Genomic DNA, 57,146 nt, shown 5'->3' with positions numbered 1-57,146 from the left:
GGCGACCCCGCCTTCGAGGACGTACCGACGAAGGAACTGCTGTCGCAGAAGTACGCCGACTCGCGCGAGTGCCTGATCAAGGACGACGCGGTGCTCACCAGCCCGCTCCCGCCCGGCGACCCGCGCAACCCCGCCGCCTGCGACGCGAGTGGCACGGCGGCTCCGACCACCTACGAGGGCGACAGCACCACGCACCTCACCGTGGCCGACAAGTGGGGCAACGTCGTCTCCTACACGCTCACCATCGAGCAGACCGGCGGGAGCGGCATCACCGTCCCGGGCCGCGGGTTCATCCTCAACAACGAGCTCACGGACTTCTCCTTCGCCCCGGCCGACCCGGCCGTCCACGACCCGAACCTGCCGGGCCCGGGCAAGCGTCCGCGCTCCTCGATGTCCCCGACCATCGTCCTCGACCAGCACAACAGGCCGGTGGTGGCGGTCGGTTCGCCCGGCGGCGCGACCATCATCACCACCGTGCTCCAGACCCTCACCGGGGTCCTCGACCGCGGTCTGCCGCTCGTCGACGCCATCGCCGCACCGCGTGCCAGCCAGCGCAACCAGGCCACGACCGACCTCGAACCCGGCTTGTACGACAGTCCGTTGCGGGCCGAGCTGGAGTCGATCGGGCACGGATTCCGGCTCAACCCCGAGATCGGCGCGGCGACCGCGGTGCAGCGGCTGCCCGGCGGCAAGTGGCTCGCCGCCGCCGAGAAGGTACGGCGGGGCGGCGGCTCGGCGATGGTGGTGCGGCCGACTCGGTAGTCACAACTCCGGGGCGGGCGGCGCCTCTTCCTCCGTACGGAAGACCAGCCGCCCGTCCTCGGCGTCCACCGTGACCCGGCCGCCCTCCTGGACCCGGCCGTCCAGCAGCAGCCGGGACAGCCGGTTGTCGACCTCGCGCTGGATGGTGCGGCGCAGCGGGCGGGCGCCGTACTCGGGCTGATAGCCGCGTGCGGAGAGCCAGTCCACGGCCGCCGGCGTGAACTCGGCGGTGACGTCCTGCGCCTGGAGCATCCGGCGCGTGCGGTCCAGCAACAGGTCGGTGATCTGCCGCAACTGCTCCGGGTCGAGCTGCCTGAACACCACGATCTCGTCGATGCGGTTGAGGAACTCCGGCCGGAAGTGCTCGCGCAGCGGCCGCAGGATCCGCTCGCGCCGCGCCTCCTCGTCCGCCTCGGCGTCCCCCGCGCCGAAACCGATGCCGGCGCCGCGCCGGGTGATCGCCTCCGAGCCCAGGTTGGACGTCATGACGATCACGGTGTTGGTGAAGTCCACCGTGCGGCCCTGACTGTCGGTGAGCCGCCCGTCGTCGAGGACCTGGAGCAGGACGTTGAAGACGTCCGGGTGCGCCTTCTCCACCTCGTCGAGCAGCAGCAGCGAGTACGGGTGCCGCCGCACCACCTCGGTGAGCTGGCCCGCCTCCTCGTGCCCTACGTACCCGGGCGGAGCGCCCACCAGCCGGCTGACGGTGTGCCGCTCCTGGTACTCGCTCATGTCCAGCCGGACCATGCGCTCCTCGCTGCCGAACAGCGCCTCCGCGAGGGCGCGCGCCAGCTCGGTCTTGCCGACGCCGGTCGGCCCGAGGAAGAGGAAGCTGCCGATCGGCCGGTCGGGGCTGGCGAGCCCGGCCCGCGAGCGCAGCACCGCCTCGGCCACCACGCGCACCGCCTCGTCCTGGCCCACCACCCGCTCGTGCAGATGCTGTTCCAGGCCCAGCAGCCGGTCCTTCTCCTCCTCGGTCAGACTGCTCACCGGGATGCCGGTCTGCCGGGAGACGACCTCGGCGATCGCCTCGGTGGTGACCTCCAGATGCAGTCCTTCGTCGGCCTCGCCGTCCCCGGCGGCGTCCGCGATCCGCCGCTTCAGCTCCACGATCCGGTCGCGCAACTGCGTGGCCTGCTCGTACTGTTCGTCCGCGACGGCCTGGTCCTTGTCCCGGGCCAGCTGCTCGACCTCGCGCTCCATGGCCCGTACGTCCGTGCCCTTGGTGCGGGCCCGCAGCCGTACCCGGGCGCCCGCCTGGTCGATCAGGTCGATCGCCTTGTCCGGCAGCCGGCGGTCGGGGAGATAGCGGTCGGACAGCTCCACGGCCGCGACGAGCGCCTCGTCGCTGTAACGGACCTGGTGGTGGGCCTCGTAGCGGTCGCGCAGACCGCGCAGGATCTCGATCGCGTCGGCGGTCGTCGGCTCGGGCACCAGGATCGGCTGGAAGCGGCGGGAGAGCGCCGCGTCCTTCTCGATGCGCCGGTACTCCTCCAGCGTGGTGGCGCCGACGATGTGCAACTCCCCGCGGGCCAGGGCCGGTTTGAGGATGTTCCCGGCGTCCATCGACCCGCCCTCGCCGCCACCGCCCGCGCCGACGACCGTGTGCAGCTCGTCGATGAAGACGATCAACTGGTCGGAGTGGGCGCGGATCTCGCCCACGATGTTCGTCATCCGCTCCTCGAAGTCGCCCCGGTACCGGGTGCCCGCGACGACCGCCGTCAGGTCGAGCGCCACCACCCGCCGCCCGGTCAGTACGTCCGGCACGTCCCCGTCGGCGATCCGCTGGGCCAGGCCCTCCACGATCGCGGTCTTGCCGACGCCCGCGTCGCCGATCAGCACCGGGTTGTTCTTGCCGCGCCGGGAGAGCACCTCGATGGTCTGCTCGATCTCCTCGTCCCGTCCGATCACCGGGTCGATCCGGCCCTGGCGGGCCAGGTCGGTGAGGTCCCGGCCGAACTTGTCCACGGTCGGGGTGTCGGCGGAGCGGGGCCGCTCGGACCGCTGCGCGGCCTCCGGCGCCTCGGGCGGCAGGCCCGTGGGGGAGAAGCGGGCCGAGTTCAGGATGTGCCCGGCGGCCGAGTCGGGGTTCGCCGCGAGCGCGCTGAGCACATGCTCCGGGCCGATGTAACCGGCGCCGCGGGACCTCGCCAGGTCATGGGCGTCCAGCAGGGCCCGCTTGGCGGCCGGGGTGAGGGAGAGCGAGGTCGGGGGCGGCACCTCGCCCGGTGGGTGCTGGACCGGGCCCGAGCGCTCGTCGATCTCGGACGCGAGCGAGTCGGGGTCGGCCCCGGCCCGGCTGAGCAGACTCCGGGTCGGCTCGGCGGAGAGCGCCGCGCGCAGCAGATGCTGGGTGTCGAGGTCCCGGCTGCCGTGCTCGGCGGCGTACTGGGCGGCGCCGCGCACGAGTTCCCTGGCGGGCTGGCTGAGCAGCTGGCCGATGTTGATCTGACGGGGGCCGGGGCGCGGGCCGCCGAAGAAGCGGGCGAGGAATTCGCCGAAGGGGTCGCCGTAGCCCTCCGGGCCGTTGAAGCCGTTGGTCATCGGTTCCGTACCTTCGCTGACGACGTACCGGAAGCGGGTGCCCAGCACTAGGTACGCTTATGCCACGATTGCACGGATAGCTGCGACGGGCATGCCCAGGGCGCCTGCTGAGGGGGCGCTCGGGGCTCGGCGGCGGGTGCGGCGCGCCCCGCGCCCCTTCCCGCGTGCGCTCATCGGCGATTGTTCGCGTGCGCTCGTTGCCGCCTTCCCCGCGTGCGCTCATTGCCGTTCGGTCAGCACTCTCGGGCCCGCCTCCGTGATCGCCACCGTGTGTTCCGCGTGTGCTGCCCGTGAGCCGTCGTTCGTCTTGAGGGTCCAGCCGTCGGGGGCCGCGTGGTAGCCGTCCCCGCCGCCGGCGAGCACCATGGGCTCGATCGCGAGGGCCATGCCGTGGCGCAGGGGGAGGCCGCGGCCGGGGCGGCCCTCGTTGGGAACCGCGGGGTCCTCGTGCATACGGCGGCCGATGCCGTGGCCGCCGAAGTCCTCGGGGATGCCGTAACCGGCCTCGCGGCACACCGTGCCGATCGCGTGGGCGATGTCGCCGATGCGGTTGCCGACGACGGCCGCCTCGATCCCGGCCGCGAGGGCCCGCTCGGCCGTCTCGATCAGGCGGACGTCCGCCGGGCGCGGGGTGCCGACGGTGAAGCTGATCGCCGAGTCGCCGACCCAGCCGCCCAGCTCGGCGCCGCAGTCGATGGAGACGAGGTCGCCGTCGCGCAGGCGGTAGGCGGTCGGGATGCCGTGCACGATGGCGTCGTTCACCGAGGCGCAGACGACGGCCGGGAAGGGGGTCGGCGCGAAGGAGGGGCGATAGCCGAGGAAGGGGGACGAGGCGCCGGCCGCGCGCAGGACGTCACGCGCCACCTCGTCCAGCTCCAGTAGGGAAACGCCCACGTCGGCGGCGTCCCGCACGGCGGTGAGGGCGCGGCCGACGACCTGTCCGGCCTCGTACATGGCATCGATCGATGTGTCCGTCTTGAGCTCCACCATGCCAATTACTATACCGGTATTAGAATGGTGGCATGGTGCGTACCCCTCTCACCCCCGAAGAGCGCGAGCGCGGCGAGCGGTTCGGCCGTCTGCTCCGTGAGGCCCGCGGCGACCGCAGCATGGCGGAGGTCGCGGCGGCGGCCGGTGTCTCCGCCGAGACGCTCCGCAAGATCGAGACCGGCCGTGCTCCGACCCCCGCGTTCTTCACGGTGGCTGCGCTGGCCCAGGTGCTCGGCCTGTCGCTGGACGAGCTGGCGGTGATGTCCGCGCCGGCCGGTGTGTGAGGGCGCCTGACCTCACGGTGCGCCAGCGCGGGCGTACTCTGCGTTCCGCCGGAAAACTGCTCGTAGCGTCCCCGTAACACGACTGGTGTTGCCTTACGGACCGGAGTGCTCCGGTCTAGCGGGAGTTGGGCGATGGCTGTGGAACAACTCCCGGGACAGGTGCGGGAGTTCGCGAACTACCTGGACGGTCTGCTGGCGCGCCTTGACCAGGGCGGCGGCTGGTGCGGGGTGTTCTGGCAGCGCGATCCGGAGGGCATGCAGGCCTGCGTCGACGGACGCGAAGTGCCGCCCTGGGACGTGGTGGAGGCGCTGCTCCAGGATCTCGCGGCGGGCTACGGCCTCGAAGCCGCCCGTGCCGAGGCCGTTCGTGCCCGCGCCCTGCACGCCGCCGCGCTCGCCGCGTACGACACCCTGCCCGGCTCCCGGGACGCCCTCCGCGACCGCCTCGACATCATGCTCCGCGAGCAGCGCTACGCCGCCGAACGGCAGGCGGAACTGGGCCGGTTGCTCGCCTCCGCCGCCTCCCCGCAAGAGGCCGACGCCCTACGCCTCGACCTCGCCTGGGCCCGCGACGACCATGCACGAGCAACCGCCCGCTGCGCCGAACTCCGGGCCCGGATGGGGGAGTTGGAGCGCCGCGAAGCGAGCGGGCGGGCGGCTGCCATCCGGCGCGAACGCGGGGGCGAGGGCGAGGGCAGTGCCGTGTTCAGCGCCGACGGGGGCGAGGGGCGCGAAGGCGTCGAGGGGGCCGGGGGAGGGGTTCCGCAACAGGGGGCGGGGGCCGTGGCGCCTCGGCCGTCGGGGGCACAGGGGTGGTGGGACAAGCCGCACGCGGGAGCTCCGGCGGGGGCGCGGGGGTATGGCACCGAGCGGCACGTTGACGCGGCAGGGCCGCAGCCCGGCGCCTCCGGCGGGGGTGCCGGTGCCGGTCCGGGGAGCGGCCTGGGCGGGGGTGCCGGTCGGGGGAGTGGTCATGATGAGGGCGCTGGTCCGGGGGGTGGCCTCGATGCGGGCGCCGGATCCGGCGATCCGGCTGTCGGTTTGCCTCATGCGGGTCCCGGTGCCGTCGGTTCGTCTCACGCGGGTCCAGGTGGTCCTGCCGCCCGTTCGCCTCATGCGAGTCCCGGCGGTCCTGCTGTCGGTGCGCCTGGTACCCGTCCTGGTGCCTCCCCTGCCCGTGCGCCCCACGCCGACCCCGCCCGCCGACCCGCATCGCCTCCCACCCCGCAGTCGATGCCCTCCGCCGCACGGTCTGCGGCCCCTGTCGCAGGGCTCGCGCCCCCGGCCCCGGATCCCGCGCCCTCGGTCTTCGAGCCTGCACCCCCGGCCCCGGAACCCGCACCCCCGGCCCCGGAACCCGCGCCCTCGGCCCCGGAGTCTGCGCCCTCGGTCTTCGAGCCCGCGGCCCCGGCCCCCGAGCCCACACCCCCGGCCCCACGGCCCGCGGCTCTCACCCCGCAGCCCGCGCAGCCCGCTCCCCCCACCCCCCAACCCACACCGCCCACCCCCAAGCAACGCAAGCGTCGCCGAGGCGGTGCCCGCTTCGCCGGGATCGTCGAGGAGGAAGCCGCCCCCGCTGCCGTACCGCCCGCCGTCCTACCGCCCGTGCCCGAGCCGGGCGCCGGAAGCGGCCGCACCCTGCGCGGTGCGCGGTTCGCGGGGGTCGATGCCACGGAGCGTTCGGAGCCGCGGGCCGAGCCGGTCGACGCGGCGGACCGGCGGGAGGTCGCGGGGGCCGTCGCCAGGCTCGTACGGCTGCGGGCGGAGGGGCGCAGCGGCGAGGCGCACGCCCTGCTGGCCGAGATCACGTACTCGTCCCCCGCCCGCTACCCGCTGCTCGCCGCCGAGATGCAGCACGCCGGGCTGGGCGCCGACTGGGCCACCCTGCTCTGGGAGGCGGCGTCGCTGCCCGCCGACCGGCTGGTCGCGGCGGCCGACGCGCTGGTCGCCGGGGGACTGCGCGCCGACGGGGAGCAGATCCTGCGGCAGGGCGTGGTCCGGCCCGCAGAGGAGATGGGGCGGGCCGTGCTGGCCCTGGCGCGGGAGGGCCGCGTGCGCGAGATCGGCGCGCTGCTCGACGCCTACGTCCGCGTCCGCACCCCCGAGGAGGCCGCCCGCAGCGCGGCCGCCGACCCGCAGACCCTCGTACCGTTGCTGCTGGAGGCCGCGCGCGGCGTCTCGGAGCAGCGGCACTGGGACCTGGTCCATGCGCTGCGGGTCGCCGGGTTCACCACCTGACCGGGTGTGTCGCTCACCCGCAGGAGTGTGAAACCCGATCGACTCAGCGGGTTAACGACGATGGTCTTGGCAAGCCTGTCCGGGAGGCTTACGTTCGTCCCTCTACGGCCTGCGTCTACGGGCGTAGAGGCTCTGACGTCCCGTCGAAGGAGCAGCTCATGGCCAACGTCGTACGCGCCGCCCTGGTCCAGGCCACCTGGACCGGCGACACCGAGTCCATGGTGGCGAAACACGAGGAGCACGCCCGCGAGGCGGCCCGTCAGGGCGCCAAGGTCATCGGGTTCCAGGAAGTCTTCAACGCCCCCTACTTCTGTCAGGTGCAGGAGCCGGAGCACTACCGGTGGGCCGAACCGGTGCCCGACGGGCCGACCGTGCGTCGTATGCAGGAGCTGGCGCGCGAGACGGGCATGGTGATCGTCGTCCCGGTCTTCGAGATCGAGCAGTCCGGCTTCTACTACAACACCGCGGCCGTGATCGACGCGGACGGCTCGTACCTCGGCAAGTACCGCAAGCACCACATCCCCCAGGTCAAGGGCTTCTGGGAGAAGTACTACTTCAAACCGGGCAACGCCGGCTGGCCCGTCTTCGACACCGCCGTCGGCAAGGTGGGCGTCTACATCTGCTACGACCGGCACTTCCCGGAGGGCTGGCGGCAACTCGGTCTGAACGGCGCCCAGTTGGTCTACAACCCGTCCGCCACCCACCGCGGCCTGTCCTCCTACCTGTGGCGCCTTGAGCAGCCTGCGGCGGCCGTCGCCAACGAGTACTTCGTGGCCGCGATCAACCGCGTCGGCGTCGAGGAGTACGGCGACAACGACTTCTACGGGACGAGCTACTTCGTCGACCCGCGCGGACAGTTCGTGGGCGGGACCGCCAGCGACACCAAGGAGGAACTCCTCGTCCGCGACCTCGACTTCGACGTCATCGAAGAGGTGCGACAGCAGTGGGCGTTCTACCGCGACCGCCGCCCCGACGCCTACGAAGGACTGGTGCAGCCGTGAGCGACCTGTACGCACGTCACCGTTCCGTCCTGCCCGACTGGCTCGCCCTCTACTACGAGGACCCGCTGGAGATCACCCACGGCGAGGGCCGCCACGTCTGGGACGCCGAGGGCAACAAGTACCTCGACTTCTTCGGCGGCATCCTCACCACCATGACCGCGCACGCCCTGCCCGAGGTCACCAAGGCGGTGAGCGAGCAGGCCGGGCGGATCATCCACTCCTCGACCCTCTACCTCAACCGCCCGATGGTCGAACTCGCCGAGCGCATCGCCCAGTTGAGCGGCATCCCGGACGCCCGCGTCTTCTTCACCACCTCCGGCACCGAGGCCAACGACACCGCCCTGCTGCTGGCCACCACCCACCGGCGCAGCAACACGATCCTGGCCATGCGCAACAGCTACCACGGCCGTTCCTTCAGCGCGGTCGGCATCACCGGCAACCGCGGCTGGTCCCCCACCTCCCTCTCCCCCCTCCAGACGCTCTACGTCCACGGCGGCGTCCGCACCCGCGGCCCCTACGCCGCGCTGAGCGACGCCGAGTTCATCGCGGCCTGCGTCGAGGACCTGACCGACCTGCTCGGCCACACCCGCCCGCCCGCCGCCCTGATCGCCGAGCCGATCCAGGGCGTCGGCGGCTTCACCTCCCCGCCGGACGGCCTCTACGCCGCCTTCCGCGAGGTGCTCGCCGAGCGCGGCATCCTCTGGATCGCCGACGAGGTGCAGACCGGCTGGGGCCGCACCGGCGACCACTTCTGGGGCTGGCAGGCGCACGGCGCCTCGGGGCCGCCGGACATCCTCACCTTCGCCAAGGGCATCGGCAACGGCATGTCCATCGGCGGCGTCGTCGCCCGCGCCGAGATCATGAACTGCCTGGACGCCAACAGCATTTCCACGTTCGGCGGCACCCAGGTCACCATGGCGGCGGGCCTCGCCAACCTGGCGTACCTGCTGGAACACGACCTTCAGGGCAACGCCCGGCGGGTCGGCGGGCTGCTCATCGAACGGCTGCGGGCCGTCGCCGCACAGGTCCCGCACGTGCGCGAGGTGCGCGGCCGGGGCCTGATGATCGGCATCGAGCTGGTCAAACCCGGCACGGACCAGGCCGACCCGGAGGCCGCGAGCGCCGTCCTGGAGGCGGCCCGCGCGGGCGGGCTCCTCATCGGCAAGGGCGGCGGCCACCGCACCAGCGCCCTGCGCGTCGCCCCGCCCCTGTCCCTGTCCGTCGCGGAGGCCGAGGAGGGCGCCGCGATCCTCGAAGGCGCTCTGCGGAGCCTTCAGTAGCAGTCTGCACAGGAGCCTTCAGCAGCCAGCAAGGGAAGTCACGTCATGGCCACCACCCTGGAACCCGCCCTGTCGGTCCGTCAGGTCCTCACCCTGGAGCGGGTGCTGGCCGGGGAGCCCGAGGTGGTGGCCGGCGCCGGCCAGCTCGACCGGGCCGTGCGCTGGGTGCACGTGGCGGAGGCCGCCGACGTCGGCGTGATGCTCACCGGCGGCGAGATGGTCCTCACCACCGGGGTGCTGCTCGCCGGTGACGAGGACAAGCAGGCCGAGTACATCCGGTCCCTGCACCGCGCGGAGGCGGCGGCCGTCGTCCTGGGACTCGGCCGCGCCTTCCCGTCCGCGCCGGACGTGATGCGCCGCGCGGCCGAACGGTGCGGGCTGCCCATGGTCGTGCTGCACCGGCCCTTCCCCTTCGCCGAGCTGACCGAGGAGGTCCAGTCCCGGCTGGTGCGGCGGAAGTTCGCCGCCGTCAGCCTGTCGGAGTCGGTGCGGACCGCCCTCACCGGCCTGATCACCGCGGGCGTCCCGCTCCAGCGCCTGCTCGACGAGGTCGCCCAGCACAGCGCCTGTCCCGTCGTCGTCACCAACCTCGCGCACCGCGTCCTGGCCACCGCGGGGGAGCGGTCGGCCGTGGAGGACGTGCTGCGCGACTGGGAGCGCATCGCCCGTCAGGCGTGGGGGCACCACCCGGGCCTTTCGGGCACGGGGGGAGGTAGTGAGGGCGACGGCTGGATCCGCGCCGAACTCGGCGGCCGCGGCGAACGCTGGGGCCAGATCATGCTGTGCGGCTACCGCGGCGACACCGCCACCGGACGGCTGCTCGCCGACCGCGCGGCCGAGGCCCTCGTCCTGCACCGCATGCTCGGCGGCAACTCCGCCTGCACCTGGGAGGAGCAGTCCGCGCAGGACCTCCTCACCGACCTGGTCAGCGGGGTCGTACCGGCCCGGCACCTGCTGCCCCGCGCGCGGGCCGCCGGACTGCCGGTCAACCGGCGCACCTTCGTGCCGCTGGTCGTACGCGACGGCGATCCGGCCGAACTCGACCGCGTGCTGCGGCTGCTGGGGCTGCCCGGCCTGGTCGCCGAACTGGCCGACGGGGCCACCGCCGTACTGCTGAGCCTGGCCCGGGACCAGGACGCGGCCGTGCTCACGGCCAACTTCGCGGCCCGGCTCACCCGGACGGTCGTGGCCGCCGCCGACCCGAGGACCGCCTGGGACGACGTTCCCGCCGGAATGCGCGAGGCCCGGCATGTCGCGGACGCCGTCGCCTCGGGGGCGCTCGACCTCCCGGCCGTCGTCCGCCTCAAGGACGTACATCTGCGCGGCCTGATCCGGCTGCTGCGCGACGACCCGCACGTGCAGTCGTTCGCGGAGCGGGAGTTGGACGGGCTGCTGTGCGGCGACGGGGACGACCTGCTCGCCGTCCTGCGGACCTACCTCGCGACCGGCCGCAACAAGTCCCGCACCGCCCAGCTCCACCACGTCTCCCGGCCCGCCCTCTACCGCCGGCTGGAGGCCATACAGACGCGCCTCGGCGTCGACCTCGACGACTTCGAACAGGCGGCGTCGGTGCACATCGCGCTCCTCGCACATGACGCGCAACAGGGCTGAAACATGGGACGACCTGGGAAAACGGTGGTGAAACATGGGCTCACGGCAGGGTGACACCGTGGCACGCCGGGCGCCCGCAGACGTGACACGGTGCAACTCAAAGCCCGCTCGCGGACTTCCTACTGTTCTCGCACACCGAGCGACCGGAGGTCCCGATGAGCAGAGTGATCCGCGCCGCCCTCTTCCAGACCGCGTGGACGGGCGACAAGGAGTCGATGATCCAGGTGCACGAGCAGGCGGCCCGCGACGCGGCCGCCCAGGGAGCTCAAGTCCTGTGCTTCCAGGAGCTGTTCTACGGGCCCTACTTCTGCCAGGTCCAGGACAAGGCGTTCTACGAGTACGCGGAGGCGATCCCGGACGGCCCCGTCGTCAAGCGGTTCCAGGCGCTCGCCAAGGAACTGGGCATCGTCCTGGTCCTGCCGATGTACGAGGAGGAGCAGCCCGGCGTCCTCTACAACACCGCGGCCGTGATCGACGCCGACGGCTCCTACCTCGGCAAGTACCGCAAGCACCACATCCCCCAAGTCCCGGGATTCTGGGAGAAGTTCTACTTCCGTCCCGGCAACAGCGGCTGGCCGGTCTTCGACACCGCCGTGGGCAGGATCGGCGTGTACATCTGCTACGACCGGCACTTCCCGGAGGGCTGGCGGGCACTGGGCCTGGCGGGCGCCGAGATCGTGTTCAACCCGTCGGCCACCTCGCGCGGCCTGTCCGCCTACCTGTGGCGGCTGGAGCAGCCGGCGGCGGCCGTCGCCAACGAGTACTTCGTCGGCGCCATCAACCGGGTCGGGGTCGAGGAACTGGGCGACAACGACTTCTACGGGACGACCTACTTCGTCGACCCGGAGGCCCAGTTCGTCGGCGAGGTCGCCTCCGACAAGGAGACCGAACTCGTCGTCCGCGACCTGGACATGGCCAAGCTGCGCGAGGTCCGCGACCGCTGGCAGTTCTACCGGGACCGCCGTCCCGACGCGTACGGGCCACTGACCGCTCCGTAGCCGACCGAGACGTCCGTCGGTCCGGCACACCGGGGCCGGACCGGCGGCACCGACCGACTCGCACGACACCAGGAGAGGGAGCATGAGCAGCCGTACCGTGATCCGCGGTGGTCTCGTCATCACCGCGTCCGACGAGATCCACGCCGACGTCCTGATCGAGGACGGCCGTGTCGCCGCCCTCGCCGCGTCCGGCACCCCGGCCGCCGAGGCCTGGACGGCCGAGCGGACGATCGACGCCACCGGGAAGTACGTCATCCCGGGCGGGGTCGACGTCCACACTCACATGGAACTGCCGTTCGGCGGCACGTTCGCCTCCGACACCTTCGAGACCGGCACCCGGGCCGCCGCCTGGGGCGGTACGACGACCATCGTGGACTTCGCCGTGCAGAGCGTCGGGCACAGCCTGCGCGAGGGCCTGGACGCCTGGCACGCCAAGGCCGAGGGCAACTGCGCGATCGACTACGGCTTCCACATGATCGTCTCCGACGTGAACCAGGACACGCTCAAGGAGATGGACCTGCTCGTCGAGGAGGGCGTGACCTCCTTCAAGCAGTTCATGGCCTACCCGGGCGTCTTCTACAGTGACGACGGCCAGATCCTGCGCGCCATGCAGCGCTCCGCCGAGAACGGCGGCCTGATCATGATGCATGCCGAGAACGGCATCGCCATCGACGTCCTGGTGGAACAGGCGCTGGCGCGCGGCGAGACCGACCCGCGCTACCACGGCGAGGTCCGCAAGGCGCTGCTGGAGGCCGAGGCCACCCACCGCGCCATCAAACTCGCGCAGGTCGCGGGGGCTCCGCTGTACGTCGTGCACGTCTCGGCCATGGAGGCAGTGGCCGAGCTGGCGCGGGCGCGCGACGAGGGACTCAACGTCTTCGGCGAGACCTGCCCGCAGTACCTGTTCCTGTCCACCGACAATCTCGCCGAGCCCGACTTCGAGGGCTCCAAGTACGTGTGCTCGACGCCGCTGCGCCCCAAGGAGCACCAGGCCAAGCTCTGGCGGGGCCTGCGCACCAACGACCTCCAGGTGGTCTCCACCGACCACTGCCCCTTCTGCTTCGTGGGCCAGAAGGAGCTCGGCCGAGGCGACTTCTCCAAGATCCCCAACGGCCTTCCGGGCGTCGAGAACCGCATGGACCTGCTCCACCAGGCCGTCGTCGACGGGCACATCTCGCGCCGCCGCTGGATCGAGATCGCCTGCGCCACCCCGGCCCGGATGTTCGGGATGTACCCGAAGAAGGGCACGATCGCGCCGGGCGCCGACGCCGACGTCGTCATCTACGACCCGCACGCCGAGCAGACCGTCTCCGCCGAGACGCACCACATGAACGTCGACTACTCGGCGTACGAGGGCAAGCGCGTCACGGGCCGCGTCGAGACGGTCCTCTCGCGCGGCGAACCCGTCATCACCGAGCGGGAGTACACCGGACGCGCGGGTCACGGCGTCTACACCCCGCGCTCCACCTGTCAGTACCTCAACTAGGAGTGGCGCCCATGGACTTCGGACTCGTCCTGCAGACCGACCCGCCGGCCTCCAAGGTCATCGACCTGATGCAGCGGGCCGAACGCAACGGCTTCACCTACGGCTGGACCTTCGACTCCGCCGTGCTCTGGCAGGAGCCGTTCGTGATCTACAGTCAGATCCTGTCGAACACAACGAAGTTGACGGTCGGCCCGATGGTCACCAACCCGGGCACCCGCACCTGGGAGGTCACCGCCTCCACCTTCGCCACCCTCAACGACATGTTCGGCAACCGCACGGTGTGCGGCATCGGCCGCGGCGACTCCGCGATGCGCGTCGCGGGCCGAACACCCAACACGCTGGCCCGCATCAGCCAGGCCATGAAGGTCATCCGCGCGCTCGGCTCCGGCCAGGAGGCCGACCTCGGCGGTACGGTCGTGAAGTTCCCCTGGATCAAGGAGGACGCCCGACTCCCCGTATGGATGGCCGCGTACGGCCCCAAGGCGCTGAAGATGACCGGCGAGGAGGCCGACGGGTTCATCCTCCAGCTGTCCGACCTGTATCTCACCGAGTACATGGTCAAGGCGGTGAAGGACGCGGCGGCGGCCGCCGGACGCGACCCCGCCGAGGTGAAGATCTGCGTCGCCGCCCCGGCCTACGTCACCGAGGACGACTCGCCCGAGGCGCTCGCCCACGCGCGCGAGCAGTGCCGCTGGTTCGGCGGGATGGTCGGCAACCACGTCGCCGACCTGGTCGCCAAGTACGGCGCGCACTCGGCCGCCGTGCCCGAGGAACTCACCGACTACATCAAGGCCCGCGAGGGCTACGACTACTCCCACCACGGACGCGCCGACAACCCCGACACCGCGTTCGTGCCCGACGAGATCGTCGACCGGTTCTGCGTCATCGGCCCCGTCGAGAAGCACATCGAGAAGCTGAACGCGCTGCGTGACCTCGGCGTCGACCAGTTCGCCGTCTACGACATGCACGACGCCCAGGAAGCCGTCATCGACGCGTACGGCGCGAAGGTGATCCCGGCCGTCAACGGCTGAAGCCCTTCCCGCCCTTGTGATCTCCCCCTTCCCGCCGTCCCGGGAAGGGGGCCCAGGGCGCGCCGTGTCCTGTCCCCCCACGGGCGCGCACCCCCCATCGGCGTTACCCGCACGGCCTTTCCCGTCCCGACCTCCCTTGATTGGCCTGCCCATGACCGACACCGCTCCCACGGCCATACCGCCGTCCTCCCAAGTCACCCTCGCCGACGGCCGGGTGGAGATCGCCCCGGGTGCCCCCGCCCCGAGCGGCCCCTACGCCAACGACGACCTGCTGCCGGTCCCGGTGGAGAAGCGCACCTGGACCACGTACAACTTCTCCGCGCTGTGGGTCGGCATGGCCCACAACACCGCCTCCTGGACCCTCGCCTCCGGGCTCATCGCCGTAGGCATGGACTGGAAGCAGGCCGTGCTCACCATCGCGCTGGCCAACGTGATCGTGCTGGTGCCGATGCTGCTCACCGGGCACGCCGGACCGAAGTACGGCATCCCCTTCCCGGTCTTCGCCCGCGCCTCCTTCGGCATCCGCGGCGCCAACCTCCCCGCCGTCGTACGGGCGTTGGTGGCGTGCGGCTGGTTCGGCATCCAGACCTGGATCGGCGGCGAGGCGATCTACTTCCTCGCCGGGAAGCTCATCGGCGAGGGCTGGACGGACGCCGGGAGGATCGGCGGCTACGCCTGGACCATGTGGCTGTCGTTCGCCATCTTCTGGGCGCTGCAGGTCGTCATCATCTACCGGGGCATGGAGACGATCCGCCGCTTCGAGAACTGGGCGGCGCCCTTCGTGCTCGTGGGCGCCTTCGTGATGCTGTGGTGGATGAGCAGCAAGGCCGGCGGCTTCGGCCCGCTGCTGGACCAGCCCTCGAAGCTGGGCTGGGGCGCCGACTTCTGGACGCTGTTCGCCCCCGCGCTCATGGGCATGATCGGCTTCTGGTCCACCCTGTCGCTGAACATCCCCGACTTCACCCGGTACGGCAGGAGCCAGAAGGCCCAGACGTGGGGTCAGGCGCTCGGCCTGCCCACGACGATGACGCTGTTCGCGTTCCTGTCCGTGATGGTCACCTCCGGTTCCGCCGCGGTCTACGGCGAACCGATCTGGGACCCGGTGCAGCTCGCCGCCAAGACGGACAACGTCGCCGGACTGCTCTTTGCGCTCGTCACCGTCCTGGTCGCGACCCTGTCCGTGAACGTCGCCGCCAACCTCGTCTCACCGGCCTTCGACTTCTCCAACATCGCGCCCCGCAGGATCAGTTTCCGGACCGGCGCACTGGCCACCTGTGTCCTCGGCGTGCTGATCTTCCCGTGGAAGCTGTACTCCGACCCGCAGGGCTACATCTTCACCTGGCTCGGCCTGGTCGGCGGCCTGCTCGGCACGGTGGCGGGCATCCTCATCGCGGACTACTGGCTGCTGCGCCGGGCCCGCCTGGACCTCGCCGACCTCTACCGCACGGGCGGCCGCTACTGGTACGAGAGCGGCTGGAACTGGCGGGCCGTGGTCGCCTTCCTCGTGGGCGGCGTCCTGGCCGTCGGCGGCGCCGACTTCGATCCGCTGATCGACGGGCGGCCGATCGCGGCGCTGGCCGATCTGGCCGACTACGGCTGGGCGGTCGGCCTGGGCACGTCGATGGTGCTGTACCTGGCGCTGATGAAGCTGATGCCTCCGGCGGTGCGGACCGACGCCTGAGCCCCGGTGCGGGAGGGCGGCCGGCGCTACCGGCCGCCCTCCAGCGCCGCCACCGCCTCCTTGGCGGCCTTGATGGCCCCCTTGTTGATCTCGTCCGTGGCCGGTGCCTGCTTCGACTCGAAGTCGCTGCCGTTGTAGGTGACGACCACGAGCACGTTGGAGGCGCGGGCGATCACGACGCCCTCGCGGGTCTGCTGCTTGTCCTCGGTGGTCAGGTTCACCACCGAGTAGCCCGCGTCACCGAGCCCCGGTACGGCCCCTCCGCCGCTCTTGTCCGCAATACGGTTGTTGTACGACTTCTCTGCCGCTTCGTCCGACTTGGTGACCTCGAAGGACACGTCGAGCCAGCGGTAGTCGTACCCCTTGAGCGCGTTCCAGGAACAGGTGCGCCGCAGCTTCGAGTCGGTCGACGGGATCTCCTTGCCGGCCGTCTTGGCGCCCGGGACGAGCGAGGCGACCGTCTTCCCGGCGATGCTCTCGCAGGGCGCCGGCGCGGTGGTGTACGTCTGCGACTCGGCCGCCGTCGACGGGGCGGTGGCGGACGCGGACTTGTTCTCCGTCGTCTGCCCCGCCTGCGGCTCGGCGGCGGGCGCCGCGGCGAACGGCCCGGACGTCAGGGCCCAGCCCGCCACGGCGAGCACGGCGACGGGAGACAGACGCGCGGTGAGGACGAGCGGCAGAGGAAAGGAACGCACGGCGCACTTCTCGTGGGGACGGACGGTGCGGAGGGTGTCCGCACTGCGGACGGGACGACAGTGTCACACGACTCCCAGTGGGGCGGAAGTGCCAACTCGCTCCGTACCGACGCGGTCACAGGTCCGGACCGTCACACAGCCGCCCGGCGGGGTGCGGAGGCGGTGCGAAGGCAGGGCTGCCACGGGCGTACGGCCGTCACCACCCACGCCCCCGACCGCGTCCGCGCGCCGTCCTCGCGCGCGTAGGGGCGCGGACAGCCCTCCGGCGCCGCCCGCAAGAGCGGGTCGTTCAGCGCGGCCGGCATCGCGTCGCAGCGCACCTGGCGGACGGACCAGTGGGGGCCCACCGGTCCGTTCCAGGCCCGCCCCTGAAGGGCGTTGGCGCTCATGACGCCTCACGGGCGGCGGAGGCCGGCAGGGAGAACGGGCAGAACGCGCAGAACGCGCTCTCGATGCCTCACCAACGAGGAGATCGCCGAGCACATGGTCATCCGCCCTTTCACGGCAAAGACCCACACCAGCCGCGCGATGACCAAGCTCGGCGCCCGGGGCCGGGCCCAACCGGTCGTGGTCGCCCACGAGTCGGGGCTGGTGACGGCGCGCAGCGGAAAGTGACGTGCGTACGATCGCACCGTCCGTCGTCGCTCGGTGAGGAGCCCGCACGTGTTCACCACCCGCCCCACCCTCCAGGGCACCTTCGGCATGGTGTCCTCCACCCACTGGCTGGCCTCGCAGTGTGCGATGGCCGTCCTGGAGGACGGGGGCAACGCCTATGACGCCGCCGTGGCCGGGGCGTTCGTGCTGCATGTCGTCGAGCCGCATCTCAACGGGCCGGCCGGGGAGGTGCCGATCCTGCTCGCGCCCGCGGGCGGTGAGGTGCGGGTGCTGTGCGGGCAGGGGGTCGCCCCGGCCGGGGCGACCGTCGCGCACTACAAGGGGCTCGGCCTGGACCTCGTACCCGGGACGGGGCCGCTCGCAGCCGCCGTGCCCGGCGCCTTCGACGCGTGGATGCTGCTCCTGCGCGACCACGGCACCAAGCCGCTCGCCGACGTGCTCAAGTACGCCATCGGTTACGCCGAACACGGGCACGCGCCCGTGGAGAACGTCGGCGCGACCGTGGAGACGGTACGGGAGCTGTTCGAGACGGAGTGGACCTCGTCGGCGGAGGTCTACCTGCCCGACGGCCGGCCGCCCCGCCCCGGCCGCCTCTTCCGCAACCCCGCGCTGGCGGCCACCTGGAAGCGGCTGCTTGCCGAGGTCGCGGGAGCGGGGGACCGGGAGGCGCAGATCGAGGCCGCGCGGGAGGTGTGGCGCGGCGGCTTCATCGCCGAGGCGCTCGTACGGCAGGCCGGGCGGCCCACCCTGGACACCAGCGGCAGCCGGCACACCGGCACGCTCACGGCCGCCGACCTGGCCGGCTGGTCCGCGGCCTACGAGGCGCCGGCGACGTACGACTGGAACGGCTGGACCGTGTGCAAGGCCGGCCCCTGGAGCCAGGGCCCGGTCCTGCTCCAGCAGCTCGCCCTGCTCCCGCCCGAGCTGCCCGCCCACGGCTCCGCCGACTACCTGCACCTGCTGATCGAGGGCTGCAAGCTCGCCATGGCCGACCGGGAGGCCTGGTACGGGGACGCGGCGGAGGTGCCGCTCGACGACCTGCTGTCGGACGGGTACAACGCGGCGCGGCGCGAGCTGATCGGCGCCAAGGCCTCCTACGAGCTGCGGTCGGGCAGTCCCGGCGGGCGCGCGCCGCGGCTGTGTGCGCACGCGCACGTGATCGCCCCTGGCGAGCCCGGTTTCAGCCCCATGGGCGCCGGTGAGCCGACCGTCGCCAAGGGTCCCGCGTCCCCGGTCCCCGGCGAACCCGAGGTCACCGCCGACGGCACGACCCGCGGCGACACCTGCCACCTCGACGTCGTCGACCGCTGGGGCAACATGGTCGCGGCCACCCCGAGCGGCGGCTGGCTGCAGTCCAACCCCGTGGTGCCCGAACTGGGTTTCCCGCTCGGTACGCGGCTGCAGATGACCTGGCTGGAGGAGGGCCTGCCGAACTCCCTCACCCCCGGCCGGCGCCCCCGCACCACCCTCACCCCGTCGATCGCCCTGCGCGACGGGGTGCCCGTCATGGCGTTCGGGACGCCCGGCGGGGACCAGCAGGACCAGTGGCAGCTGCACTTCTTCCTCGCCGTCGCCCTGCGCGCGCGGGTACGCGGCGGCCTCGACCTCCAGGGCGCCGTCGACGCCCCGAACTGGCACAACGACAGCTTCCCCGGATCCTTCTACCCGCGCGGCATGCGGCCGGGGAGCGTCACCGTGGAGGCCCGCACCGACACGGACGTGATCGAGGAGCTGCGGCGGCGCGGCCACCGGGTCACCGTCGGCGACGCCTGGTCGGAAGGGCGACTGTGCGCAGTCGCGAGGGACCCGGAGACGGGGGTTCTGTCGGCCGCCGCGAATCCGCGGGGCATGCAGGGGTACGCGGTGGGCCGCTGAGTTCCGAGGACCGTGCCGGGTCCCGAGGGCCGTGCCGGGTCCCGGGACCGGCGCGTATCCGGTTTTCGTGGCGATTCCACCCGGCATTCACCCACCGGGTGGGGATTGTCAGTGGGGCGTGCTCTCATGGAGGCATGATCGAAGACACCGAAACCATCGACGAGTTTCTCGCCCGGCACGCCTCTGACGTGGAGGAAGCCGTCCGCAAGGCCGCCGCACAGGAGATCATGCCGCGCTGGCGCCAGCTCGCCGCGCACGAGGTCGACCAGAAGGCCGGACCGCACGACCTGGTGACGGACGCCGACCGCAAGGCCGAGCTGTACCTCACCGACGTGCTCGGCCGTCTGCTGCCCGGTTCCGTCGTGGTCGGCGAGGAGGCGGTCCACGCCGACCCGGCCTCCTACGACGCACTCCAGGGTGACGCGCCGGTCTGGATCGTCGACCCCGTCGACGGCACCCGCCAGTTCGTGCACGGCGACCCCGGCTTCTGCACCCTGGTCGCCCTCGCGTGGCGCGGTGTCCTGTACGCCTCCTGGACCCACGCCCCGGCCCGGGACCAACTGGCCACCGCGATACGCGGCAAGGGCGCCTTCCTCGACGGCGAGCGGCTGCTCTCCGGCGCCCCGCAGCCCGGCCGCGACCTCCAAGTGGCCACCTCCCACCCGGACTACACCACGGACGAGGAGAAGCGCGCCCTGCTCGCCCTGTGGACGGACGGTGTCGCACCGCGCGCCTGCGGCTCGGCCGGACTGGAGTACCTCGCCGTCGCGCGCGGCGAGTCGGACGCGGTCGCGTTCAGCTGGGAGTTGGCCTGGGACCACGCCGCGGGCCTGCTGCTCGTCGAGGAGGCGGGCGGCGCCCATCTGACCCGCGCGGGCGAGCCGTTCCGCATCACCGGGGGCAACGCCCTCCCGTTCACGGCCGCCCGCGACGAGGCCACCGCACGACGGGTGGTGGAGCTCCTGAGAGCGGGAGTCTGACGGGACGGCGTGGCGCGGCGCGGCCGATGGCTGCGCCGGGGCCGGGCCGGGGCCGTGGTGTGGCGCAGGTCGGTGGGATGGGCACTGTGTGACGGGTGGCCAACCTTTTGAGGACGGGCGGCTCACCGGGCGGCGCGGCGCGGTGCGGCCGGCGTGTGCGGCCGGGCTCGGGTCCGTGGCGCGGCCCCGGTCCGAGGTCAGGCCCCGGGCCACGAACCTGGGCCAGGCCGTGGCCCGGTCCAGGTTTGTGGCCCGTTCCACGTCTGTGGGCCCCGGCCAAGGGCCACCGCGCCCCCGCCCTGTCACCGCCCCGGCATATCCTGATCCAGAGTGGCCATCGGCTGACGAAGGGGTCCGAAGGTGCCGTCGATGCTCGATGCGGTCGTGGTGGGAGCGGGGCCGAACGGGCTGACCGCTGCCGTGGAGCTGGCCCGGCGCGGCTTCTCCGTGGCCCTGTTCGAGGCGCGGGACACCGTCGGCGGGGGAGCCCGCACCGAGGAGCTGACCCTGCCGGGCTTCCGCCACGACCCGTGCTCCGCTGCGCATCCGCTGGGCATCAACTCCCCGGCGTTCCGCGTCCTGCCGCTGGAGCGCTACGGCCTTCAGTGGCTGCACGCCGACCTGCCCATGGCACACCCCTTCCCCGACGGCACCGCCGCCGTGCTGTCCCGCTCGGTCGGCGAGACGGCCGCCTCCTTCGGCGCGCGCGACGCGGGCGCGTACCGCAGGTTGGTCGAGCCGTTCCTGCCCCAATGGGACACCCTGGCCCGCGACTTCATGTCGCTGCCGCTGACCGCCCTGCCCCGGGACCCGGTCACCCTCGCCCGCTTCGGCCTCGTCGGACTGCCCCCGTCGACCTGGCTGACCCGCCGATTCCACGACGAGCGGGCCAAGACCCTCTTCGCCGGTCTCGTGGCCCATGTCATGGCCCCGCTGAGCGGCTTCGCCACCGGCGCCGTCGGCCTGGTCTTCGCGCTCGCCGCGCACGCCCGCGGCTGGCCCGTCGCGCGCGGCGGCTCGCAGGCGATCTCCGACGCGCTCGCCGCGTATCTGACGGACCTCGGCGGCACGATCCACACCGACTACGAGGTCAAGCGCCTGGACGACCTGCCGCCGGCCCGCGCCTACGTCTTCGACACCTCGCCCACCGCCCTGGCCCGCATCGCCGGCTTCGGCCGCTACTACGAGCGTTACCGGTACGGCCCGGGCGTCTTCAAGGTCGACTACGCGCTGGACGGTCCCGTCCCGTGGACCGCGAAGGAGGCCCGCGCCGCCGGAACCGTGCAGATCGGCGCCGACAGCGCGGAGATCGGCACGGCACTGCGCGCGGCGTCCCGCGACGGCAGGGCACCCGACCGGCCGTTCATGATCACGGTGCAGCCCAGTGCCGTCGACCCCACCCGGGCCCCCGCCGGCAAGCACGTCTTCTGGGCCTACGCCCATGTGCCCAACGGCTGGACCGGAGACCTCACGGACGCCATCGAACGCCAACTGGAGCGCTTCGCCCCGGGGTTCCGCGACCGGGTGCTCGCCCGCGCCACGGCGGGCCCGCCCGAACTCGCCGCCCGCAACGCCAACTACGTCGGCGGCGACATCGGCACCGGCGCGGTCGCCGGACTCCAGCTCCTGCTGCGCCCCAAGCTGACCCTCTCCCCGTACCGCACCCCGCACCCCGCCGTGTTCATCTGCTCGTCGGCCACCCCGCCCGGCCCCGGTGTGCACGGCATGTCGGGACACAACGCGGCGAAGGCCGTATGGAAAAGGCTGCGACAGACATGACCACTCTCACCCTCGTCCAGGGCGACATCACCCGCCAGAGCGCCGACGCGATCGTCAACGCCGCCAACTCCTCGCTGCTCGGCGGGGGAGGCGTCGACGGCGCCATCCACCGCCGGGGCGGCCCCGCGATCCTCGACGAATGCCGCAAGCTGCGCGCCTCCAGGTACGGCAGGGGACTGCCGACCGGCCAGGCGGTCGCCACCACGGCCGGCGACCTGCCCGCCCGCTGGGTGATCCACACCGTAGGCCCCGTCTTCAGCCGGAGCGAGGACCGCTCCGACCTCCTCGCCTCCTGCCACCGCGAATCCCTGCGCGTCGCCGACGAGTTGGGCGCCCGCACGGTCGCCTTCCCGGCCATCTCCACCGGCGTCTACCGATGGCCGATCGAGGACGCGGCCCGTATCGCGGTGGAGACCGTGCGGGCCGCCACGACATCGGTCGAGGAGGTCCGGTTCGTCCTCTTCGACGAGCGGGCCTACGACGCGTTCGCCGCGCGGCTCCACTGACGCGACCACCCTTCGTCGATCTCGGTAGTTGAGAATTCACCCACCCGGTGGAAGTTCGGTAAGGCTTGCCTTATATAGTGACGTCGTCCTGGCCGCCGTACCCCTGGCGCCGGGTCGTGAATGTCAGCTCCGCACGACAGGAACACCATGCGCACCACTTCTCGCGGCCTTGTCGCGGTGCTCGCCCTCACCCCGTTGCTGGCCGGCTGTTTCGCGTCGAGCGAGAGCGGTTCGGGGGCGGACGCCGGGGAAGGGGCGGGCGGCAGGCTGCGGGTCGCCCTGGCCGTTCCGCCCGTGCAGGCGCTGTCGCCGTACAGCAATGACGCCACCGTCCTGAGCAAGCTGTCCGTGGCCGAAGGCCTCACCGCGCTCGACGCGGACGGAGCGGCGGCGCCCGCGCTGGCCAAGTCCTGGAAGCAGGTCGACGCCACGACGTGGACGTTCGAACTGCGCAAGGCCACCTTCCAGGACGGCACCGACGTCACCGCCGCAGCGGTCGTCAACGCGCTCGACCACGCCGGTGCCGCCGAGACCAAGCCGCGCGTCCTGAGCGACGTCACCCTCACCGCCAAGGCCGAGGACGCCGACACCGTCACCCTCACCACCAAGGCGGCCGACCCGGTCCTCCCGCTCCGCCTCGCCAGCCCCGCCCTCGGCATCCTCTCCGAGAAGGCCTACGCCGACGACGGCACCGTCAGCCCCCTGGGCACCGGCACCGGCCCCTTCGAGATCACCAAGCTCACCGGCAAGACCAAGGCCGCCCTCGACCGCTACGACGGCTACTGGGGCGGCAAGGCCAAGGCCTCCGGCATCGACGTGACCTGGATCGCCGACGGCACCGCCCGCGCCAACGCCCTGCGCGGCGGCGAAGTCGACATCGCCGAGTGGATCCCCACCGCACAGGCGGGGCTGCTGGCGAAGGACACCCGCCACGAGGTGCCCTCCGTGCGCACCGACAGCCTGGTCCTCAACACCGGCGGCGGCCTGTTCACCGACGCGTCGCTGCGCGCCGCCGCCCGCGAGGCGGTCGACGGCTCCGCCCTCGTCGACTCCGTCTTCGGCGGCTACGCCGACCCCGCGCAGGGCCTGTTCGGGCCCGCCGTCCCCTGGGCCGCCGACCGGCGCGTCGACGTCACCGGCCGCGCCGAGGCCGCGACCGCCGCCCAGGTGAAGGCGAAGGCCAAGGGCAGGACCCTGCGCCTGGCCGCCTACACCAACCGCGCCGAACTCCCGGAGGCCGCGAGCGTCCTCCAACAGCAGCTGGAGAAGGCCGGGTTCACCGTCAAGCAGGACGTGCGCGAGTACACGCAGATGGAGGCCGACCTCCTCGCCGGCAAGTACGACGCCCTCGTCTTCTCCCGGGTGACGCTCCTGGACACCGGCGACGCGGTCGCCTATCTCGCCAGCGACTTCACCAGCGACGGCGTGTACAACATCGCGGGCCTGAAGGACGCGGACGTCGACCGGGCCATCAAGTCCGCCGCCACGGAGGGCGACATCGCGCAGCGGCAGCAGAAGATCATGCGGGCCGAGGCGGAGATCCTGCGCACGGACGCCGTTGTGCCGCTGGTCCACGAGAAGGTCGTGCAGGGCATCGCCGCCGACGTCGAAGGCGTGCTCCTCGACCCTCGCGAGCGCTCCCTGATCGACGTCGACACACACCTGAAGTAGCCGCGCATGACTGACACTCACGGCCGTCCGTCCCGGTGGCGGACGGCCGTCGGCCGCGTCGTCGCCGGGACCGTACTGCTGACGGCCGTCTCCCTGCTGCCCTGGCTGTCCGGGGCCGACCCCGCGCTGACCGTTCTGCGGGCCCGCTCCGCCGACCAGGACCCGACCCCCGCCCAGCTCGCCGCCGTACGGGAGCAACTCGGGCTGGACGAGGGGCCGTTGCCGCATCTCCTGCACTGGCTCGGCGGGCTGGCGCGCGGCGACGCGGGGGTCTCCTGGGTGTCCGGCGACGCCGTCCTGCCGCAGGTGACGGCCGCTTTCGCGGTCTCCGTCACGCTGATGCTCGGGGCGTTGGCCGTCACGGTGGCCGTGGCAGGACTGCTCAGCGCCCGCACCCTGTACCTCGGATCCCGGCGACGGCTGCAGCGCGGGCGGAGCGGTACCGGCGCCGCCGTCCTCGCCGCCCTGCCCAAGTTCCTGCTCGCCTCGCTGCTGGCCACCGTGTGCGGGGTCTGGCTCGGCTGGTTCCCCTCCAGCGGCTGGGACGGGCCGGCGTCGATGGTGCTGCCCTCGCTCGCCCTCGGCGTGCCCTCCGGGGCGATGATCGGCGGCCTGCTCGACCAGTCCCTGCCCGCCGCCTTCCACGAACCCTGGGCGCGCACCTGGCAGGCCTACGGCTTCGCACCCGGCCACATCGCCCGGCACGCGCTGCGCCGCACGATGTCCGGAGTGCTCCCGCAGCTCCTGCCGACCGTCGTGGCCCTGGTCGGCGGCGCGGTCGCGGTGGAGAAGATCTTCAACATCCCCGGCCTCGGCAGGCTCGCGCTGGACTCCGCACTCGCCCAGGACCTCCCGCCGCTCCAGACGGCCACCCTGGTCCTGGTCCTGCTCGGGGTCTGCGCGGGCGCCCTGATCCAGGCCCTGCGCCGGGCACTGCTCGGCCCCGCCCTGCGCGACGGGGCGCTGCCCGCACTGCATCCGCCGCGGCTGCCGCGCCCCCGTTCCGCGCCCTGGATCGCCGCCTTCTGCGCCCTCGCGCTGCTCACCCTGGTCGGGGCGGGCCTGCTGCGCGACCCCCTGCACGTCGACACCGCGGCCCGACTTCTGTCACCGTCACCGGAGCATCCGCTCGGCACGGACTCCCTCGGCCGCGATCTGCTGGCCCGGCTCGGCCACGGCGCGCTGCGCACGGCCGTCCTCGCCCTCGCGGTGACCGCGGTCAGCGTCCTGATCGGCCTGCTGCTCGGCATCGCGGCCCGGGTCGGCGGAGGCCTGACCGAGGTCGCCTCGACCCTGCCCGCCGTCCTCGCCGGCCTGCTCACCACGGCCGTCACCGGACCGTCGGTCGGGGGTGTCGCCCTCGCGGTCTGCCTGGTCGGCTGGACGCCCTACGCCGCCCAGGCCGCGGCCCTGCTCGAACAGGAACGGGCGAGCGGCCACATGCTCGCCTCGATCTCCTTCGGCGCCGGCCCCGGCTACCTGCTCCGCCACCACCTGCTGCCCGCGGTGCTGCCCCCGGTCCTGCGCAACGCCCTGCTGCGCCTGCCCACCACCGTCCTCGTCCTCGCCTCCCTCGGCTTCCTCGGCCTCGGCGAACAGCCACCCACCCCGGAATGGGGCCGCCTCCTCTCGGAGAACCAGCCCTACGGCGAACTGGCCCCCTGGACCGTGCTGGCCCCGGCCGGAGCCCTGGTCCTCCTCTCGGTCCTGGCGGTGTCCGCGACCGCGACGGGCCGCAGGGCGCGGCGCTCCTGAGACCGCCCCAGGGCCTGTTGTCCGGCGGATCAGGCCGCAGGAAAGCGGCGCTGATTCATCGACGCCGGTGAGCGGGGGAGCAGGGCGGAGTCGGCGCGCGAAGGACAACGCCGCTGGAGGTCCCCCGCGCCTTTGAGGCAGTGGGGTGGTCCCCCGCGCCTTTGAGGCAGTGGGGTAGGCGTGCCAGGCCCCGCCTCTGCGGCATGAACCGCCGGACGGCCCTAACCGCCGACCACCACCCCCGACGCCAGCGTCGCCGTCACCGGGTGGGCCGGTGCGCTGAACAGCCGTGCCGTCGGGCCGGACTCGACGACCCGGCCCTCGGCGAGGACGACCAGGCTGTCGGTCCGGTCGGCGACCAGCCGCAGGTCGTGGCTGACCAGGACGAGGGCCAGGCCCCGGCGTTCGCGCAGCTCCGCCAGCAGGTCCATGACGGCGACGGCGGTGTCCGGGTCGAGCGCGGAGGTGACCTCGTCGCACATCAGGACGTCGGGATCGGCCGCGAGGGCCCGGGCGACGGCGGCGCGCTGCCGCTGCCCGCCGGACAGCTCGTGCGGATAGCGGTCGGCGAACGCGGCGGGCAGTCCCACGCTCTCCAGCAGCTCCAGCACCCGGTCCGGCGCCTCGGCCCGGCTCGCCCGCCGGTGCAGCAGCAGGGGGCGGCGCAGCGCGGCCCCGATCGTGCGGCTCGGGTTCAGCGTCCCCAGGGGGTCCTGCGGCACGAGTTGCAGGCGCCGCCGCTGCTCCCGGGACCGGCTGTGCGCGGCGGCGCCCAACGGGGTGCCGTCGAGACCGACCGTGCCCGAGGTGGGCCGGTGCAGGCCGACAAGAGTCCGCAGGAGGGTCGTCTTGCCGGAGCCGGACGCCCCGACGACCCCCAGGCTGCCGCCCGCCGCGAGCGTGAGATCGACACCGTGCAGAACCGGCGTGCGGCGGCCCCGGTGGACGTAGGCCGCGCGCAGGCCGGACACGGTGAGGGTGGCCGGGGTGGGGGAGGGCAGCCCGGACGGCGAGGAGGTTCCGGCGGGCCCGGGGCGGGCGGCTCCCGCGGGGTTCTGCTTCACGCCACGGGCGGTTCCCAAGGCGTCGTTCCGCTCCATGCCGTCGGCGGGGTGGGGTGTTGCCGTGTGGTCTGTCGGGTTGTCGGCGGGGTGGGTCGTTCCCGCGAGGGTTGCCGGGTTGTCGGCGGGGCGGGGTGTTGCCGTGTGGTCTGCCGGGTTGTCGGCGGGGCGGGTCGTTCCCGCGAGGGTTGCCAGGTCGTCGGCGGGGCGGGTCGTTCCCGCGAGGTCTGCCAGGTCGTCGGCCGGGCGGGTCGTGCCCGTGAGTCTTGCCTTGTTGTCCGTGGGGTGGGTGGTTGCCGTGAGGTCTGACGCGTCGTCCGCGGAGCGGGTCGTTCCCGCGACGCCCCCCACATCGTCCGGACGCCGGTTCCGTGCCCCCGCGCGAACCGTCTCCGCCAGGTCCACCATCGCGTCGGCACCCCGGTTCCGTACCCCCGGGCGCGTCGCCCCCGTCAGGTCCACCACCTCGTCCGCCAGCCGGGCCACCAGTTCGGGGTCGTGGCAGGCCAGGGCGACGGCGAGGCGGTGGCTTGCGGCGAGGTGGCGGAGGAGGTCGGCGATCTCGTCCCGCAGGGCCGGATCCAGGCCGGCGGTGGGCTCGTCCAGGAGCAGGACGGCGGGGCGGCGGGCCAGCGCACGGGCGAGCGCCACCCGGCGCTGCTGGCCGCCCGACAGCCCGCCGATGCGCCGGTCCGCGAGACCGCCGTCGGCCGGCAGCCGGACCTCCTCCAGCAGCGCGCCGATCGCCTCCTGGCCCCGGTCCACGGCGACCTCGGCCAGCAGACGGCGGACCTTCATCCGCGGGTTGAGCGCGGAGGCGGGGTCCTGGCCGACGTAGGCGAGGCGGTGCCGGCGCAGGGCGCGCAGCTCGGGGGCGGGCAGCTCGAAGGGGTCGCGGCCGAGGACGCTGACGGTTCCCGCGGTGCGCCGCGCCCCGGGCGGCAGGGCGCCGGCCACCGCCCGCAGCAGGGTGGTCTTGCCACAGCCGGAGGGGCCGGTGACGGCGGTGATCCGGCCGGGGCGGACCTCCAGGCCGACGCCGTCGAGCAGGAGGCGGCCGTCGAGCGCGGCGACGCCGAGGCCGGTGACCCGGACCGCGTGCTCGCCGTCCGCCGTCCGGCCCCCGGGGTACCGGTCGGGCATGTGGTTCATAGTGCGGGTACCGCCTTCCGGCCGGTCACGGGGACGAGGGCGGCGGCGGCCAGGTTGACGCTCATCGCGAGCAGGCCGATGCCGATACTGGGCGCGAGCACGGCCCACGGGTTGAGCAGGATGCCGCCGGAGTTCTCGCGGATCATCAACGCCCAGTCGGCGGCGGGCGGTTGGGGCCCGACCTGGAGGAAGCCCGCGGTGGCGACGAGATAGACGGCGGCGACGAAGCGCAGCCCGAACAGCGCGAGCAGGGTGGCCCGCAGGTTGGGCAGCACCTCGCGCAGCACCAGGTGCCACAGCCGCTCCCCGCCCACGGCCGCCGCCTCGACGTACCCGGAGGCCGCCACCGGCGCCGCCGCGCCCGCCACCAGCCGCACCGCGTACGGCACGCCGAGGGCGACCGAGGCGGTGACCACGGCGAGCCGGCCGCCGTCCGGCCAGGACAGTGTGACCAGCAGGATGCCGAGGACGGCGGGCAGCAGCATGAGCACGTCGGCGGTGCGCTCGACGAACCGTCCGACGGACGGGCGCAGTGCGCCGACCGCGCCGAGCAGGGCGGCCGCGCCGGTGACGAGCACGGCCACGAGCAGGGAGGTGACGACGAGTTCGCGCCCTCCGGCCAGCACTCGGCTCAGCACGTCCCGGCCCAACTGGTCGCCGCCGAGCGGCGCTTGGCCGCCCGGCTCCGCGTACGGCGCCGTGACCGGCGCGTCGATGGCCTCGGGCGCGAGCCAGGGCCCGGCCAGCGCGAGCGCGGTGAGGAGCACCGCGGGCGCCACCCGCAGCGCGGTACCGCGCCGCGAACGCACCCCGGGCGGCTTCGACTTGGGGGCGATGGCGGTCATGTCCGTCCTCCCGAGGCCCAGGCGCGTACGAGGTCGGCCAGCAGCAGGACGCCCGTGATGACCACGCCGGTCACCGCGACGACACCCGCGATGAGGGGGCTGTCGCGGTCGGCGACCGCGCCGGCCAGGACCGAGCCGATGCCGGGGTAGTTGAAGATGGTCTCCACCACGACGGCGCCGCCCAGCAGCATGCCGGTGGAGGTGGCGAGGCCCGCGGCGATCGTGGGCAGCGCGCCGGGGAGCAGGTGGTGCAGGAAGACCCGGTGGCGGGGGAGTCCGTCGAGGACGGCGGTCTCGATGTGCGGGGCCTTCGCCTCGTCGGCGAGGGCGGCCCGGACGATCCGGGTGTTCCAGCCGATCTGCGGGATCGCCAGCGCGAGGACCGGCAGGACGAGCATCTCCCAGGAGGCGGGGGAGCCGTCGGCGTCGGTGAGGGTGACCGCGGGCAGCCAGTCCGTCCACAGCGCGAAGACCAGGACGAGCGCCACCGCCACGACGAACTCGGGCAGGGCGAGGATGCCGGTGGCCGAGCCGGAGACCGCCCGGTCGACGAGGCTCCCGGGCCGGGAGGCCGCCCAGCAGCCGAGCGCGACCGAGACCACCAGCGTGACCAGCAGGGCCAGCCCGCCGAGCAGCAGCGTGTTGGGGAAGGGCCGGGAGAGCAGCTCAGCGACCGGCTCACCGCGCGCGGAGGTGCCGAGATCGCCCGTGGGCAGCCCGGTCATCCACTCCGCGAACCGCTCCGGCACGGGCCGGTCGAGGCCGAGCAGTCGCCGTCGCTCGGCGAGGTCGGCCGCGCTCTCCCCGCGCTCCGAGGTGGCGTTCGCCGCGTCCCCGGGCAGCAGTTCCACCGCCGCGAACACGCAGGCGAGCAGCACCGCCAGCAGCAGCGCCCGGCGCGCGAGCAGTCCGGTCAGCCGCAGCGCCGCCCGCGCCCACGCCGGGACCGGCCGGGACCGTACGCCCTCGACCGGTCCGTCGGGTCCGTCGGGTCCGCCGGAGCCGCTGGAGCCGCCGGAACCGGGCCGCGTCGCCGGGATCAGCGAGCCAGCCATGCGGTTTCGAGCTGGACGCGCCCGTAGCCGGGCAGGACGGGCAGATCGCGGACGGCGGAGGCGGCCAGGTCGATACCGTCGGCCATGCCCCACAGCAGGTAGCCGGACTCGGCGTACTCGATCTTCTGGAGCTCTTGCAGCGCCTGGGTGCGCTCGGCCTCGCCCTTGGTCGCCATGGCCTTCTGGTAGGCGGCGTCGAAGTCGGCGTTCTTCCAAGCGGCCTCGTTCTGGGCGGAGTCGGAGACCATGGTCTTGCTGGCGAAGAAGACCACGGAGTCGTTGGTGCCCCAGTAGGTCGTGTACAGGTCGCCCTTGAGCCAGGTCTTCTCCCAGAAGGTGGCCGACTCCTGCTTGACGACCTCGACCTTCACCCCGGCCTCGCGGACCTGGGAGGCGAAGAGGGTGGCCGCTTCGGCGAGGCCCGGGATGTCCTCGGTGGTCAGCAGCCGGTACGTCCTGGACAGGTCGAAACCGGCCTCGTCCAGCAGGGACTTGGCCTTCGCCAGGTCCCGCGAGCGCTGCGGGAGGTCCTTCGCGTAGGCCGGGTCGCCGGTGCCGAGGACGTCGTTGGCGACCGTGCCGTAGCCGGAGAGCACCTGCTTGACCATGGCCTCGCGGTCCACCGCCAGCCGTAGCGCCTCCCGGACCTTCGCGTCCGCGAACGGTCCGTCGGCCGTACGCATGACGATCGGCATCGCCATGTCGTTGGGTCGCCGCACGATCTGGATGTCCTCGCGCTTCTCGGCCGTACGGGCCGCCACCGCACCGACGTTGGAGGCCACGTCGATCTGTCCGGCGAGCAGGGCGTTGGCCATCGCCTGCGGGCTCTCGAAGATCTTGACCTCGACGGCGTCGAGGAGGACGTCACCGCCGTACCAGTCCTCGTTGCGCACCAGGCGGGCGTTGCCGGAGCGGAACCAGTCCAGCTTGAACGGGCCCGTGCCCGGCGCCTTCGCCAGCTCCTTGTCCGGCGTGTCCTTCTTCAGGACGAAGGTCGTCAGACGCAGGAGCAGGGGCAGTTCGGCGTTGGCGTAGTCGGAGACGAGAACGACGGTGTCCTCGCCCTCGGCCCTGATGTTGCCGGCCTTGATGCCCGGCAGCCGGGAGGCGCCCGACGGGGTGCCGCGCAGCCGCTTGAGCGACCACGCCACGTCCTCGGCGGTGACCGGAGAACCGTCGTGGAACTTCGCTCCCTTGGCGAGAGTGAAGGTCCAGGTCTTCAAGTCCTCGGACGACTTCCAGGAAGCCGCCAGCCGGGGCGCGGTGTTGGGCTCGGCGCCCGGCACCGTGAGCGTGTCGTACACGAGCGAGATGATCAGGTAGTCGCTCTCGTTGGCCTGTGTGCCGTGCGGGTCGCGGGTGATGGCCGAGGCGCGGCCCAGGGCGCCGATCCGCAGGGTGCCGCCGCGCCGCGGCTTCTCGGTCCCCTTCGGTGACTTGGACGAGGTCTCGTCGCCGCCACAAGCGGTGAGGAGTGCGGACGCGGCCATGCCGCCGCCGGCCCACAGCACTTGGCGCCTGTTCAACTTCACTTCGACCTCGTTCCACTGGAGTGGGGCATGTTGCTTAGGTGTGCCTACCCTAAGAAGATCCTTTCTGCAACCCGCACGGCTCCGTCGTTACGTCGTGGCGGGGGCGTCAAGTGGGCGCACAGATGCACGAGTTGGCGCAGGTGAGGCAGATGGGGCCTGCCGGGGGCATCGAGCTCAGGTAAGGGTTGCCTTACCTAATTTCGCTTGGTATACGTTTCTGGCGCTGCTGCACACAGCCGATTCACAGACCGGCATCCATCGAGACCGCACCCCCCACCACCGCATCCGCACCCCGAACGGACGTCTCAGCCATGCCCACGGGAGCCACATCCCTGCGGCAGCTCGCGCCGCACGCCGTCGCCGAGCTGACCGAAGCAGCACAGAAGATCCTTGCCGATCACGGCAGTACGACCGCCAGGCCCGAGCCGGGACTGCTCCACGATGTCGCCCGTACGGCGGCAGGCCTTGGTGAAACGATTCGGCAGGCCTGTCGCCCCGTCGACACCGACGACGGCCTCTTCGTCCTGCGCGGCCTGCCCCTCGACGACGCCGGCATCGGGCCCACGCCCGCCGTTTGGGCGACCGCCGACGACCGCGCCGCCGTGTGGGACGTCACCCTGCTGCTGCTCGCCACCGTGATGGGCGAGCCCATCGCCTGGGAGGGCCAGCAGGGCGGCCGGTTCGTACACAACATCGTGCCCTCGGCCGGCCACGAGCAGGAGCAGACCGGAGCCAGCAGCACCGTCCTGCTCAGCCCGCACACCGAGGACGCCTTCCACCCCGGCCGCGCCCATCTGCTGATGCTCGGCTGCCTGCGCAACCACGACGCCGTCGCCACCACCGCGGCCAGCATCCGCAGGGTCCAACTGGCCGCCGACGACATCGAGTTGCTCTCCCGGCCCGTCCTGCCGATCCTCCCCGACGACGCCTACGCCGAGGCCCGGACCTTCGCGGGCCCGCCCCCGAAGGTCCCGGTCCTGTGGGACTCCGGGAACGGCCCCACCCTGCGCTACGACCCCGCCTACACCCCCCTCGACGACGCCCCGCCCGCCTACCGCGCCGCCTACGACCGGCTCACCGCCGAACTGGAGCGGGTCTCCGTCGCCGTCAGCCTGGAGCCCGGAGACGTCCTGGTCGTCGACAACGACCTGGTCGTGCATGGACGGGTGCCGTTCCGGGCCCGCTACGACGGCACCGACCGCTGGCTCAAGCGGGCCTCGGTCCGCGTCCCCGGCCGCCGCACCCGCCCGCCCGCCGAGGCGGACGAACACGGGTACGGCCAGAGCGTGCTCGTGGCCGACGTCCGACCCACCTCCGCGCGAAGGGAATCCCAGTGACCGACGACAAGACGCTGCGCATCCTCAGCACCAGCGACCTGGCCGGCATCGACATCTCCCTCACCGATGTCGTCGACGTGGTGGAGCAGGCGTACCGCACCCTGGCCGACGGCAAGTCCGCCAACCCCCGCAAGCTCACCGTCAAGCCGGAGGACGGCCACTCCGTCTCCTACGCCATGCTCGGCCGCGACGGCGTCCGAGGCGTCGTCGCGGTGAAGACCTCGTACAAGCACGGCCTGGACAAGTCCCGTGACCAGCAGCACTACTACACGACCCTGAGCCTCTACGACGACACCACCGGCCTGCCCGTCGCGATGATGGACTGCGGCCGCATCGGCTCCCTGCGCACCCCGGCTGTCTCCGCGCTGCTCGCCCGCGCATGCGCGGCCCCCGGCAGCCGCAGCGCCCTCGTCATCGGCACCGGCACACAGGGCCGCCTGGCCCTGCCGTTCCTGCTCACCACCCTGCCCGAGCTGGACCGCCTGATGGTCTACGGCACCCACCCCGACGGTCTCGCCGCGGTGCGCGAGCGCCTCCACCACCACTTCCCCGAGCGGGAGTTGGAGGTCGTGGAGGATGTGCGTGCCGCCGCGGCCGAGGCCGACGTGGTGATCGCCACCGCCGGGCAGCACACCCCGGCCCACGTGGAGTCGGACGACCTGAAGCCGGGTGCCGTGTCGATCCTCGTCGGCCACGGCATCGCCCCCTCCACCCTGCAGCGTGCGGACCGGGTCATCGCCACCAGCGAGGCCCAGATGGTGGTCACCGGCACCGACATGGCCGACGCCGACGGCCGATTCCCGGCCGTGGACGCCGAGTTCCCCGAGGTGCTCGCGGGCCGGGCCCGCGGCCGGCTCGCGGCCGAGGAACGGATCTTCGCCTACAACAGCGGTCTTGTCGTCACCGACATCGCCCTCGGCCACCGCTTCGCCCAACTGGCCATCGAACAGGGCCTGGGCACGCAGGTGCGGCTGTGGCAGTGACCGACGCGGCACCGCCGCTGCCCGCCCACCCCGACCCGCAGCTCGCCGCCGTACTCACCGGCGGGCTCCCGCACCAACTCTCGTACGCGCTCGGCGGACCGTTCCACCTGCTGCTGCCCGAGCGCTTCGACGCCAACACCGCCGCTTTCCGGACGGTGCTCGACGAGGCCGGTGTCGAGGGGCGGGTGTACTACGCGAAGAAGGCCAACAAGGCTGCCGCCTGGATCGAACGCTGCGCCGTGACCGGCACCGGCGTCGACGTGGCGAGCCTCGGCGAGCTGCGCGACGCGCTCGGGCACGGGGTGCGCGGCGAGCACGTCGTGGTCACCGGTCCCGCCAAGGCCGACCGGCTGCTGCGCGTCGCCGTGCTCCAGGGCAGCCTGATCGCCGTGGACGCCCTCGACGAACTGGACCGCGTCATCGCGACCGCCCGGTCCGTCGCCCGCCCGGCCCGCGTCCTGCTCAGACGGCTGCCGCCCGCCCAGCCGCACAGCCGGTTCGGCCTGGACGAACGGGAGTCGAGCGCCGCCCTCGACCGCTGCCGGACGGCGGGCGACGCCCTCGTCATGGAGGGCTTCTCCTTCCACCTCTCCGGCTACGACCCCGTGCAGCGCGCCGAGTTCGCCGCCGACCTGGTCGAACTCTGCCTCAAGGCGAGGGCGGAAGGGCTGCGCGCGGACCGGATCAGCATCGGCGGCGGCTTCGCCGTCGACTACACCGACGCCGCGCACTGGGAGACCTACCTGCGCGAGCAGCGCCCCGAGCACTACCACGCCGGGAAGTCCTTCACCGCGGCGGACTTCTACCCGTACCACTCGCCCGTGGCGGGCCCCGACGCCCTGCGCGCCGTCCTCGCCGCGCACGGACTCGCCGGGCGGCTGCGCGAGGCCGGGGTGGCGCTGCTGCTGGAGCCCGGCCGGGCGCTGCTGGACCGGGCCGGCTGCACGGTCTTCCGCGTCCAGGGCGTCAAGGACCGCGGCGGCCACGGCATCGTCACCGTGGACGGCAGCAGCCTCAGCCTGTCCGAGCAGTGGTTCGCCAGCGAGTACCTGCCTGACCCCGTGCTCCTGCCCGCACCGGACCGGGCCCCGCAGGCGACCTCGGACGAGCCGTACGCCGCGTGCGTCGGCGGCGCCACCTGCCTGGAGTCCGACATGGTCACCTGGCGCAAGGTGCGCCTCGCGGCCCGGCCCGCACCCGGCGACCTGCTCGTCTACCCCAACACCGCCGGATACCAGATGGACTCCAACGAATCCCCCTTCCACGAACTCCCGCTCCCGCCCAAGGTCGTCCTCGACGCCGTCGGCTGCGGAGCGACCCGCTGGCGCCTGGACCGCTGACTCGAACCCCCTCTGAGGAGCCCCCGATGGACAAGGCGCTCACGCGTCCCGCCGTGGTCAGCCGGGTCACCGACCTCATCGGCCACACCCCGCTGCTGGAGCTGTGCCGCACGGCCACCGGCAGCCGACTGCTGCTGAAACTGGAGCAGTTCAACCCGACCGGCACCGCGAAGATCCGCATGGCCCGCCAGATGGTCGTCGACGCCGAGGAGCGCGGACTGCTGCGCCCCGGCGGCCGGATCGTCGAATCCACCTCCGGCAACACCGGCCTCGGCCTCGCCGTCGTCGCCGCCGAACGCGGCTACACCTTCACCGCGGTCGTCGACCACCACGCCGCCGTCGACAAGCTGCGCGGCATGAAGGCCCTCGGCGCCGAACTCGTCTACGTCGCCGACGAGGGCGACGAGGAACTCGCCACCGCGGCCCGCGAGGAGTACGCCGAGAAGCTCGCCGCCGAGGGCGACAACGCCTACTTCACCGAGCAGCACAACAACCGGGCCAACGGGGACGGTTACCGGCCCGTGGCGCACGAACTCCACGCCGCCCTGGACGGCCGTATCGACATACTGATCGGCGCCGTCGGCACCGGCGGCGGACTCTTCGGCACCGGCGGGGAGCTGCGCAGGTCCGTGCCCGGGGTGCGGATCGTCGGCGTCGAGCCGAAGGGGTCGATCGCCTTCGGCCCGCCCGCCCACGACTACTACCAGTCCGGCACCGGCACCCCCGAGGGCGCCACCATCGGCGCGATGGTCGACTACGACCTCCTCGACGAGGGCGTCAAGGTCGGCGACGTCGAGGCCTTCGCCACCGCACGGGTGCTGGCCCGCCGGGTCGGTCTGCTCATCGGCGGCTCCGCGGGCGGGGTCGTGCACGCGGCGCTGACCCGCATGACCTCGCTGGCCCCGGGCACGACTATGGTCGCCCTGGTCAATGACGGCGGGGAGAAGTACATGGACACCGTCTTCAACGACGACTGGATGAACGCCCGATCGCTCATCGACCCCGACATCGAACGCGAGGTCGAGGAGCTGCTGACGAAACTCCGCGAGAACTGAGCCCGATGCCGACACCGTTCACGACCCTGCTGCGCGACAGCCGCGCCCTGGCCGTCCTGGCCGTCCCGCTCGCCCTGACCCAGCTCGCCCAGGTCGCGCTCACCACCACCGACACGGTGATGATGGGCCTGATGGGCACCGAGGCCCTGGCGGGCGGCGGCCTCGCGCTGGTCATCTTCAACCAGCTGCGCACCATGGGCGTCGGCATGGTCACCGCCGTGGGCAACCAGGTCTCCGCCGCTTCCGCGCGCGACGAGGAGACCGAACTCACCGACGAGGCACGGGAGGAGGTGCGCGAGGTCGTCCGCGGCGCGCTCGCGCTGGCCACCCTCTCCGGGGCGGTGGGCGCGCTGGCGATCCTGCTGATCGGGCGGGCCGTCGCGTACCTGGGTCAGGACCCGGACGTCGTGGACACGGCCTGGCCGGTCCTGCTCGCCCTCGCGCCGGGCCTGATCCCCTGCCTCTGGTTCCAGGCCGTCCGCCAGTTCACCGTCGGCATGCGCCGCCCGCAGGCGCTGCTGCGCATCACCATCGCGTCGGTCGCTGTGAACGCCGGGCTCAACTGGGTCCTGGTGCACGGCACTTGGGTCCTGCCGGAGCTGGGCCTGCCCGGCATCGGCGTCGCGACCAGCCTGGTGTACGTGCTGACCTGCGTGGCGCTGTACGCCTCCGCGCGCCGCGACCCCGAACTGGCGCCCCTGATGGACGTCCGCATCTGGAAGACCCGCCCGGCCACCCTGCGCAGGCTGACCGGCCTGGGCCTGCCGATCGCGGCCACCTACGGCTCGGAGGCGGGCTTCTTCTCCGTCGTGGCCCTGCTGATCGGCACCTTCGGCAGCGCGGCCCTGGCCGCCCACACCGCCGTCAACCAGCTGATCTACATCGTCTTCCAGATCGCCGTCGGCCTGTCCCACGCGGCGTCCATCAACGTCAGCCGTGAACTCGCCCTGGGCCGCGTGGAGTCGGCCCAGCGCATCAAGAACACCGCGCTCGCCTGCGCGGCGGCGGTCATGGCCGTGGTGGGCGTGATCTACCTGTTCCTCCCCGGGCTGGTCCTGCGCCCGTTCCTCGACGACCGCAGCGCGACGGACATCGCCACGAACCTCCTCCTCGTCGCGGCGGTCCTCCAGTTCTTCGACTGCGCCCAGAACATCGGCGTGGGCCTCCTGCGCGGCCTCGACGACACGAAGGGCGGCTTCCGCGTCACCCTGGTCGGCTACTGGCTGATCGGCCTGCCCGCGGCGTGGCTGCTGGGCGAGGCGGCCGGGCTGGACTCGGTGGGCGTGTGGCTGGGCCTGCTGACCGGCCTGGCGGCGACCGCTGTACTGCTACTGCGGCGGTACAACCGGGGGTTGGCCCTGCGGGGGGTGGGGGAGCCGGCGGCTGCTGTGTGAGGCGGAGCGACGCGAACCGGCCTCGCCACCTCTTGGCCCACCGGGACGGGGTCGGACCGGGGGCGGGGGTGGTGCGGGTCCGGCCTCGCCACTCCTTGGCCTACCGGGACGGGGTTGGATCGGGGGGCGACGGGGCGGGGGCGGTGCGGGTCCGGCCTCGTCACCTCTTGGCCCACCGAGACGGGTGGTGGGTGGGCAAAGGCCGGGGGTCTGGGGGCGGAGCCCCCAGGCGGTCACCGGAACCCCGGTCCCCGTCTCCGTAGCCAGCCGCCCCGTGCTGCGGCCCGCCGCGTCCTCACTCGGCGCTGTCGCTGAGCCCGAGGCGCAGGTGCTCCACGTGGTAGACGGCCTGGTCGAGGAGCTCGGCGACATGGTGGTCGTGCAGCGCGTACACCACGGAACGGCCGCGCCGTTCGCCGACCACCAGACCCAGGTTGCGCAGCAGCCGCAGCTGGTGCGAGCAGGCGGACTGCTCCATGCCCACCTCGGCCGCCAACTCCGTCGCGGGCAGCGGACCTTCGCGCAGCCGGGCGAGGATCAGCAGACGGGAGGGGGTGGACAGGGCCTGGAGGGTGGTGGCCACCTTCGCGACGTTGTCCGGGTCCAGACGTACGCGCTCACTGTCGGTGGTGGTGACGGCTCCATGACCCATGAGGGGTATCTTACCCACCGCACATGAACAGATGAATGAGTCTTCATGTGTTCCTGTATGGTGGGCCGGGTGTCCACGACCCTCGCACCCACCCCTGCCCCCACGGCCCCTCCGGCGACACCCCGCCGCCGCACCCGGATCCTCGCCCTGCCCGAGGCCCGCTGGGCGCTCGCCGCGACCGTCGCCTTCCTGCTGGGCCTCGCCCTCGACCTCACCGGCGCGCCCGCCTGGACCTACGGCCCCCTGTACGCCGTCGCCTACGTCACCGGCGGCTGGGAGCCCGCCCTCGAAGGGCTGCGGGCGCTGCGCGAGAAGACCCTCGACGTCGACCTGCTGATGATCGTCGCGGCACTCGGGGCGGCCGCGATCGGACAGGTCCTCGACGGAGCCCTGCTCATCGTCATCTTCGCCACCTCCGGCGCCCTGGAGGCCCTGGCCACCGCCCGCACCGCCGACTCGGTACGCGGTCTGCTCGACCTGGCCCCGACCACCGCCACCCGCGTCACCGACGACGGCGACGGCGAGGAGACCGTCCCCACCGCCGACCTCACCGTCGGCGACACCCTGTTGATCCGCCCCGGCGAACGCGTCGGCGCCGACGGCCGCGTCCTGGACGGCACCAGCGAGGCCGACGAGGCCACCATCACCGGCGAGCCCCTCCCGGTCGTCAAGCGCCCCGGCGACGAGGTCTTCGCGGGCACCCTCAACGGCGCCGGCGCCCTCCGCGTCCGCGTCGAGCGCGACCCCGCCGACTCGGTGATCGCCCGTATCGTCACCCTGGTCGAGGAGGCCTCCCGCACCAAGGCGCCGACCCAGCTGTTCATCGAGCGGATCGAGCAGCGCTACGCGGTCGGCATGGTGCTCGCCACCCTCGCGGTCTTCGGCGTGCCGCTCCTGTTCGGCGAGAACCTCACCGATGCCCTGCTGCGCGCCATGACCTTCATGATCGTCGCCTCCCCGTGCGCGGTCGTCCTCGCCACCATGCCGCCGCTGCTGTCCGCCATCGCCAACGCCGGCCGGCACGGCGTCCTGGTCAAGTCGGCCGTCGCCATGGAACGCCTCGGCGAGATCGACACCACCGCCCTGGACAAGACCGGCACCCTCACCGAAGGCGCCCCCGAGGTGACCGACGTACGGCCGTTGCCGGACTCCGGCCTCGACGAGGACGCCCTGCTCGCGCTGGCCGCGGCCGCCGAGTACCCCAGCGAGCACCCGCTGGCCCGCGCCGTCGTCGCCGCCGCCCGCGCCCGGGGCCTCGCCCTCGCCCCCGCCGAGGACTTCACGGCCACCCCGGGCCGCGGTGTCGCCGCCACCGTCGCCGGGCACACCGTGACCGTCGGCCGCGCGGACGCCGACAGCGACGCCACCGCCGTAGAGGTGACCCGGGACGGCAGGCCCGTCGGCACCCTCGCCCTCACCGACCGCCTGCGCGCCGAGGCCCCCGCCACCACGGCCGCCCTCACCGCCCTGACCGGCACCGCCCCCGTCCTCCTCACCGGCGACCACGCGGGCGCCGCCGCCCGCGTCGCCGAGGCCACCGGCCTCACCGACGTACGCTCCGGACTGCTGCCCGAGGGCAAGGTCGACGCCGTGCACGGCCTCCAGGACAGTGGCCGCAAGGTGCTCTTCGTCGGCGACGGCGTCAACGACGCCCCCGCCCTCGCCGCCGCCCACTCCGGCATCGCCATGGGCCGCGCCGGATCCGACCTGGCCCTGGAGACGGCGGACGCGGTGATCGTGCGCGACGAGCTGACGACCGTACCGGCCGTCGTACGGCTCTCCCGGGCCGCCCGCCGCCTGGTCGTGCAGAACCTGGTCATCGCGGGCGTGTTCATCACCGGCCTGGTCCTGTGGGACCTCATCGGCCACCTCCCGCTCCCGCTCGGCGTCGCCGGACACGAGGGCTCGACCGTGCTGGTCGGCCTCAACGGACTGCGGCTCCTGCGTGAATCGGCATGGTCCCAGGACCGCTGAGGTTGATGTCGGATTCTCGCCAGCCCCGGCCGTGCGCATGGGCGAGGCTGGACGCATGCAGAAGGGGATGCACACCGACACCGAGACGTGCGTACGGGCCGTCCAGGCCAAGGACGCGCGGTTCGACGGCTGGTTCTACACGGCCGTCCTGACCACCGGGATCTACTGCCGGCCCAGCTGCCCCGTGGTCGCGCCCAAGCCGGAGAACATGGTGTTCCACCCGAGCGCGGCCGCCTGCCAGCAGGCCGGCTTCCGGGCCTGCAAGCGGTGCCGCCCGGACGCCAGCCCCGGCTCCCCGGAGTGGAACCTGCGCGCCGACCTCGTGGCCCGCGCCATGCGGCTGATCGCCGACGGCGTCGTGGACCGCGAGGGCGTGCCCGGCCTCGCCGCCCGCCTCGGCTACAGCACCCGCCAGGTCGAACGCCAGCTCCTCGCCGAGCTGGGCGCGGGCCCGCTCGCCCTGGCCCGCGCCCAACGGGCCCAGACCGCCCGGCTGTTGATCGAGACGACCGCACTGCCCATGGCGGAGATCGCCTTCGCCGCCGGCTTCTCCTCCATCCGCACCTTCAACGACACCGTGCGCGAGGTCTTCGCCCTCGCCCCGAGCGAGCTGCGCGCCCGCGCACCCCGACCGGGCCGGACCCCCGGAGCACTCGCCCTGCGCCTGCCGTTCCGCGCCCCCCTCAATCCCGACAACCTCTTCGGCCACCTCGCGGCCACCGCCGTACCGGGCGTGGAGGAGTGGCGGGACGGCGCCTACCGCCGCACCCTGCGCCTGCCGTACGGCCACGGCATCGTGGCCCTGGCCCCGCGGCCCGACCACATCGCCTGCCGCCTCACCCTCAGTGACCTGCGCGATCTGCCCGTCGCCATCAGCCGCTGCCGCCGCATGCTCGACCTGGACGCCGACCCGGTCGCGATCGACGACCGGCTGCGCACGGATCCGCTGCTCGCGCCCCTGGTCGACAAGGCCCCGGGCCGGCGCGTCCCGCGCACGGTCGACGAGGCCGAGTTCGCCGTACGGGCCGTGCTCGGCCAGCAGGTCTCCACGGCGGCCGCCCGCACCCACGCGGCCCGCCTGGTCACCGCGCACGGCGAGCCGGTCGACGACCCCGAGGGAGGCCTCACCCACCTGTTCCCGTCCCCCGCGGCGCTGGCGGCGGTGGACCCCGAGTCCCTGGCGATGCCCCGCACCCGCCGCACGACGTTCACCACGCTGGTGAGTCAACTCGCGGACGGCTCACTCCACTTGGGAGTGGAAAGCGACTGGCAGGAGGCGCGCGCCCGCCTCCTCGCCCTGCCCGGCTTCGGGCCCTGGACGGTCGACGTCATCGCGATGCGCGCCCTCGGCGACCCCGACGCGTTCCTGCCGACCGACCTCGGAATCCGGCGCGCGGCGGGCGAGTTGGGCCTGCCCTCCACCCCCGCCGCCCTCACCGCACGCGCCGCCGCCTGGCGCCCCTGGCGGGCCTACGCGGTCCAGTACCTGTGGGCGACCGACAACCACCCGATCAACTTCCTTCCCGTGTAAGGAGATCCCGTGCGACAGCACACCGTGACCGACAGCCCGTACGGCCCCCTCACCCTGGTCGCCGAGGACGGCGTCCTGTGCGGCCTGTACATGACCGACCAGCGCCACCGGCCCGCGACGGAGACCTTCGGCGAGCGCGACGACAGCGTGTTCGGCCCCGCCCTCGACGAGCTGAAGGCCTACTTCGCGGGCGAGCTGAAGGAGTTCACCCTCGAACTGCACCTCAACGGAACCCCGTTCCAGCGCCGCGTCTGGCACCACCTCCGCACCATCCCCTACGGCGAGACCCGCACCTACGGCCAACTGGCCGACGCCCTCGGCAACCCCAAGGCCTCCCGCGCCGTCGGACTCGCCAACGGCAGGAACCCCGTCGGCATCATCGTCCCCTGCCACCGCGTCGTCGGCGCGAACGGCAGCCTCACCGGCTACGGCGGCGGCCTGGACCGCAAGCGACGGCTGCTGGACTTCGAGAGCGGCGGTCTACTCGCCTAGGGAGCCCAGCAGTTCGGGCAGCGCCGTCCCGATCGGCTCCCGGATCACCTCGTCCGCGAGCTCGTCGTACGGCGTCGGCTCGGCGTTGACGATGATCAGCCGGGCGCCGTGGTCGGCGGCGACGCCGGCCAGGCCGGCCGCGGGCTGGACCTGGAGGCTGCTGCCGACGGCGATGAACACCTGGCAGGCCTTGGTGATCGAGACGGCCTCGCCGAGGACGACGGGGTCCAGGCGCTCGCCGAACATGACGGTCGCCGACTTCAGGATCCCGCCGCAGGCGAGACACGGCGGATCCTCCTCGCCCGCGTCGAGCCGGGCGAGGGCGTCCGCCATGGGCCCGCGCACACGGCACTTCGTGCACACGACCTGGTGCACCGTGCCGTGCAGCTCCAGCACCTTGCGGGCCGGCATCCCGGCCAGCTGGTGCAGCCCGTCCACGTTCTGAGTGATCACCCGGACCGGCACCCCGGACCGCTCCAGCTCCGCCACGGCACGGTGCGCGGCGTTCGGCTCGGCCTTCAGCGCCCGGTTCTCCCGGCGCATCCGCCACGAGCGGCGCCGGATCTCGGGATCGCCCATGTAGTACTCGTACGTCACCAGCTTCTCGGCCTCCGGGTCGCGCCGCCACAGGCCGTTGGGGCCGCGGTAGTCGGGGATTCCGGAGTCCGTGCTGATACCGGCGCCGCTGAGCAGGGCGACGAGGGGCTTGGTCATGTCACCGAGGGTAAGCGGGGCCCCGGCAGGTGGGGAACTGATATTCGGGGCCACGGGGCGGCGGCCGGTGCTACCGTCCCGCACATGGCCAAGGTCACCGTCTCCCTCGATGCCGAACTCGTCGTCGAGGTCATGGTCCTCGCGGGCGTGGGCAGCCCGCAGGACGCCGTCGAACTCGTCGTCCGCGACTACATCGCGCGCGGGCACCGCACCGAGGCCCGCCTCGCCTCACGCGAGGAGGCGCTGCGCGAGGTGGACGTCAAGCCCAGGACCGACGAGGGCTGAACGTCCGCCGGGACCGCGGTCAGCCCACCCGGCGGCCGTTCTCCAGCTCCACCGCGCCGGTGCCGTCCGCGAGGACGTCCAGCGCGGCCAGCACCCGGTGCCCCAGGGCGCCCGGCAGATGCGCGGTCAGCTCCTCGCGCGGGACCAGGCGCCAGGACAGCAACTCCTCCTCCTGGAGCCGGATCGCCTTGAAGTCGTCCTCGCCCAGGACACCGCCGTCGTAGACGTACGCCACCACCGGCGGCCGTGCCGTGCCCTGCACCCAGTCCACCGCGAGCAGCCGGCCCGGCTCGATGTCGAGCCCGATCTCCTCGGCCGTCTCACGCCGAGCGCCGTGGCGCGGGGTCTCGCCGTCGTCGGACTCGACCGTGCCGCCCGGCAGCGCCCAGCCCTCGCGATAGTTGGGCTCGACGAGCAGCACCCGGCCCTCGGCGTCCCGGAACAGGGTGGCGGCACCGGCGAGGACGCGTGGCAGGCTCGCGATGTACGTGGCGTAGTCCTGAGTGGTCATCCAGGCAGGGTAACGAGCCCCGGTGCGGTCGTGGTCACGCGCTGTCGACCAGCCGTACGGTCCGCTCGGCCAGCTCGCTGATCCGCACCCCGTCGAACCCGAACACCGCGCTGCGCACCGTGTCCTCCAACGGGTCCTTCCACTGCGCCGGAATCGCCTCCGCCCCGGTGAGCACCCCGGCCACCGACCCCGCGGTGGCCCCGTTGGAGTCGGTGTCCAGGCCGCCGCGGACGGTCAGCGTGATGGTGCGGGTGAAGTCGCCGTCGCCGTACAGCAGCCCGGCGGTGAGTACGGCGGCGTTGGGGACGGTATGGATCCAGCCGAGGCCCGCCGTCTCCCCGGCCACCGTGCTGAGGGTGTCCTCCCACGTCATCCGGGCGCCGTGCAGCGAGACGACCCGGCGGACGGTGCGGGCCAGCCGGCTGCTCGGCGGGATCACCGTCAGCGCCTGGTCCACGGCGTGCCGCACTCCGGCGGCCGTGAACGCCGCCGAGATCAGCGCCGCCGCCCACATCGCGCCGTACACGCCGTTGCCGGAATGGGACAGCACCGCGTCCCGGCGGGCGAGGGCGGCGGCGCGGCGCGGGGCGCCCGGACAGGTCCAGCCGTAGATGTCGGCCCGGATCAGCGCCCCGATCCACTCCTGGTACGGGTTGTCGTAGGTGGCGGTCAGCGGCGGCTTGAGGCCGTTGGCGAGATTGCGGTACGCGGCCCGCTCGGCGGTGAAGGTCTGCAGGTACGGCAGCCGCAGCAGCCACCGGTCGCCCACCTGCTCGGTGCTGAAGGCGAAGCCGTGGGCCTCCAGCAGGTCCAGGCCGAGGATCGCGTAGTCGACGTCGTCGTCGCGGCAGCTGCCGTGGATCCGGCCGCGCACGCAACTACGCCACTCCGGGCGCAGCTCGAAGCCGTCGGCCTCGTCGGTGGGCTCGGGCAGGTAGTCGGTGAGGGGCAGGGCGGCGGCCTGCCGCAGATAGCGGTCGATGCGGTCCCGTGTCCACAGGTCGCCCTGCTCGACCGGTTTGCCCAGCATGTTGCCGGCGATCCGGCCCAGCCAGCCCCCGAGAACGCGGTCGGCGAGCTCCGGCGAGGTGCCGACAGGGGTCATAGCACCGGTGTACCCGATTCCGCGCCCCCGCGCAGGGGGTCCGTGGGGGACGGTCCAGGGGCTGGTCGGGGCATGACGGCGGGGGCGCCTTGAGGTTAGGGTCGCAGCGGCGCGACTGGCCTTGACATGTGCGAGGCCCGGAGAGCAAGGGGAACACAGGTGACACAGCGCGTGCTCATCGCCGCGGACAAGTTCAAGGGGTCGCTGACGGCCGTACAGGTCGCCGAGCGCGTGACGGCCGGGCTGCGGCGGATCGTGCCCGACCTCGACGTCGAGGCCCTGCCCGTCGCCGACGGCGGCGACGGGACCGTGGACGCCGCGGTGGCGGCCGGGTTCGAGCGGCGCGAGGTACGGGTCGCCGGGCCGCTGGGCGACGAGGTGACGGCGGCGTTCGCGCTGCGCGGGGACACGGCCGTCGTGGAGATGGCGGAGGCCAGCGGGCTGCAGCGGCTCCCGGCGGGGGTCTTCGCGCCCCTCACGGCCTCGACATACGGCTCCGGGGAGGTGCTGCGGGCCGCGCTCGACGCGGGCGCGCGGACGATCGTCTTCGGAGTCGGGGGCAGCGCGACGACGGACGGCGGGGCGGGGATGCTCGCCGCGCTGGGCGCGCGCTTCCTCGACGCGGCGGGCGAGCCGGTGGCGCCGGGCGGCGGAGGGCTGGCCGAGCTGGCCTCGGCGGACCTGTCGGGACTCGACCCGCGGCTCGCCTCCGTCGAGCTGGTGCTCGCGAGCGACGTCGACAACCCGCTGACCGGACCGAAGGGCGCGCCCGCCGTCTACGGCCCGCAGAAGGGGGCCTCGCCGGAGGACGTGGCGACGCTCGACGCCGCGCTGGCGCACTACGCGAAGGTGCTGGAGCGGACGGTCGGGGCTCGGGCCGCGGAGTACGCGGCCTCGCCGGGCGCGGGGGCGGCGGGGGGCATCGGCTACGGCGCGCTGCTCCTCGGTGCGCGATTCCGGCCCGGTATCGAGGTCATGCTCGACGTGCTCGGCTTCGCGCCGGCGCTTGAGCGGGCGGACCTGGTGATCACGGGGGAGGGGTCGCTGGACGAGCAGACGCTCCACGGCAAGGCCCCGGCCGGGGTCGCGGCGGCGGCCCGTGCGGCGGACAAGGAGGTCGTGGCGGTGTGCGGGCGGCTGGCGCTGCCGCCGGAGGCGCTGGGGCGTGCCGGTATCCGACGCGCGTACGCCCTCACCGACCTCGAGCCCGACGTCGCCAAGTGCATCGCGGACGCCGGGCCCATCCTGGAACGCCTGGCCGCCCGCATCGCGGAGAACTTCCTGCGCTGACCGGGGGCGAGGAACCGCGAAGGCCCCGGAACCGTTGCCGGATCCGGGGCCCCCGTCGAGTACGACCGCTACGGCAGCTGCGCCGCCCGCGCCTCACGGCGGTTGTCACGGAAGTTGTTCACCCGGCGAGCCGTGGCGAACAGCGGGATCACCGCCCCCATGACGAGCTGCAGCGCACAGCCGGTCTGCAGCAGCAGCTGACCGCTCGGCGCATCGAACGCCCACGCCGTCAGCAGCCCCATGGACAGCACGATCCACGACAGCATCGCGACCGCGAGCCGCCCCCGCGGCTTCGGGTACTCGACCCGGCTCACCATCAGCCACGCCGTCCCCAGCAGCGCCAGCAGCGTCGCCACGAACGGCAGCTCCAGCAGCACGATGGAGACCACCGTCAGCGCCCCGAACGGCGACGGCATGCCCTGGAAGGTGCCGTCCTTCACGGTGACGCAGGAGAATCTCGCGAGCCGCAGCACCACCGCCAGCAGCACCACGATCGCCCCGACCGCCGCCACTCTCTGATGCGCGTCGTCCGCGACCATGCCGTAGACGAGGACGAAGTACGCCGGCGCCAGACCGAAGCTGATCAGGTCGGAGAGGTTGTCCAGCTCCGCGCCCATCGGCGACGAGCGCAGCTTGCGCGCCACCAGGCCGTCGAAGAGGTCGAAGACCGCCGCGCACAGCATCAGGATCACGGCGGTCGCCGCGCTGTGGCGGGCCATGCCCGTCTCCTGGCTGCCGGTGAGGTGCGGGATCAGAATCCCCGTGGTGGTGAAGTACACCGCCATGAAGCCGCACGTGGCGTTGCCCAGGGTGAGGGTGTCCGCTATTGAGAGGCGGAGGGAGAGGGGCATCTCCTCCTCGTCGTCCGCCTCGTCCGCCTCGGGAACCCAGCCCGCCTGCGTCTCCGGATCAATCACGGTCAATGCGAGTCACCCCAGCCACGGTCTTCTGCCCGACCTCGACCGCGACCTCCACGCCCTCGGGCAGGTAGATGTCGACGCGCGAGCCGAAGCGGATCAGACCGATGCGGTCGCCCTGCTCGACCTTCGTCCCCTGCGGGATGTAGGGCACGATGCGGCGGGCCACCGCGCCGGCGATCTGGATCATTTCGATGTCGCCGAGTTCGGTGTCGAAATGCCAGACTACGCGCTCGTTGTTCTCGCTCTCCTTGTTGAACGCCGGAACGAACCCGCCCGGGATGTGCTCGACCGACGTCACCGTGCCGGAGAGGGGCGCGCGGTTGACGTGGACGTTGAGCGGGCTCATGAAGATCGCGACGCGGGTGCGGCCGTCCTTCCACGGCATGATGCTCTGCACCACTCCGTCGGCGGGCGAGATGACCCGGCCCTGGGCGATCTCGCGCTCGGGGTCGCGGAAGAACCACAGCATGCCCGCCGCGAGGGCGGTGGCGGGCACGGCCACGGCCTTGGCGGCGCCGGAGCGGCGCGCACGGGCGAGGCTGAGGGCTGCGGTGGCGACGGTCGGGAGAAGCCACGGCGATGCTCCGCGCGCGAGGCGTACGCCGGCCCGGCTGTCGCGAGGTGCAGAGGTTTGGCTGTGGGGCATGGATGACCTTCGTAGCGGATGATGCCGCGCGGTAACGGGGGACGGCGGCTTTCCCGGGATCGTACCGGTCGCGGGCCACAACTGGGCAAGCCAGGAAGCCGAGTCGGCGGCTGAAGAGTGTTGACGGGGTGTGATCTTCTTCTCGAAGAAAACACCCCGAACCCGGACATCTAGCCCTGGAATCGATACTCTTCGAGCAGCCTGCGCCCGATGATCATTTTCTGGATCTCGGCGGTACCTTCACCGATCAGCAGCATCGGAGCCTCACGGTAGAGGCGCTCGATCTCGTACTCCTTGGAGAAGCCGTAGCCGCCGTGGATCCGGAAGGCATCCTCCACGACCTCCTTGCAGTACTCGGAGGCGAGGTACTTCGCCATCCCAGCCTCAAGGTCGTTTCGTTCTCCGGAGTCCTTTTTGCGTGCCGCGTTCACCATCATCGCATGGGCGGCCTCGACCTTGGTAGCCATCTCGGCGAGCTTGAACTGGATCGCCTGGTGCTGAGCGATCGGCTTCCCGAAAGTGTGACGTTGCTGGGCGTACTGGACGCCCAGTTCGAAAGCACGCTGAGCGACACCGCAGCCACGCGCCGCGACATTGACGCGGCCGACCTCGACGCCGTCCATCATTTGGTAAAAACCTCGGCCGGTGACCCCGCCGAGCACCCGATCGGCCGGAACGCGCAGGCCGTCCATGATGAGTTCGGTCGTGTCGACGCCCTTGTAACCCATCTTGTCGATCTTGCCCGGAATGGTCAGACCCGGGCGCACCTCGCCGAAGCCCGGCTCCTTCTCCACGAGGAAGGTCGTCATCGACTTGTGCGGCGCCGTGCCCTCGGGGTGTCCTTCGTCACTTCGGACCAGAACGGCCACCAGGGACGACGTTCCGCCGTTCGTCAGCCACATCTTCTGGCCGTTGAGGACGTACTCGTCGCCGTCCTTGACCGCCTTGGACGTGATGGCCGACACATCGGAGCCCAGGCCCGGCTCCGACATCGAGAAGGCGCCGCGGATGTCGCCGGCCGCCATGCGCGGCAGGAAGTGGTCCTTCTGCTCCTGCGTGCCGTGCTGCTTGAGCATGTACGCCACGATGAAGTGGGTGTTGATGATGCCGGACACCGACATCCAGCCGCGGGCGATCTCCTCGACGCACAGCGCGTACGTCAGGAGCGACTCGCCCAGACCGCCGTACTCCTCCGGGATCATCAGGCCGAACAGGCCCAACTCCTTGAGGCCGTCGACGATCTGCTGCGGGTACTCGTCGCGGTGCTCCAGCTCGGTCGCGACCGGGATGATCTCCTTGTCCACGAAGTCGCGGACGGTGGCCAGGATCTCCTGCTGGACGTCGGTCAGACCGGCGGTCTGGGCGAGTCGCGCCATGGCTACTTCTCCTGCTCCTTGAGCTCGGGGCGGCCCGGCTGCTCGCCGCCGCGCTCCTTGATGTACGTCTCGGTCGGCACCATCACCTTGCGGCGGAACACACAGACCAGCGTGCCGTCCTGCTTGTAGCCCTTGGTCTCGACGTAGACGATGCCGCGGTCGTTCTTCGACTTCGACGGCGTCTTGTCGAGGACCGTCGTCTCGCCGTAGATCGTGTCGCCGTGGAAGGTCGGCGCCACGTGCCGCAGCGACTCGATCTCCAGGTTGGCGATCGCCTTGCCCGACACGTCCGGCACGGACATGCCCAGCAGCAGCGAGTAGATGTAGTTCCCCACGACGACGTTCTTGCCGAAGTCGGTCGTGTTCTCCGCATAGTTGACGTCCATGTGGAGCGGGTGGTGGTTCATGGTGAGGAGACAGAAGAGGTGGTCGTCGTACTCCGTGACCGTCTTCCCGGGCCAGTGCTTGTAGACCGCCCCGACCTCGAACTCCTCGTAGGTGCGCCCGAACTGCATGGCCCTACGCCTCCGGAATCTCGAACTTGCTGGTGCGCTGCATGCCGGCGGCCCGGCCCTTGCCGGAGATGACCAGCGCCATCTTGCGGCTGGCCTCGTCGATCATCTCGTCGCCGAGCATCGCCGAGCCCTTCTTTCCGCCCGCCTCGGACGTGTAGTAGTCGTACGCGTCCAGGATCAGCTCGGCGTGGTCGAAGTCCTCCTGCGAGGGCGAGAAGATCTCGTTGGACGCCTCGACCTGGCCCGGGTGCAGCACCCACTTGCCGTCGAAGCCGAGCGCGGCGGCGCGCTGGGCGACCTCGCGGTAGCCGTCGATGTTGCGGATCTGCAGGTAGGGGCCGTCGATCGCCTGGAGGTTGTTGGCGCGGGCGGCCATCAGGATCTTCATCAGGATGTAGTGGTAGGCGTCCGCCGGGTAGCCGGGCGGCTGCTCGCCCACGACCAGCGACTTCATGTTGATCGACGCCATGAAGTCGGCCGGGCCGAAGATGATCGTCTCGACGCGCTGGGAGGCCGTCGCGATCTCGTTGACGTTGTTCAGACCCTGCGCGTTCTCGATCTGCGCCTCGATGCCGATCTTGCCGACCTCGAAGCCCATCGTCTTCTCGATCTGCGTGAGGAGGAGGTCGAGGGCGACGATCTGCTCGGCCGTCTGCACCTTCGGCAGCATGATGCAGTCGAGGTTCTGGCCCGCGCCCTCGACGACGGTCACGACATCGCGGTACGTCCACTCCGTCGTCCAGTCGTTGACGCGCACGACCCGCGTCTTGCCCGTCCAGTCGCCCTCGTTGAGGAACTTGACGATGGTGTGCCGCGCCTCGGGCTTGGCCAGCGGCGCGCACGCGTCCTCCAGGTCCAGGAAGACCTGGTCGGCGGGGAGGCCCTGGGCCTTCTCCAGGAAGCGCGGGTTCGAGCCCGGTACCGCCAGGCAGGAACGCCGGGGGCGAAGGCGGTTGACCGTGGTCATGCGGGGACCTCCAGGGGGTCGAGCTTGTTCGCTTTGCGGATCTCGTCGACGATGCGGCCGATGATTCCGGTGATGTCGAAGTCCTTCGGGGTGAAGACCGCGGCGACTCCGGCCGCCCTGAGCTGCTCGGCGTCACCATTCGGGATGATGCCACCGGCGATCACCGGGATATCTGTGGCACCGGCCACACGCAGCCGTTCCAGGACGTCCGGCACCAGCTGGGCGTGCGAGCCGGACAGGATGGACAGGCCGACCGCGTGCACGTCCTCGGCGAGGGCCGCGTCCACGATCTGCTCCGGGGTGAGCCGGATGCCCTGGTAGACCACCTCGAACCCGGCGTCACGCGCGCGTACGGCGATCTGCTCGGCACCGTTGGAGTGCCCGTCCAGGCCCGGCTTGCCGACCAGGAACCGCAGCTTGCCGACGCCCAGGTCACGGGCGGTCACGGCCACCCTGCGGCGGACGTCGGCCATCGCCGTGCCCTCCTCGGCGGTCACCGCGACGGGCGCGGAGGAGACACCGGTGGGGGCCCGGAACTCGCCGAAGACCTCGCGCAGGGCGCCCGCCCACTCGCCGGTCGTGACGCCGGCCCGGGCGCACTCCAGGGTGGCCTCCATGAGGTTCGCCGTGCCCTTGGCGGCCTCCTTCAGCTTCTCCAGTGCCTTGCACGGGCGTGGATGGTTGAACGGGGGCTGGTAGCGGGTGTCGCGCCAGTGCTGCAGCGCAGAGACGACCCGTGCCTCGACCGCCGGATCGACCGTCTGGATGGCGGTGTCGAGATCGGCCGTGAGCGGATTGGGCTCGGTCGTCTCGAAGATGTTGACGCCCACGATCTTCTCTTGACCGGACTCGATACGAGCGCGGCGCTCGGCGTGCGAGGAGACCAGCTGCGACTTGAGGTAGCCGGACTCGACGGCGGCCATCGCGCCGCCCATCTCCTGGATCCGCTCGATCTCCGCGAGGGACTCCTCGACGAGCTGGGAGACCTTCGCCTCGATCACCTTCGAGCCCTCGAAGATGTCCTCGTACTCCAGCAGGTCGCTCTCATGGGCGAGGACCTGCTGGATGCGCAGGGACCACTGCTGGTCCCAGGGCCGGGGCAGGCCCAGCGCCTCGTTCCAGGCCGGGAGCTGGACGGCACGCGCGCGTGCGTCCTTGGAGAGGGTGACGGCCAGCATCTCCAGCACGATCCGCTGGACGTTGTTCTCCGGCTGCGCCTCCGTCAGGCCCAGGGAGTTGACCTGGACGCCGTAGCGGAAGCGGCGCTGCTTGGGGTTCTCGATGCCGTACCGCTCGCGCGTGATCTGATCCCAGATCCGCCCGAACGCCCGCATCTTGCACATCTCCTCGATGAAGCGGACGCCCGCGTTCACGAAGAAGGAGATACGGGCCACGACGTCCCCGAACTTCTCGGCGGGGACCTGCCCGGAGTCGCGTACGGCATCGAGAACCGCGATCGCGGTGGACATCGCGTACGCGATCTCCTGGACCGGCGTGGCGCCCGCCTCCTGCAGGTGGTAGCTGCAGATGTTGATCGGGTTCCACTTCGGGATGTGGGAGACCGTGTACGCGATCATGTCCGTCGTCAGGCGGAGCGAGGGCCCCGGCGGGAAGACATGGGTCCCCCGCGACAGGTACTCCTTGACGATGTCGTTCTGGGTCGTGCCCTGGAGCTTGGTGATGTCCGCGCCCTGCTCCTCGGCGACGACCTGGTAGAGCGCCAGCAGCCACATGGCGGTGGCGTTGATCGTCATCGAGGTGTTCATCTGCTCCAGGGGGATGTCCTGGAACAGCCGGCGCATGTCACCGAGGTGCGCGACGGGCACGCCGACCCGGCCGACCTCGCCGCGGGCGAGGATGTGGTCGGAGTCGTAGCCGGTCTGCGTCGGCAGGTCGAACGCCACCGACAGGCCGGTCTGGCCCTTGGCGAGGTTGCGCCGGTACAGCTCGTTGGACGCCTCGGCCGTGGAGTGACCGGCGTACGTGCGCATCAGCCACGGCCGATCTTTCTGACGCTCTGTCATCTGTGGCTCTCAGACGTTCCGGAAGCGGTTGATGGCGTCGATGTGCTTGGCGCGCAGCTCCTCGTCGCGCACGCCCAGGCCCTCCTCGGGGGCGAGGCACAGGACGCCGACCTTGCCCTGGTGGAGGTTGCGGTGCACGTCGTAGGCGGCCTGGCCGGTCTCCTCCAGGGCGTAGACCTTCGACAGCGTCGGGTGGATCTTGCCCTTCGCGATGAGCCGGTTGGCCTCCCAGGCCTCGCGGTAGTTGGCGAAGTGCGAGCCGATGATCCGCTTCAGCGACATCCACAGGTAGCGGTTGTCGTACTCGTGCATGTAGCCCGAGGTCGAGGCGCAGGTGGTGATCGTGCCGCCCTTGCGGGTGACGAAGACGCTCGCGCCGAAGGTCTCGCGGCCGGGGTGCTCGAAGACGATGTCGATGTCCTCGCCGCCGGTCAGCTCGCGGATGCGCTTGCCGAAGCGCTTCCACTCCTTCGGGTCCTGGGTGTTCTCGTCCTTCCAGAACTTGTAGCCCTCGGCGTTGCGGTCGATGATCGCCTCGGCGCCCATGGACCGGCAGATGTCCGCCTTCTGCGGCGAGGACACGACACAGATCGGGTTGGCACCACCGGCCAGCGCGAACTGCGTGGCGTACGAGCCGAGTCCGCCGCTCGCGCCCCAGATCAGGACGTTGTCGCCCTGCTTCATGCCGGCGCCGTTGCGGGAGACCAGCTGCCGGTACGCGGTGGAGTTGACCAGACCCGGGGCGGCGGCCTCCTCCCAGCTCAGGTGGCCCGGCTTGGGCATCAGCTGGTTGGACTTGACCAGCGCGATCTCGGCGAGGCCGCCGAAGTTGGTCTCGAAGCCCCAGATGCGCTGCTCGGGGTCGAGCATGGTGTCGTTGTGGCCGTCGGAGGACTCCAGTTCCACCGACAGACAGTGCGCGACGACCTCGTCGCCGGGGTTCCAGGCGTTGACGCCCGGTCCGGTGCGCAGGACGACGCCCGCGAGGTCGGAGCCGATGATGTGGTACGGCAGGTCGTGCCGCTTGGCGAGCTCGCTGGTGCGGCCGTAGCGCTCCAGGAAGCCGAAGGTGGACAGCGGCTCGAAGATCGAGGTCCACACGGAGTTGTAGTTGACGGAGGAGGCCATGACGGCCACCAGGGCCTCGCCCGGGCCCAGTTCGGGCAGGGGCACCTCGTCCAGGTGGATGGACTTGCGGGGGTCCTTGTCGCGGGTGGTGAGGCCCGCGAACATCTCCGTCTCGTCCTTGTGCACGGTGATCGCACGGTAGGACTCGGGGAGCGGCAGGGCGGCGAAGTCGTCCGGCGTCGAGTCCGGCGACTGGATCGCGTCCAGGATGTCCTTCACGGTCACGGTTTTGCCTCCGGCGATGCGCGTCCTTGAGGGAGGGACGCTCGAGGGTTACGTCGGTGCTGCTGAGGGTGGATGGGTGCCGTCGGTTCGGCGGGTGGTGCTGTTCGGCAGCGCTTTGTGGCGCGGGAGGTTGCCTGTGACGCAGGCGTCCGGGCGCGCGGACCGAGAGGTCTGCGGGGACAGCCGGCGTACGAAAGGTCTCTGCACGCCGGCCGCCCGGACAACATCAACGTATGACACCGCGTGTCACCTGACAAGGCACTGAGTGCCAGAGATTGCTCTCAGATGAAATCTTTACGCAACAAATGAGCGATGATCGATCGAACGGGAGTGGAAAGGTGCCGGAAAACCTGCCCTGACATGCCAAAACGGCCACCCCGTGGGGTGGCCGTGGTCACAGGTGCGAAGACGCCTCAGCGGTCCTTGAGTGCCTCCTCGATGGTCCGCATCACCTCGTCGAGCGGGGCGTCCGTGCGGGCGACCGTCACCAGTACCTCGCCGTGCGCGGAGACCGTCGCGGCGGCCGGCTTCGGCGTGCTGGTGCGGCCCGCGCCTATCCCGGTGCCGAACGTCTTGCGCACGATGGCGAAGGCGTGGTCCAGCTGGGCCTCCACATCGCCCTGGCCGCCCGCTCGCAGCCAACGCCGCAGCACATGGTTGTGGGCGGTGACCACGGCGGACGCGGCGACCTCCGCCAGCAGCGGGTCGTCGTTGGCGTCGTCGTCGTGCGCGTGCTCGTCGAAGTGGCCGAGGAGATAGCGGGTGAAGAGGCGCTCGTAGCGGGCCACCGACGCGATCTCGGCCTCGCGGAGGGTGGGCACCTCGCGCGTGAGCTTGTAGCGGGCGACCGAGATCTCCGGGCGGGCCGCGTACATCCGCATGACTTCCTTGATGCCGCGGCACACCGTGTCGAGCGGGTGCTCGTGCGCGGGCGCGGCGTTGAGCACCGCCTCGGCGCGGATGAGGGTGTCGTCGTGGTCGGGGAAGATCGCCTCTTCCTTGGACCGGAAGTGGCGGAAGAAGGTGCGGCGCGCGACCCCGGCCGCGGCCGCGATCTCGTCGACGGTGGTCGCCTCGTACCCCTTGGTCGCGAACAGCTCCATCGCCGCGGCCGCCAGTTCTCGGCGCATCTTGAGTCGCTGCGCGGCCGCGCGACTGCCTGCGGCACTTTCCGGCGCGTCGGGCGTAGCTGGTGTACGTGAGGACTTGGCGGGCTGGGACATGACCCGAACGTACTGCATGTGCGCAGGTTGGCGCTCATGCCCGGGGTTCCCCCCGCCCGGTGCGGGCAGGGGGTCGCCGGGGCGGGCGAGCGGGGCAGAGGCGGCCGGGTCGAGCAGCCCGCCCCAGTCCTCGCCCGCTCCGAACCAGTCGCCCGGACGCTCAGCGGCGGGCATATTCGCGGAAGCCACGGCCCGTCTTGCGGCCGAGACAGCCCGCGGCCACCAAGTGCTCCAGGAGCGGGGCCGGCGCCAGGCCCGGGTCGCGGAACTCGCGGTGCAGCACCTTCTCGATGGCCAGCGAGACGTCCAGCCCGACGACGTCCAGGAGTTCGAACGGACCCATCGGGTAGCCGCCGCCCAGCTTCATCGCCGCGTCGATGTCGTCGAGGGACGCGTAGTGCTCCTGCACCATCTTGATCGCGTTGTTGAGGTACGGGAACAGCAGTGCATTGACGATGAAACCGGCGCGGTCTCCACAGTCGACGGCGTGCTTCTTGATCCGTCCACACACCTCGTGCACCGTTGAGTGGACGTCCTCGGCCGTCAACACCGTACGGACGACCTCGACCAGCTTCATCGCCGGCGCCGGGTTGAAGAAGTGCATGCCGATCACGTCCTGCGGACGCGAGGTGGCGCGGGCACAGGCGACGACGGGCAGCGAGGAGGTCGTGGTGGCCAGCACCGCGCCCGGCTTGCAGACCTTGTCCAGCGCCGCGAACAACTGCTGCTTGATCTCCAGGTCCTCGGCGACGGCCTCGACGGCCAGGTCGACCTCGGCGAAGGCGTCGTAGGAACCCGCCGGGGTGATGAGGTCCAGGGTCCGCGCGGCGGCCTCGGCGGTCATCCGGCCCTTGTCGACGGAGCGGGCGAGCGACTTGCCGATACGGGCCTTCGCCGTCTGCGCCTTCTCCTCGCTGCGGGCGGCCAGGACCACCTCGTAGCCGGCCTTGGCGAAGACCTCGGCGATGCCGGAGGCCATGGTGCCGGAGCCCGCCACACCGACGGAGCGGACCGGGCGGCCGGGGACCCCGGCACCGCCGGAGCCGGGCGTCAGGGCGTCCGGCACGACCGTCGCGCTGCCCGGGGCCTGGTAGGAGTAGAAGCCGCGCCCCGCCTTACGGCCCGTCAGGCCCGCCTCGCTGAGCTGCTTGAGGATCGGCGCCGGGGCGTGCAGCCGGTCGTGGGACTCGGCGTACATGGCCTCCAGGACCGTGCGCGCGGTGTCGATGCCGATCAGGTCGAGCAGCGCGAGCGGCCCCATGGGCAGCCCGCAGCCGAGCCGCATCGCCGCGTCGATGTCCTCGCGGGAGGCGTACTTGGCCTCGTACATCGCGGCGGCCTGGTTGAGGTAGCCGAACAGCAGCCCGTCGGCGACGAATCCGGGCCGGTCGCCGACCGCGACGGGCTCCTTGCCGAGATCGAGGGCGAGGTTGGTCACGGCGGTGACGGCCGCGGGCGCGGTCAGCACGGAGGAGACGACCTCGACCAGCTTCATCGCCGGGGCCGGGTTGAAGAAGTGCATCCCGAGCACCCGCTCGGGGCGGGCGGAGTCGGCCGCGAGCCGGGTGACGGAGAGCGCGTTGGTCCCGGTGGCCAGGATCGTCTCCGGCCGCACGATCCCGTCGAGGGCACGGAAGATCTGCTGCTTGGTCTCGTACGACTCCGGCGTCACCTCGATCACCAGGTCGGCGTCGGCCGCGGCGCGCAGGTCGGTGGAGGTGGTCACCCGGGCGAGCAGCTCGGCGCGCTGCTCCCCGGTCAGCCGGCCGCGCTCCACGGAGTGCGCGGTCGAGGTCTCCAGGGCGGCGACGGCCTGCGCGGCCGCGGCCTCGCTGATGTCGATGCCGACGACCGTGCGGCCGGCCTGGGCGAGGACTTCGGTGATGCCGGTGCCCATGGTGCCGAGGCCGACGACGGCGATCGTCTTGAGCGGGGACGGAGGGGTGTCGGACAGGGGAGCGGCCATCGCGGGACTCCAGGAATGAGGGTGACGACTGGGAATGCGCCCGGGTGCGCCGAAGGGCGCACCGGG

Annotated in this window: 49 protein-coding genes and 1 pseudogene (1 of these 50 running past the window's edge); 27 read left to right on the top strand and 23 right to left on the bottom strand. The window is 72.2% G+C overall.

The genetic code is table 11. The features are described 5' to 3' along the window. On the top strand, positions 1–762 hold the end of the coding sequence (gene ggt / locus ICC28_RS23820; RefSeq protein ID WP_188290720.1) for a gamma-glutamyltransferase. 1,029 nt of this gene lie to the left of the window's left edge; the window shows 762 of its 1,791 coding nt (coding positions 1,030–1,791); its start codon lies off the left edge, out of view; its stop codon occupies positions 760–762. On the opposite strand, the gene ICC28_RS23815 is transcribed toward ggt, so the two are convergent. Continuing rightward, positions 763–3,306 carry an ATP-dependent Clp protease ATP-binding subunit gene (locus ICC28_RS23815; RefSeq protein WP_188290719.1) on the bottom strand — a complete coding sequence of 848 codons (2,544 nt, stop codon included), beginning with the start codon at positions 3,304–3,306 and terminating at the stop codon, positions 763–765. A gap of 219 nt (positions 3,307–3,525) precedes the next feature. After that, positions 3,526–4,296: a type I methionyl aminopeptidase gene (map, locus tag ICC28_RS23810; RefSeq protein ID WP_188290718.1), complete on the bottom strand. Its 771-nt coding sequence runs from the start codon at positions 4,294–4,296 to the stop codon at positions 3,526–3,528. A 32-nt stretch (positions 4,297–4,328) separates the two neighbouring features. Between map and ICC28_RS23805 the strand changes: the two genes are divergently transcribed. Next, positions 4,329–4,580 (top strand): helix-turn-helix domain-containing protein, encoded by a 252-nt coding sequence (locus tag ICC28_RS23805; RefSeq protein ID WP_188290717.1) that lies wholly within the window; start codon positions 4,329–4,331, stop codon positions 4,578–4,580. A 93-nt stretch (positions 4,581–4,673) separates the two neighbouring features. Here the strand turns inward: ICC28_RS23805 and ICC28_RS41310 are convergent, their stop codons facing one another. Both ICC28_RS41310 and ICC28_RS41305 read right to left on the bottom strand, forming a co-directional pair. Next, entirely contained in the window at positions 4,674–5,111 is a 438-nt protein-coding gene (locus ICC28_RS41310) for a hypothetical protein (RefSeq protein ID WP_317454082.1), read from the bottom strand. A 12-nt stretch (positions 5,112–5,123) separates the two neighbouring features. Next, a complete protein-coding gene (locus ICC28_RS41305) occupies positions 5,124–5,630 on the bottom strand; it encodes a hypothetical protein (protein WP_317454081.1) in 507 nt (168 codons plus the stop codon). 555 nt (positions 5,631–6,185) lie between these two features. Here ICC28_RS41305 and ICC28_RS41300 point away from each other — a divergent pair. The 8 genes from ICC28_RS41300 to ICC28_RS23765 all read left to right on the top strand — a co-directional run bounded on the left by ICC28_RS41300 (position 6,186) and on the right by ICC28_RS23765 (position 15,906). After that, positions 6,186–6,818: a hypothetical protein gene (locus ICC28_RS41300; protein ID WP_317454080.1), complete on the top strand. Its 633-nt coding sequence runs from the start codon at positions 6,186–6,188 to the stop codon at positions 6,816–6,818. A gap of 158 nt (positions 6,819–6,976) precedes the next feature. Continuing rightward, positions 6,977–7,819: a nitrilase-related carbon-nitrogen hydrolase gene (locus ICC28_RS23795; RefSeq protein WP_188290715.1), complete on the top strand. Its 843-nt coding sequence runs from the start codon at positions 6,977–6,979 to the stop codon at positions 7,817–7,819. Beyond that, on the top strand, positions 7,816–9,099 hold the full coding sequence (locus ICC28_RS23790) for an aspartate aminotransferase family protein (protein ID WP_188290714.1): 1,284 nt from the start codon (positions 7,816–7,818) through the stop codon (positions 9,097–9,099). The genes ICC28_RS23795 and ICC28_RS23790 overlap by 4 nt, the downstream gene beginning before the upstream one ends. Positions 9,100–9,144: 45 nt before the next feature. After that, positions 9,145–10,710: a PucR family transcriptional regulator gene (locus ICC28_RS23785; RefSeq protein ID WP_188290713.1), complete on the top strand. Its 1,566-nt coding sequence runs from the start codon at positions 9,145–9,147 to the stop codon at positions 10,708–10,710. A gap of 155 nt (positions 10,711–10,865) precedes the next feature. Next, complete coding sequence (locus ICC28_RS23780) at positions 10,866–11,708, top strand: nitrilase-related carbon-nitrogen hydrolase (RefSeq protein ID WP_188290712.1); 843 nt, start codon at positions 10,866–10,868, stop codon at positions 11,706–11,708. 82 nt (positions 11,709–11,790) lie between these two features. Next, positions 11,791–13,194, top strand: coding sequence for a dihydropyrimidinase (hydA, locus tag ICC28_RS23775; RefSeq protein WP_188290711.1), 1,404 nt, complete (start codon positions 11,791–11,793; stop codon positions 13,192–13,194). A gap of 11 nt (positions 13,195–13,205) precedes the next feature. Beyond that, positions 13,206–14,225 (top strand): TIGR03842 family LLM class F420-dependent oxidoreductase, encoded by a 1,020-nt coding sequence (locus ICC28_RS23770; RefSeq protein ID WP_188290710.1) that lies wholly within the window; start codon positions 13,206–13,208, stop codon positions 14,223–14,225. 151 nt (positions 14,226–14,376) lie between these two features. Further along, the gene (locus tag ICC28_RS23765; protein WP_188290709.1) at positions 14,377–15,906 is read left to right on the top strand and encodes an NCS1 family nucleobase:cation symporter-1; all 1,530 of its coding nucleotides are present in this window, start codon (positions 14,377–14,379) and stop codon (positions 15,904–15,906) included. Between the two features lie 26 nt (positions 15,907–15,932). Here ICC28_RS23765 and ICC28_RS23760 read toward each other — a convergent pair whose 3' ends face one another. Continuing rightward, complete coding sequence (locus ICC28_RS23760; RefSeq protein ID WP_188290708.1) at positions 15,933–16,601, bottom strand: hypothetical protein; 669 nt, start codon at positions 16,599–16,601, stop codon at positions 15,933–15,935. 131 nt (positions 16,602–16,732) lie between these two features. Beyond that, positions 16,733–16,990, bottom strand: a complete 258-nt coding sequence (locus ICC28_RS23755; protein WP_188290707.1) for a hypothetical protein — start codon at positions 16,988–16,990, stop codon at positions 16,733–16,735. Positions 16,991–16,994: 4 nt separating this feature from the next. Between ICC28_RS23755 and ICC28_RS23750 the strand changes: the two are divergent. From ICC28_RS23750 to ICC28_RS23720, 7 genes and pseudogenes are all read left to right on the top strand, one after another. Further along, positions 16,995–17,216 (top strand): annotated as a pseudogene (locus ICC28_RS23750) (response regulator transcription factor); the annotation flags it as partial. Positions 17,217–17,264: 48 nt separating this feature from the next. Then, entirely contained in the window at positions 17,265–19,091 is a 1,827-nt protein-coding gene (locus ICC28_RS23745; RefSeq protein ID WP_188290706.1) for a gamma-glutamyltransferase family protein, read from the top strand. A 134-nt stretch (positions 19,092–19,225) separates the two neighbouring features. Beyond that, positions 19,226–20,071, top strand: a complete 846-nt coding sequence (locus tag ICC28_RS23740) for an inositol monophosphatase family protein (protein ID WP_188290705.1) — start codon at positions 19,226–19,228, stop codon at positions 20,069–20,071. A gap of 369 nt (positions 20,072–20,440) precedes the next feature. Next, positions 20,441–21,850, top strand: coding sequence for a phytoene desaturase family protein (locus ICC28_RS23735; RefSeq protein ID WP_188290704.1), 1,410 nt, complete (start codon positions 20,441–20,443; stop codon positions 21,848–21,850). Beyond that, positions 21,847–22,356, top strand: a complete 510-nt coding sequence (locus ICC28_RS23730) for an O-acetyl-ADP-ribose deacetylase (protein WP_188290703.1) — start codon at positions 21,847–21,849, stop codon at positions 22,354–22,356. The genes ICC28_RS23735 and ICC28_RS23730 overlap by 4 nt, the downstream gene beginning before the upstream one ends. Positions 22,357–22,503: 147 nt before the next feature. Next, positions 22,504–24,027, top strand: coding sequence for an ABC transporter substrate-binding protein (locus tag ICC28_RS23725; RefSeq protein ID WP_188290702.1), 1,524 nt, complete (start codon positions 22,504–22,506; stop codon positions 24,025–24,027). Between the two features lie 6 nt (positions 24,028–24,033). Continuing rightward, on the top strand, positions 24,034–25,782 hold the full coding sequence (locus ICC28_RS23720) for an ABC transporter permease subunit (protein ID WP_188290701.1): 1,749 nt from the start codon (positions 24,034–24,036) through the stop codon (positions 25,780–25,782). A gap of 221 nt (positions 25,783–26,003) precedes the next feature. On the opposite strand, the gene ICC28_RS40730 is transcribed toward ICC28_RS23720, so the two are convergent. Genes ICC28_RS40730 through ICC28_RS23695 form a run of 4 tightly spaced genes read right to left on the bottom strand, consistent with a single transcriptional unit; the run spans position 26,004 to position 31,427 of the window. Further along, positions 26,004–27,986, bottom strand: coding sequence for an ATP-binding cassette domain-containing protein (locus ICC28_RS40730; RefSeq protein ID WP_223189327.1), 1,983 nt, complete (start codon positions 27,984–27,986; stop codon positions 26,004–26,006). Positions 27,987–27,991: 5 nt separating this feature from the next. After that, on the bottom strand, positions 27,992–28,840 hold the full coding sequence (locus tag ICC28_RS23705) for an ABC transporter permease (RefSeq protein ID WP_188290700.1): 849 nt from the start codon (positions 28,838–28,840) through the stop codon (positions 27,992–27,994). Continuing rightward, complete coding sequence (locus tag ICC28_RS23700) at positions 28,837–29,895, bottom strand: ABC transporter permease (RefSeq protein ID WP_188290699.1); 1,059 nt, start codon at positions 29,893–29,895, stop codon at positions 28,837–28,839. Before ICC28_RS23700 ends, ICC28_RS23705 begins: the two co-directional genes overlap by 4 nt. After that, complete coding sequence (locus ICC28_RS23695) at positions 29,880–31,427, bottom strand: ABC transporter substrate-binding protein (RefSeq protein WP_188290698.1); 1,548 nt, start codon at positions 31,425–31,427, stop codon at positions 29,880–29,882. Before ICC28_RS23695 ends, ICC28_RS23700 begins: the two co-directional genes overlap by 16 nt. A 311-nt stretch (positions 31,428–31,738) precedes the next feature. Between ICC28_RS23695 and ICC28_RS23690 the strand changes: the two genes are divergently transcribed. From ICC28_RS23690 to ICC28_RS23670, 5 genes are read left to right on the top strand one after another with little or no spacing between them, the layout of a single operon-like run. Then, positions 31,739–32,764 (top strand): TauD/TfdA family dioxygenase, encoded by a 1,026-nt coding sequence (locus tag ICC28_RS23690; protein ID WP_188290697.1) that lies wholly within the window; start codon positions 31,739–31,741, stop codon positions 32,762–32,764. Continuing rightward, positions 32,761–33,747: an ornithine cyclodeaminase family protein gene (locus ICC28_RS23685; protein ID WP_317454079.1), complete on the top strand. Its 987-nt coding sequence runs from the start codon at positions 32,761–32,763 to the stop codon at positions 33,745–33,747. Before ICC28_RS23690 ends, ICC28_RS23685 begins: the two co-directional genes overlap by 4 nt. After that, on the top strand, positions 33,738–35,087 hold the full coding sequence (locus tag ICC28_RS23680; protein WP_317454078.1) for a Y4yA family PLP-dependent enzyme: 1,350 nt from the start codon (positions 33,738–33,740) through the stop codon (positions 35,085–35,087). The genes ICC28_RS23685 and ICC28_RS23680 overlap by 10 nt, the downstream gene beginning before the upstream one ends. Positions 35,088–35,113: 26 nt before the next feature. After that, positions 35,114–36,142: a cysteine synthase family protein gene (locus tag ICC28_RS23675; RefSeq protein ID WP_188290696.1), complete on the top strand. Its 1,029-nt coding sequence runs from the start codon at positions 35,114–35,116 to the stop codon at positions 36,140–36,142. 5 nt (positions 36,143–36,147) lie between these two features. After that, positions 36,148–37,536, top strand: a complete 1,389-nt coding sequence (locus ICC28_RS23670) for an MATE family efflux transporter (protein ID WP_188290695.1) — start codon at positions 36,148–36,150, stop codon at positions 37,534–37,536. 295 nt (positions 37,537–37,831) lie between these two features. On the opposite strand, the gene ICC28_RS23665 is transcribed toward ICC28_RS23670, so the two are convergent. Then, the gene (locus ICC28_RS23665) at positions 37,832–38,188 is read right to left on the bottom strand and encodes an ArsR/SmtB family transcription factor (RefSeq protein ID WP_223189326.1); all 357 of its coding nucleotides are present in this window, start codon (positions 38,186–38,188) and stop codon (positions 37,832–37,834) included. Between the two features lie 57 nt (positions 38,189–38,245). Here ICC28_RS23665 and ICC28_RS23660 point away from each other — a divergent pair, with 57 nt between their 5' ends. The 3 genes from ICC28_RS23660 to ICC28_RS23650 are packed head-to-tail and all read left to right on the top strand — an operon-like array spanning position 38,246 to position 42,185. Then, a complete protein-coding gene (locus ICC28_RS23660) occupies positions 38,246–40,162 on the top strand; it encodes a heavy metal translocating P-type ATPase (protein WP_188290814.1) in 1,917 nt (638 codons plus the stop codon). Between the two features lie 55 nt (positions 40,163–40,217). Further along, positions 40,218–41,693, top strand: a complete 1,476-nt coding sequence (locus ICC28_RS23655; RefSeq protein ID WP_317454077.1) for an AlkA N-terminal domain-containing protein — start codon at positions 40,218–40,220, stop codon at positions 41,691–41,693. Between the two features lie 9 nt (positions 41,694–41,702). Continuing rightward, on the top strand, positions 41,703–42,185 hold the full coding sequence (locus ICC28_RS23650) for a methylated-DNA--[protein]-cysteine S-methyltransferase (protein ID WP_188290694.1): 483 nt from the start codon (positions 41,703–41,705) through the stop codon (positions 42,183–42,185). On the opposite strand, the gene ICC28_RS23645 is transcribed toward ICC28_RS23650, so the two are convergent. Beyond that, a complete protein-coding gene (locus ICC28_RS23645; RefSeq protein WP_188290693.1) occupies positions 42,174–42,899 on the bottom strand; it encodes an SIR2 family NAD-dependent protein deacylase in 726 nt (241 codons plus the stop codon). The genes ICC28_RS23650 and ICC28_RS23645 overlap by 12 nt on opposite strands. Positions 42,900–42,983: 84 nt before the next feature. Between ICC28_RS23645 and ICC28_RS23640 the strand changes: the two genes are divergently transcribed. After that, positions 42,984–43,184, top strand: coding sequence for a type II toxin-antitoxin system VapB family antitoxin (locus ICC28_RS23640; protein WP_188290692.1), 201 nt, complete (start codon positions 42,984–42,986; stop codon positions 43,182–43,184). Positions 43,185–43,203: 19 nt separating this feature from the next. Here ICC28_RS23640 and ICC28_RS23635 read toward each other — a convergent pair whose 3' ends face one another. Together ICC28_RS23635 and ICC28_RS23630 are read right to left on the bottom strand one after the other, a co-directional pair. Next, entirely contained in the window at positions 43,204–43,695 is a 492-nt protein-coding gene (locus ICC28_RS23635; RefSeq protein WP_188290691.1) for an NUDIX domain-containing protein, read from the bottom strand. A gap of 34 nt (positions 43,696–43,729) precedes the next feature. Next, complete coding sequence (locus tag ICC28_RS23630) at positions 43,730–44,800, bottom strand: ADP-ribosylglycohydrolase family protein (protein WP_188290690.1); 1,071 nt, start codon at positions 44,798–44,800, stop codon at positions 43,730–43,732. A gap of 126 nt (positions 44,801–44,926) precedes the next feature. Between ICC28_RS23630 and ICC28_RS23625 the strand changes: the two genes are divergently transcribed. Further along, entirely contained in the window at positions 44,927–46,090 is a 1,164-nt protein-coding gene (locus tag ICC28_RS23625; RefSeq protein WP_188290689.1) for a glycerate kinase, read from the top strand. Between the two features lie 68 nt (positions 46,091–46,158). On the opposite strand, the gene pssA is transcribed toward ICC28_RS23625, so the two are convergent. The 9 genes from pssA to ICC28_RS23580 form a co-directional block, all read right to left on the bottom strand. Beyond that, a complete protein-coding gene (pssA, locus tag ICC28_RS23620) occupies positions 46,159–46,941 on the bottom strand; it encodes a CDP-diacylglycerol--serine O-phosphatidyltransferase (RefSeq protein WP_188290812.1) in 783 nt (260 codons plus the stop codon). Positions 46,942–46,999: 58 nt separating this feature from the next. Beyond that, positions 47,000–47,656 carry a phosphatidylserine decarboxylase gene (locus tag ICC28_RS23615; protein ID WP_151786655.1) on the bottom strand — a complete coding sequence of 219 codons (657 nt, stop codon included), beginning with the start codon at positions 47,654–47,656 and terminating at the stop codon, positions 47,000–47,002. A 170-nt stretch (positions 47,657–47,826) separates the two neighbouring features. After that, a complete protein-coding gene (locus tag ICC28_RS23610; protein WP_188290688.1) occupies positions 47,827–49,032 on the bottom strand; it encodes an acyl-CoA dehydrogenase family protein in 1,206 nt (401 codons plus the stop codon). Between the two features lie 2 nt (positions 49,033–49,034). Continuing rightward, positions 49,035–49,547: a MaoC family dehydratase gene (locus ICC28_RS23605; RefSeq protein WP_188290687.1), complete on the bottom strand. Its 513-nt coding sequence runs from the start codon at positions 49,545–49,547 to the stop codon at positions 49,035–49,037. Between the two features lie 4 nt (positions 49,548–49,551). Then, positions 49,552–50,514: an HpcH/HpaI aldolase/citrate lyase family protein gene (locus ICC28_RS23600; RefSeq protein ID WP_188290686.1), complete on the bottom strand. Its 963-nt coding sequence runs from the start codon at positions 50,512–50,514 to the stop codon at positions 49,552–49,554. Beyond that, positions 50,511–52,538, bottom strand: coding sequence for a protein meaA (locus ICC28_RS23595; RefSeq protein WP_188290685.1), 2,028 nt, complete (start codon positions 52,536–52,538; stop codon positions 50,511–50,513). The genes ICC28_RS23600 and ICC28_RS23595 overlap by 4 nt, the downstream gene beginning before the upstream one ends. A 9-nt stretch (positions 52,539–52,547) precedes the next feature. After that, a complete protein-coding gene (gene ccrA, locus ICC28_RS23590) occupies positions 52,548–53,891 on the bottom strand; it encodes a crotonyl-CoA carboxylase/reductase (RefSeq protein WP_188290684.1) in 1,344 nt (447 codons plus the stop codon). Between the two features lie 413 nt (positions 53,892–54,304). After that, positions 54,305–55,132 carry a TetR family transcriptional regulator gene (locus tag ICC28_RS23585; protein WP_188290683.1) on the bottom strand — a complete coding sequence of 276 codons (828 nt, stop codon included), beginning with the start codon at positions 55,130–55,132 and terminating at the stop codon, positions 54,305–54,307. Positions 55,133–55,274: 142 nt separating this feature from the next. Continuing rightward, a complete protein-coding gene (locus ICC28_RS23580; RefSeq protein WP_188290682.1) occupies positions 55,275–57,080 on the bottom strand; it encodes a 3-hydroxyacyl-CoA dehydrogenase family protein in 1,806 nt (601 codons plus the stop codon). Positions 57,081–57,146 lie beyond the last annotated feature (66 nt).

It is taken from the genome of Streptomyces sp. TRM68416 (genome assembly GCF_014596915.1).
Classification (GTDB): domain Bacteria; phylum Actinomycetota; class Actinomycetes; order Streptomycetales; family Streptomycetaceae; genus Streptomyces.
The sequence above is the reverse complement of the archived record's forward strand: the minus strand, read 5'-3'. Positions and strand labels throughout refer to the sequence as shown.

What these genes read in the sequence shown, in the direction of transcription:
- ICC28_RS23665 (WP_223189326.1), bottom strand. Translation starts at nt 38,188, where the DNA reads ATGGGTCATGGAGCCGTCACCACCACCGACAGTGAGCGCGTACGTCTG.
- ICC28_RS23705 (WP_188290700.1), bottom strand. Translation starts at nt 28,840, where the DNA reads ATGACCGCCATCGCCCCCAAGTCGAAGCCGCCCGGGGTGCGTTCGCGG.
- ICC28_RS23605 (WP_188290687.1), bottom strand. Translation starts at nt 49,547, where the DNA reads ATGCAGTTCGGGCGCACCTACGAGGAGTTCGAGGTCGGGGCGGTCTAC.
- ICC28_RS23740 (WP_188290705.1), top strand. Translation starts at nt 19,226, where the DNA reads ATGATCGAAGACACCGAAACCATCGACGAGTTTCTCGCCCGGCACGCC.
- ICC28_RS23815 (WP_188290719.1), bottom strand. Translation starts at nt 3,306, where the DNA reads ATGACCAACGGCTTCAACGGCCCGGAGGGCTACGGCGACCCCTTCGGC.
- ICC28_RS23700 (WP_188290699.1), bottom strand. Translation starts at nt 29,895, where the DNA reads ATGGCTGGCTCGCTGATCCCGGCGACGCGGCCCGGTTCCGGCGGCTCC.
- ICC28_RS23660 (WP_188290814.1), top strand. Translation starts at nt 38,246, where the DNA reads ATGGTGGGCCGGGTGTCCACGACCCTCGCACCCACCCCTGCCCCCACG.
- ICC28_RS40730 (WP_223189327.1), bottom strand. Translation starts at nt 27,986, where the DNA reads ATGCCCGACCGGTACCCCGGGGGCCGGACGGCGGACGGCGAGCACGCG.
- ICC28_RS41305 (WP_317454081.1), bottom strand. Translation starts at nt 5,630, where the DNA reads ATGAGGCAAACCGACAGCCGGATCGCCGGATCCGGCGCCCGCATCGAG.
- ICC28_RS23765 (WP_188290709.1), top strand. Translation starts at nt 14,377, where the DNA reads ATGACCGACACCGCTCCCACGGCCATACCGCCGTCCTCCCAAGTCACC.
- ICC28_RS23805 (WP_188290717.1), top strand. Translation starts at nt 4,329, where the DNA reads ATGGTGCGTACCCCTCTCACCCCCGAAGAGCGCGAGCGCGGCGAGCGG.
- ICC28_RS23595 (WP_188290685.1), bottom strand. Translation starts at nt 52,538, where the DNA reads ATGACAGAGCGTCAGAAAGATCGGCCGTGGCTGATGCGCACGTACGCC.
- ICC28_RS23730 (WP_188290703.1), top strand. Translation starts at nt 21,847, where the DNA reads ATGACCACTCTCACCCTCGTCCAGGGCGACATCACCCGCCAGAGCGCC.
- ICC28_RS23625 (WP_188290689.1), top strand. Translation starts at nt 44,927, where the DNA reads ATGTGCGAGGCCCGGAGAGCAAGGGGAACACAGGTGACACAGCGCGTG.
- ICC28_RS23770 (WP_188290710.1), top strand. Translation starts at nt 13,206, where the DNA reads ATGGACTTCGGACTCGTCCTGCAGACCGACCCGCCGGCCTCCAAGGTC.
- ICC28_RS23690 (WP_188290697.1), top strand. Translation starts at nt 31,739, where the DNA reads ATGCCCACGGGAGCCACATCCCTGCGGCAGCTCGCGCCGCACGCCGTC.
- ICC28_RS23675 (WP_188290696.1), top strand. Translation starts at nt 35,114, where the DNA reads ATGGACAAGGCGCTCACGCGTCCCGCCGTGGTCAGCCGGGTCACCGAC.
- ICC28_RS23640 (WP_188290692.1), top strand. Translation starts at nt 42,984, where the DNA reads ATGGCCAAGGTCACCGTCTCCCTCGATGCCGAACTCGTCGTCGAGGTC.
- ICC28_RS23795 (WP_188290715.1), top strand. Translation starts at nt 6,977, where the DNA reads ATGGCCAACGTCGTACGCGCCGCCCTGGTCCAGGCCACCTGGACCGGC.
- ICC28_RS23725 (WP_188290702.1), top strand. Translation starts at nt 22,504, where the DNA reads ATGCGCACCACTTCTCGCGGCCTTGTCGCGGTGCTCGCCCTCACCCCG.
- ICC28_RS23655 (WP_317454077.1), top strand. Translation starts at nt 40,218, where the DNA reads ATGCAGAAGGGGATGCACACCGACACCGAGACGTGCGTACGGGCCGTC.
- ICC28_RS23610 (WP_188290688.1), bottom strand. Translation starts at nt 49,032, where the DNA reads ATGGCGCGACTCGCCCAGACCGCCGGTCTGACCGACGTCCAGCAGGAG.
- hydA (WP_188290711.1), top strand. Translation starts at nt 11,791, where the DNA reads ATGAGCAGCCGTACCGTGATCCGCGGTGGTCTCGTCATCACCGCGTCC.
- ICC28_RS23755 (WP_188290707.1), bottom strand. Translation starts at nt 16,990, where the DNA reads ATGAGCGCCAACGCCCTTCAGGGGCGGGCCTGGAACGGACCGGTGGGC.
- ICC28_RS23580 (WP_188290682.1), bottom strand. Translation starts at nt 57,080, where the DNA reads ATGGCCGCTCCCCTGTCCGACACCCCTCCGTCCCCGCTCAAGACGATC.
- ICC28_RS23585 (WP_188290683.1), bottom strand. Translation starts at nt 55,132, where the DNA reads ATGCAGTACGTTCGGGTCATGTCCCAGCCCGCCAAGTCCTCACGTACA.
- ICC28_RS23785 (WP_188290713.1), top strand. Translation starts at nt 9,145, where the DNA reads ATGGCCACCACCCTGGAACCCGCCCTGTCGGTCCGTCAGGTCCTCACC.
- ICC28_RS23615 (WP_151786655.1), bottom strand. Translation starts at nt 47,656, where the DNA reads ATGCCCCACAGCCAAACCTCTGCACCTCGCGACAGCCGGGCCGGCGTA.
- ICC28_RS23670 (WP_188290695.1), top strand. Translation starts at nt 36,148, where the DNA reads ATGCCGACACCGTTCACGACCCTGCTGCGCGACAGCCGCGCCCTGGCC.
- ICC28_RS23735 (WP_188290704.1), top strand. Translation starts at nt 20,441, where the DNA reads ATGCTCGATGCGGTCGTGGTGGGAGCGGGGCCGAACGGGCTGACCGCT.
- ICC28_RS23720 (WP_188290701.1), top strand. Translation starts at nt 24,034, where the DNA reads ATGACTGACACTCACGGCCGTCCGTCCCGGTGGCGGACGGCCGTCGGC.
- ICC28_RS23645 (WP_188290693.1), bottom strand. Translation starts at nt 42,899, where the DNA reads ATGACCAAGCCCCTCGTCGCCCTGCTCAGCGGCGCCGGTATCAGCACG.
- ICC28_RS23780 (WP_188290712.1), top strand. Translation starts at nt 10,866, where the DNA reads ATGAGCAGAGTGATCCGCGCCGCCCTCTTCCAGACCGCGTGGACGGGC.
- ICC28_RS23630 (WP_188290690.1), bottom strand. Translation starts at nt 44,800, where the DNA reads ATGACCCCTGTCGGCACCTCGCCGGAGCTCGCCGACCGCGTTCTCGGG.
- pssA (WP_188290812.1), bottom strand. Translation starts at nt 46,941, where the DNA reads ATGCCCCTCTCCCTCCGCCTCTCAATAGCGGACACCCTCACCCTGGGC.
- ICC28_RS23600 (WP_188290686.1), bottom strand. Translation starts at nt 50,514, where the DNA reads ATGACCACGGTCAACCGCCTTCGCCCCCGGCGTTCCTGCCTGGCGGTA.
- ICC28_RS23635 (WP_188290691.1), bottom strand. Translation starts at nt 43,695, where the DNA reads ATGACCACTCAGGACTACGCCACGTACATCGCGAGCCTGCCACGCGTC.
- map (WP_188290718.1), bottom strand. Translation starts at nt 4,296, where the DNA reads ATGGTGGAGCTCAAGACGGACACATCGATCGATGCCATGTACGAGGCC.